This window comes from Bradyrhizobium sp. CSA207 (assembly GCF_029051685.1).
Lineage (GTDB): Bacteria > Pseudomonadota > Alphaproteobacteria > Rhizobiales > Xanthobacteraceae > Bradyrhizobium.
Genome location: NZ_JAACFT010000022.1, coordinates 110,774 through 156,004 on the forward strand (window position 1 = coordinate 110,774; position 45,231 = coordinate 156,004).

General features: G+C 64.4%; 48 protein-coding genes (1 of these 48 running past the window's edge). 31 read left to right on the forward strand and 17 right to left on the reverse strand.

The genetic code is table 11. The features are described from left to right. Positions 1-44 carry the 3' end of a thiol-disulfide oxidoreductase DCC family protein gene (locus GWG65_RS24665; RefSeq protein ID WP_275198151.1) on the forward strand. It extends 364 nt beyond the left edge of the window, so the window shows 44 of its 408 coding nt (coding positions 365-408); the start codon falls outside the window, past its left edge; the stop codon is at positions 42-44. A 128-nt stretch (positions 45-172) separates the two neighbouring features. Here GWG65_RS24665 and GWG65_RS24670 read toward each other — a convergent pair whose 3' ends face one another. The 3 genes from GWG65_RS24670 to ftsY all read right to left on the reverse strand — a co-directional run bounded on the left by GWG65_RS24670 (position 173) and on the right by ftsY (position 3,165). Further along, entirely contained in the window at positions 173-1,420 is a 1,248-nt protein-coding gene (locus GWG65_RS24670) for an NAD(P)/FAD-dependent oxidoreductase (protein ID WP_275198152.1), read from the reverse strand. A gap of 74 nt (positions 1,421-1,494) precedes the next feature. Then, positions 1,495-2,097 carry a septation protein A gene (locus GWG65_RS24675; RefSeq protein ID WP_275198153.1) on the reverse strand — a complete coding sequence of 201 codons (603 nt, stop codon included), beginning with the start codon at positions 2,095-2,097 and terminating at the stop codon, positions 1,495-1,497. Between the two features lie 123 nt (positions 2,098-2,220). Then, positions 2,221-3,165, reverse strand: a complete 945-nt coding sequence (gene ftsY / locus GWG65_RS24680) for a signal recognition particle-docking protein FtsY (protein WP_275198154.1) — start codon at positions 3,163-3,165, stop codon at positions 2,221-2,223. A gap of 60 nt (positions 3,166-3,225) precedes the next feature. On the opposite strand from ftsY, the gene GWG65_RS24685 reads away from it, so the two are divergent. Both GWG65_RS24685 and GWG65_RS24690 read left to right on the forward strand, forming a co-directional pair. After that, the gene (locus GWG65_RS24685; RefSeq protein ID WP_275198199.1) at positions 3,226-3,927 is read left to right on the forward strand and encodes an RNA pseudouridine synthase; all 702 of its coding nucleotides are present in this window, start codon (positions 3,226-3,228) and stop codon (positions 3,925-3,927) included. Between the two features lie 104 nt (positions 3,928-4,031). Beyond that, positions 4,032-5,141 (forward strand): DUF2336 domain-containing protein, encoded by a 1,110-nt coding sequence (locus GWG65_RS24690; protein ID WP_275198155.1) that lies wholly within the window; start codon positions 4,032-4,034, stop codon positions 5,139-5,141. A gap of 193 nt (positions 5,142-5,334) precedes the next feature. Here GWG65_RS24690 and mtaB read toward each other — a convergent pair whose 3' ends face one another. Together mtaB and dapF are read right to left on the reverse strand one after the other, a co-directional pair. After that, the gene (gene mtaB, locus GWG65_RS24695) at positions 5,335-6,588 is read right to left on the reverse strand and encodes a tRNA (N(6)-L-threonylcarbamoyladenosine(37)-C(2))-methylthiotransferase MtaB (RefSeq protein ID WP_275198200.1); all 1,254 of its coding nucleotides are present in this window, start codon (positions 6,586-6,588) and stop codon (positions 5,335-5,337) included. Further along, the gene (dapF, locus tag GWG65_RS24700) at positions 6,588-7,463 is read right to left on the reverse strand and encodes a diaminopimelate epimerase (RefSeq protein WP_275198156.1); all 876 of its coding nucleotides are present in this window, start codon (positions 7,461-7,463) and stop codon (positions 6,588-6,590) included. Before dapF ends, mtaB begins: the two co-directional genes overlap by 1 nt. Positions 7,464-7,701: 238 nt before the next feature. Between dapF and GWG65_RS24705 the strand changes: the two genes are divergently transcribed. Next, positions 7,702-8,445: a GyrI-like domain-containing protein gene (locus GWG65_RS24705; RefSeq protein ID WP_275198157.1), complete on the forward strand. Its 744-nt coding sequence runs from the start codon at positions 7,702-7,704 to the stop codon at positions 8,443-8,445. 5 nt (positions 8,446-8,450) lie between these two features. Beyond that, on the forward strand, positions 8,451-9,155 hold the full coding sequence (locus tag GWG65_RS24710; protein WP_275198158.1) for an SIMPL domain-containing protein: 705 nt from the start codon (positions 8,451-8,453) through the stop codon (positions 9,153-9,155). A gap of 159 nt (positions 9,156-9,314) precedes the next feature. Here GWG65_RS24710 and GWG65_RS24715 read toward each other — a convergent pair whose 3' ends face one another. Then, positions 9,315-10,379: an MBL fold metallo-hydrolase gene (locus tag GWG65_RS24715; protein WP_275198159.1), complete on the reverse strand. Its 1,065-nt coding sequence runs from the start codon at positions 10,377-10,379 to the stop codon at positions 9,315-9,317. Between the two features lie 462 nt (positions 10,380-10,841). Between GWG65_RS24715 and ffh the strand changes: the two genes are divergently transcribed. From ffh to GWG65_RS24750, 7 genes are all read left to right on the forward strand, one after another. Further along, on the forward strand, positions 10,842-12,395 hold the full coding sequence (gene ffh, locus GWG65_RS24720) for a signal recognition particle protein (RefSeq protein ID WP_148743945.1): 1,554 nt from the start codon (positions 10,842-10,844) through the stop codon (positions 12,393-12,395). A 178-nt stretch (positions 12,396-12,573) separates the two neighbouring features. Next, entirely contained in the window at positions 12,574-12,906 is a 333-nt protein-coding gene (gene rpsP / locus GWG65_RS24725; protein WP_143842481.1) for a 30S ribosomal protein S16, read from the forward strand. Between the two features lie 9 nt (positions 12,907-12,915). Further along, positions 12,916-13,494, forward strand: a complete 579-nt coding sequence (gene rimM / locus GWG65_RS24730; RefSeq protein ID WP_275198160.1) for a ribosome maturation factor RimM — start codon at positions 12,916-12,918, stop codon at positions 13,492-13,494. A gap of 114 nt (positions 13,495-13,608) precedes the next feature. Beyond that, complete coding sequence (gene trmD, locus GWG65_RS24735) at positions 13,609-14,364, forward strand: tRNA (guanosine(37)-N1)-methyltransferase TrmD (protein WP_275198201.1); 756 nt, start codon at positions 13,609-13,611, stop codon at positions 14,362-14,364. Between the two features lie 108 nt (positions 14,365-14,472). Next, positions 14,473-14,856 carry a 50S ribosomal protein L19 gene (gene rplS, locus GWG65_RS24740; RefSeq protein WP_275198161.1) on the forward strand — a complete coding sequence of 128 codons (384 nt, stop codon included), beginning with the start codon at positions 14,473-14,475 and terminating at the stop codon, positions 14,854-14,856. Between the two features lie 487 nt (positions 14,857-15,343). Then, a complete protein-coding gene (gene leuC / locus GWG65_RS24745; protein WP_275198162.1) occupies positions 15,344-16,750 on the forward strand; it encodes a 3-isopropylmalate dehydratase large subunit in 1,407 nt (468 codons plus the stop codon). A gap of 94 nt (positions 16,751-16,844) precedes the next feature. Then, complete coding sequence (locus GWG65_RS24750) at positions 16,845-17,051, forward strand: hypothetical protein (RefSeq protein WP_275198163.1); 207 nt, start codon at positions 16,845-16,847, stop codon at positions 17,049-17,051. Between the two features lie 59 nt (positions 17,052-17,110). Here GWG65_RS24750 and GWG65_RS24755 read toward each other — a convergent pair whose 3' ends face one another. Both GWG65_RS24755 and GWG65_RS24760 read right to left on the reverse strand, forming a co-directional pair. Further along, on the reverse strand, positions 17,111-17,596 hold the full coding sequence (locus tag GWG65_RS24755) for a hypothetical protein (protein ID WP_275198164.1): 486 nt from the start codon (positions 17,594-17,596) through the stop codon (positions 17,111-17,113). Between the two features lie 186 nt (positions 17,597-17,782). Beyond that, complete coding sequence (locus GWG65_RS24760; protein WP_275198165.1) at positions 17,783-18,058, reverse strand: hypothetical protein; 276 nt, start codon at positions 18,056-18,058, stop codon at positions 17,783-17,785. A 160-nt stretch (positions 18,059-18,218) separates the two neighbouring features. Here GWG65_RS24760 and GWG65_RS24765 point away from each other — a divergent pair, with 160 nt between their 5' ends. From GWG65_RS24765 to GWG65_RS24780, 4 genes are all read left to right on the forward strand, one after another. After that, a complete protein-coding gene (locus tag GWG65_RS24765) occupies positions 18,219-18,617 on the forward strand; it encodes a metallopeptidase family protein (RefSeq protein ID WP_275198166.1) in 399 nt (132 codons plus the stop codon). A gap of 268 nt (positions 18,618-18,885) precedes the next feature. Continuing rightward, positions 18,886-19,491 carry a 3-isopropylmalate dehydratase small subunit gene (leuD, locus tag GWG65_RS24770; protein WP_275198167.1) on the forward strand — a complete coding sequence of 202 codons (606 nt, stop codon included), beginning with the start codon at positions 18,886-18,888 and terminating at the stop codon, positions 19,489-19,491. Positions 19,492-19,628: 137 nt separating this feature from the next. Continuing rightward, entirely contained in the window at positions 19,629-20,414 is a 786-nt protein-coding gene (locus tag GWG65_RS24775; RefSeq protein WP_275198168.1) for a hypothetical protein, read from the forward strand. 109 nt (positions 20,415-20,523) lie between these two features. Further along, on the forward strand, positions 20,524-20,943 hold the full coding sequence (locus GWG65_RS24780; protein ID WP_275198169.1) for a hypothetical protein: 420 nt from the start codon (positions 20,524-20,526) through the stop codon (positions 20,941-20,943). A 22-nt stretch (positions 20,944-20,965) separates the two neighbouring features. Here GWG65_RS24780 and GWG65_RS24785 read toward each other — a convergent pair whose 3' ends face one another. Further along, a complete protein-coding gene (locus GWG65_RS24785) occupies positions 20,966-21,631 on the reverse strand; it encodes an HAD hydrolase-like protein (protein ID WP_275198170.1) in 666 nt (221 codons plus the stop codon). Positions 21,632-21,633: 2 nt separating this feature from the next. Beyond that, on the reverse strand, positions 21,634-22,515 hold the full coding sequence (locus GWG65_RS24790) for a CoA ester lyase (RefSeq protein ID WP_275198171.1): 882 nt from the start codon (positions 22,513-22,515) through the stop codon (positions 21,634-21,636). A gap of 171 nt (positions 22,516-22,686) precedes the next feature. Between GWG65_RS24790 and GWG65_RS24795 the strand changes: the two genes are divergently transcribed. Next, the gene (locus tag GWG65_RS24795; RefSeq protein ID WP_275198172.1) at positions 22,687-23,331 is read left to right on the forward strand and encodes a carbonic anhydrase; all 645 of its coding nucleotides are present in this window, start codon (positions 22,687-22,689) and stop codon (positions 23,329-23,331) included. 157 nt (positions 23,332-23,488) lie between these two features. Here GWG65_RS24795 and GWG65_RS24800 read toward each other — a convergent pair whose 3' ends face one another. Further along, on the reverse strand, positions 23,489-24,523 hold the full coding sequence (locus GWG65_RS24800) for an aspartate-semialdehyde dehydrogenase (protein ID WP_275198173.1): 1,035 nt from the start codon (positions 24,521-24,523) through the stop codon (positions 23,489-23,491). Between the two features lie 116 nt (positions 24,524-24,639). Between GWG65_RS24800 and GWG65_RS24805 the strand changes: the two genes are divergently transcribed. Together GWG65_RS24805 and GWG65_RS24810 are read left to right on the forward strand one after the other, a co-directional pair. Next, positions 24,640-25,440, forward strand: a complete 801-nt coding sequence (locus tag GWG65_RS24805) for a hypothetical protein (protein WP_275198174.1) — start codon at positions 24,640-24,642, stop codon at positions 25,438-25,440. A 181-nt stretch (positions 25,441-25,621) separates the two neighbouring features. After that, entirely contained in the window at positions 25,622-26,017 is a 396-nt protein-coding gene (locus GWG65_RS24810) for a hypothetical protein (protein WP_275198175.1), read from the forward strand. 196 nt (positions 26,018-26,213) lie between these two features. Here the strand turns inward: GWG65_RS24810 and leuB are convergent, their stop codons facing one another. Continuing rightward, on the reverse strand, positions 26,214-27,326 hold the full coding sequence (leuB, locus tag GWG65_RS24815) for a 3-isopropylmalate dehydrogenase (protein WP_275198176.1): 1,113 nt from the start codon (positions 27,324-27,326) through the stop codon (positions 26,214-26,216). Positions 27,327-27,589: 263 nt separating this feature from the next. Here leuB and GWG65_RS24820 point away from each other — a divergent pair, with 263 nt between their 5' ends. After that, on the forward strand, positions 27,590-28,804 hold the full coding sequence (locus GWG65_RS24820; RefSeq protein ID WP_275198177.1) for a YbfB/YjiJ family MFS transporter: 1,215 nt from the start codon (positions 27,590-27,592) through the stop codon (positions 28,802-28,804). Between the two features lie 116 nt (positions 28,805-28,920). On the opposite strand, the gene GWG65_RS24825 is transcribed toward GWG65_RS24820, so the two are convergent. From GWG65_RS24825 to GWG65_RS24840, 4 genes are all read right to left on the reverse strand, one after another. Then, positions 28,921-29,703, reverse strand: coding sequence for a molybdopterin-binding protein (locus tag GWG65_RS24825; protein ID WP_275198178.1), 783 nt, complete (start codon positions 29,701-29,703; stop codon positions 28,921-28,923). Between the two features lie 17 nt (positions 29,704-29,720). After that, a complete protein-coding gene (locus GWG65_RS24830; RefSeq protein ID WP_275198179.1) occupies positions 29,721-30,350 on the reverse strand; it encodes a cytochrome b/b6 domain-containing protein in 630 nt (209 codons plus the stop codon). Between the two features lie 186 nt (positions 30,351-30,536). Next, positions 30,537-31,091 (reverse strand): fasciclin domain-containing protein, encoded by a 555-nt coding sequence (locus tag GWG65_RS24835; protein WP_275198180.1) that lies wholly within the window; start codon positions 31,089-31,091, stop codon positions 30,537-30,539. 307 nt (positions 31,092-31,398) lie between these two features. Then, positions 31,399-32,160 carry an SDR family NAD(P)-dependent oxidoreductase gene (locus tag GWG65_RS24840; RefSeq protein ID WP_275198181.1) on the reverse strand — a complete coding sequence of 254 codons (762 nt, stop codon included), beginning with the start codon at positions 32,158-32,160 and terminating at the stop codon, positions 31,399-31,401. Between the two features lie 87 nt (positions 32,161-32,247). Here GWG65_RS24840 and GWG65_RS24845 point away from each other — a divergent pair, with 87 nt between their 5' ends. Beyond that, positions 32,248-33,777, forward strand: coding sequence for a malonyl-CoA synthase (locus tag GWG65_RS24845; protein WP_275198182.1), 1,530 nt, complete (start codon positions 32,248-32,250; stop codon positions 33,775-33,777). A gap of 119 nt (positions 33,778-33,896) precedes the next feature. On the opposite strand, the gene GWG65_RS24850 is transcribed toward GWG65_RS24845, so the two are convergent. Then, positions 33,897-34,757, reverse strand: coding sequence for a sulfite exporter TauE/SafE family protein (locus GWG65_RS24850; RefSeq protein ID WP_275198183.1), 861 nt, complete (start codon positions 34,755-34,757; stop codon positions 33,897-33,899). A 475-nt stretch (positions 34,758-35,232) separates the two neighbouring features. Here GWG65_RS24850 and sdhC point away from each other — a divergent pair, with 475 nt between their 5' ends. From sdhC to GWG65_RS24900, 10 genes are all read left to right on the forward strand, one after another. Continuing rightward, a complete protein-coding gene (gene sdhC, locus GWG65_RS24855) occupies positions 35,233-35,631 on the forward strand; it encodes a succinate dehydrogenase, cytochrome b556 subunit (RefSeq protein ID WP_275198184.1) in 399 nt (132 codons plus the stop codon). Then, positions 35,628-36,044 carry a succinate dehydrogenase, hydrophobic membrane anchor protein gene (sdhD, locus tag GWG65_RS24860; RefSeq protein ID WP_275198185.1) on the forward strand — a complete coding sequence of 139 codons (417 nt, stop codon included), beginning with the start codon at positions 35,628-35,630 and terminating at the stop codon, positions 36,042-36,044. The genes sdhC and sdhD overlap by 4 nt, the downstream gene beginning before the upstream one ends. Before the next feature lie 2 nt (positions 36,045-36,046). Further along, complete coding sequence (gene sdhA / locus GWG65_RS24865) at positions 36,047-37,882, forward strand: succinate dehydrogenase flavoprotein subunit (protein ID WP_275198186.1); 1,836 nt, start codon at positions 36,047-36,049, stop codon at positions 37,880-37,882. A 42-nt stretch (positions 37,883-37,924) separates the two neighbouring features. Further along, positions 37,925-38,707: a succinate dehydrogenase iron-sulfur subunit gene (locus GWG65_RS24870; RefSeq protein WP_275198187.1), complete on the forward strand. Its 783-nt coding sequence runs from the start codon at positions 37,925-37,927 to the stop codon at positions 38,705-38,707. A 192-nt stretch (positions 38,708-38,899) separates the two neighbouring features. After that, positions 38,900-41,053, forward strand: coding sequence for a hybrid sensor histidine kinase/response regulator (locus GWG65_RS24875; protein ID WP_275198188.1), 2,154 nt, complete (start codon positions 38,900-38,902; stop codon positions 41,051-41,053). Between the two features lie 44 nt (positions 41,054-41,097). Beyond that, positions 41,098-43,056, forward strand: coding sequence for an ABC transporter ATP-binding protein/permease (locus GWG65_RS24880; protein ID WP_275198189.1), 1,959 nt, complete (start codon positions 41,098-41,100; stop codon positions 43,054-43,056). Between the two features lie 131 nt (positions 43,057-43,187). Continuing rightward, positions 43,188-44,045 carry an FkbM family methyltransferase gene (locus GWG65_RS24885; protein ID WP_275198190.1) on the forward strand — a complete coding sequence of 286 codons (858 nt, stop codon included), beginning with the start codon at positions 43,188-43,190 and terminating at the stop codon, positions 44,043-44,045. Positions 44,046-44,066: 21 nt separating this feature from the next. Next, the gene (locus GWG65_RS24890; protein WP_275198191.1) at positions 44,067-44,453 is read left to right on the forward strand and encodes a VOC family protein; all 387 of its coding nucleotides are present in this window, start codon (positions 44,067-44,069) and stop codon (positions 44,451-44,453) included. Between the two features lie 85 nt (positions 44,454-44,538). Continuing rightward, positions 44,539-44,799 carry a hypothetical protein gene (locus GWG65_RS24895; RefSeq protein ID WP_275198192.1) on the forward strand — a complete coding sequence of 87 codons (261 nt, stop codon included), beginning with the start codon at positions 44,539-44,541 and terminating at the stop codon, positions 44,797-44,799. A gap of 167 nt (positions 44,800-44,966) precedes the next feature. Then, positions 44,967-45,209, forward strand: coding sequence for a hypothetical protein (locus GWG65_RS24900; protein WP_275198193.1), 243 nt, complete (start codon positions 44,967-44,969; stop codon positions 45,207-45,209). Positions 45,210-45,231: the final 22 nt, after the last annotated feature.

The following is a 45,231-nucleotide window of genomic DNA, read 5'->3' on the forward strand; positions in this document are numbered from 1 at the left end:
GCTTCGTGCCTGATGCCGACTTGCGGGCGCGGGTGATCGAATGATTCGTCATTGCGAGCCAACGGGTCCGCGCAAAGCGCGGCCCGATGACAGGCTCCGCGAAGCAATTCAGGATCTTTCCGCGGTGACAGCCTGGATTGCTTCGCTGCGCCCGCAATGACGGAGTTTGCGGTTAAATCCTGCTCAGAGCCGCTAGCACTTCCTTCGCTGCCCGCTCGCCGCTGTCCCGCGCACCATGCGCCGTCGTGAAAAAATTCGGCGACGTCGCCTCTCCTGCGAAGAACAGTCGTTCATCGACCGGAGCTGCCAACGCTGCACGATCTCCCGCATGCCCCGGCAGTGCATGCGAATACGAGCCTCGGGCGAAAGGATCCTGCGCCCAGCGCGACTCGTACAGCGGCTTCAGCTTGCGCCTGATGTCGCTGCCGAGAAGATCTGCGATCTCGTCGATGCTTTGCGCGGCGATCGCGCCGTCGCCGGCGTCTTCCAGATCGCGAGCAAAGCTGCCGCCGAAAAAGCCTTCGATGCACGGCTGGCCGAACGGGCGGATGTGATAGGTGCCCATCGCGGTACGCATGGTGGCGCCGCGCAAATTGCCTTCCTTCGGAAAGGCGTCCGCATCGGCGAGCGCCAGCGTCACCTTGTCGTCGACGCCGAGCGGCAGGCCGCCCGCGGCATCGACCTTGGCGGGGAGTTGCGGCGAGAAGCGGATCGCTTCGTCGGCGATCAAATTGGTCGGCACGGTCACGATCACCTTGTCCGCAGCCAGCGTGCCCAGCGATGTCTCGAGGCGGATGCGCTTGCCGGCATGATCGATCAGCGTGACGTTGCAGCTCAGTGCCACCGGACAGTTTTCGCCATAGGCTGCGACCAGCGCGCCATAGCCGCGGCGGATGCGCCAGTTGAGGTTGCTGTCCTCATAGGCGTCCCAATCCAGCGTCGACATGTCCTTCAGTTCGCAGCCATTGATGTAGGTCGAGATCGCGTCGATCATGGGGTTCCAGCGATTGCCGGGCTCGAGGCTTTGGCTCGCGGGCGCGTCTTCGCCCTTTTGCGCAACCTCCCAAAGACGCTGATAGAACGCGTCCATCGCACCCATGAAATCGTCGCGGTCGCTTTGCGGAAATACATTTCCAAAGGCGCGTTCGCGCCAGGGCGGCAGGTCCGTGTTGACCTCGAAATCGAGCTCTCTGGCGATCGAGACGAAGGAGTTCTTGTCCGACGAATGCAGCCAGCCGCAACCGACGTCGAAGATCACCTCGGGTGAAGCCTGCACGGTCCAAGCCCGGCCGCCGATGCGATTGCGCGCTTCCAGCACGATCACCGAGAGGCCCGACCCGCGTAGCGCGTGCGCAGCGCCGAGGCCCGCAGCACCGGCGCCGATGATCGCGACGTCGACGGAAGAGGGAAGGGAGCTCATGGGCGGGCTCTAATATGTTCGCCGGAGCGGCAGAAGATACGGCGGGTGGCGGGACGCGGGGTCAGCTGTAGAGCCTACCCTTTCCTCACATCGCCCGCCTCGGCCTCGCTCGCCTCCAGCGACACCGGTGCGAGGTGGTAGCGCTTGGTCAGCGGCATCTGCGCGATGGCGAAGACCATCGTCAGCGGCGTCACGCCGAACACCTTGAAGTTTACCCAGAAGTCCGTGCTCTGGGTGCGCCAGACGATCTCGTTCAGCACTGCCATGCCCGCGAAGAACAGCGCCCATCGCAGGGTGAGGATGCGCCAGCCCTGGGGCGTCAGATTGAACATCTGGTCGAACATTACGGCGATGAAGGAGCGGCCGAACAGCAGCCCGCCGCCGAGGATCGCCGCAAACAGGGCGTAGATAATGGTCGGCTTGACCTTGATGAAGGTCTCGTCGTGAAGCACCAGGGTCAGCGTGCCGAACACCAGCACGATGACGCCGGTCACGATCGCCATGATCGGCACGTGGCGTGTCACCACATAGGAGGCGATCATCGCAGCGACGATCGCGACCATGAAGGCGCCGGTCGCGGCGAAAAGGTTGAACTTCGCATTCACGAAGAAGAAGACGAGTAGCGGACCGAGCTCGGTCGCAAGCTTGAACAGTGGATGTGGCTGGGTCTTGTCCATTCTCTTCCATCTCTTCATCCCATCCTTCGAGACGACCGCTTCGCGGTCTCCTCAGGATGAGGACCTCACATGTGGCACGGCCTCATCCTGAGGCGCGCCTGCGGCGCGTCTCGAAGGACGAGGCTATTCGATTCCGGCAATGGCGCGGGCGAAATCGCGCGCGGTGAACGGCGCGAGATCGTCGACGCCTTCGCCGACGCCGATGAAGTGCACCGGCAGTTTGAATTTTTCCGCGAGCGCCACCAGGATGCCGCCGCGCGCGGTGCCGTCGAGCTTCGTCATCACCAGGCCAGTGACGCCGGCGGTGCGATGGAAAGCCTCGACCTGCGACAGCGCGTTCTGTCCGACGGTGGCATCCAGCACCAGCAACACCGCATGCGGCGCCGCCGCGTCCACCTTCCGGATGACGCGCACGACCTTTTCGAGCTCGTTCATCAGCTCGGACTTGTTCTGCAGTCGCCCCGCGGTGTCGATCAAGAGCACATCGATGTTCTGCTCCTTTGCCGCCGTCAGCGCATTGAAGGCGAGGCTTGCCGAGTCCGAGCCCTGCGCCCCGGCGATGACCGGTGTCTTGGTGCGCTCGCCCCACACTTTGAGCTGCTCGATGGCGGCTGCACGAAACGTGTCGCCGGCAGCCAGCATCATTTTGCGGCCTTCGGCTGCGAATTTTGCCGAGAGCTTGCCGATGGTGGTGGTCTTGCCGGAGCCGTTGACGCCGACCACGAGGATGACGAAAGGCTTTTTCGCCGCATCGATCTCGAGCGGTTTTGCAACCGGCGACAATACCTTCTCGACCTCGGTCGCGACGACGTCCTTGACCTCGTCCGCCGAGATGGCCTTGTCATAGCGACCGGTGCCGACGGCGTCCGCGATCCGCACCGCGACCTCGGTGCCGAGGTCGGCGCGCAGCAGCACGTCCTCGATGTCGTCGAGCATGGCGCGGTCGAGCTTGCGCTTGGTGACGAGGTCGGCGACCGCGGTTCCGAGCGAGGACGACGTGCGCTTCAGCCCGTCGGACAGGCGGCGCCACCAGCTCAGCTTGGGGGTCTCGGAGGTGGTATCGTTCATGGTGGCGGTGTGTTAGCCGTTCCGGCCCGTAAACGAAAGTCTGAACGAAAGCCCTTGCAATTGCTCGATGTTCCCGAATTGACCGCCGATGAAATTCTGGCGCGCGTGCTCCACCGCGACGGGCTGATGCTCGTCATCGACAAACCGGCGGGCCTGCCGGTACATCGCGGTCCCAAGGGCGGGGCGAATCTGGAAGCATCCTTCGACGCCCTGCGTTTCGGCTTGCCGCGGCCGCCGGTGCTAGCCCACCGGCTGGACAAGGACACGTCCGGCTGCCTCGTACTCGGCCGCCATCGCAAGGCCACCGCCTCGCTCGGCCTGCTGTTCAAGCACGGCAAGGTCGGCAAAACCTACTGGACCCTGGTCGAGGGTGGTCCTGCCGAAGACGAAGGCACCATCGACATGCCGCTCGGCCGGCTCAATGCCGAGCGTGGCTGGTGGCAGAAGCCCGATCCGGAGGGGCAGAAGGCGGTCACCAATTGGAAAGTCATGGGCCGCGGGGCAGGCCTGACCTGGCTCGCCATGGAACCGGTCACGGGGCGGACCCATCAATTGCGGGTGCATTCGGCCGCAACTGGATGGCCGATCTTCGGCGATAACATTTACGGCAACGGCCCGCGCTTCGGCGAGCCGCGCCTGCATCTGCATTCCCGTGAGATCGTGGTGCCGATCTCGAGGAACAAGGAGCCGGTCCGGGTGGTGGCGCCGGCGCCCGCCCACATGCACGAGCGGCTCCGGGCCTGCGGCTGGAACGGGGAATAGCGCCGCACCGGCGCGTGGTTTACGAAACCTTCAGTGCTCGTCTCTAATGATAACGGTTGCTTAGAACAAGCTTCCGTCAATCCGCTCAGGACGAGCCGCGCGTCATGGCCAAGGCCGAGTTATCGATCATCGACGAGGTCGAATCCGCGATCAGGCTTGGCTCGCCGGAAAAGGGCCTCGAAACGGCCCGGCGCGTCACCGACCTGTTCCTGTCATCCGCCGGAAGCTTCGACGACGAGCAGATCCTGCTATTCGACGACGTGCTCGACCGCCTGATCGGCACCATCGAGCTGCGCGCGATCGCCGACATGGGCGCGCGCATTGCGCTGGCCGAAATCAGCGCGCAGCTCGCACCGATCGCCCAGGCGCCGCCATCCGTTATGCGCCGTCTCGCCAACAATGACGAGATCCGCATCGCCGGGCCTGTTCTTCAGGAATCCTCGCGCCTTGACGATAGCGAACTGGTGAAGATCGCAAGATCCAAGGGCGAGCCGCATCTGCTCGCGGTCGCCGGCCGCTGGTGGCTGAAGGAGATCGTCACCGACGCGCTGCTGGCGCGCCGCTATCCGAGCGTCAGCCGGCGGATTGCCGCCAATCCCGGCGCACGTGTTTCGGGAGCAGGATTTTCCGTCATCGTCGGACAGGCCGAGTCCGATCCGGAACTGGCCGTGAGCGTCGGCGTGCGCGTCGACCTGCCGTCGGAGCTGCGCCGCCAGCTGCTGCGCTCGGCCACGGATGCCGTTCGCACGCGGCTGCTGTCGCGCGCGCCGCCGCATCTGTTCGAGGAGATCCAAAGCGCCATCGCCGCCGTCACCGTCGGTGTCGAGCGCGAGATGTCCGGTGTCCGCGATTTCGAAGGCGCCAAGCGCGCCATCGCAAATCTCAAGGGTGCGGGCCAGCTCAGCGAAGCGACGCTGCTTGGCTTCGCCACGCAGCGGCGCTATGAAGAGACCGTCGCTGCCTTGGCCGCGCTGTCCGGATCGACCGTCGAGGTCGTTCGCCCGCTGATGCAGAGCCTGCGCGAGGACGGCCTGCTGGTGCCTTGCCGTGCGGCACTGCTCAGCTGGGAGACGACGACCGCCGTGCTCGAGAGCCGGTTCGCCACCGGAGCGATGAAGCCGGCCGACCTGGCCAAGGCCCAGGGCAATTTTGACCGCATGACGCCGGAGAACGCACGGCGCACGCTGAGATTCTGGCAGGTGCGGGCGTCTTAAAGTTGGCCGTTTGGTCGACGCCGCGTTCACATACTCAATGTCGTCCCGGCGAAGGCCGGGACCCATAACCCCAGGGAGAAGTTTGGCGAAGGCTGGTCGTTCGGGATTAGAACCGTCCGCGTTCGATAGACCTCGCGGTATGGGTCCCGGCCTTCGCCGGGACGACATTCAGGTAAGCACGGCGTCTCAGCAGCTACACCGTGAGCCGCACACCATCGCTGCCGCCGATCTTCAGCGACACGACACTCCCCACCTCTGCGCCCGCGATCGCGACCGGCAGATAATGCTCCGTCCGCCCCTGGCTCGCGCTCTCAATCAGCACATCGCGCGTCGCGCCGATTTCGGCTTGCAGCCTCTGCCGCAACGCCTCTTCGCCAGCCGCCCGCAGCCGCCTCGCGCGCTGCTTGATCTCGGGACCTGCGACCTGCGGCATGCGCGCGGCCGGCGTGCCGGGGCGCGGCGAATAGGGGAAGACGTGCAGGAAGGTGAGGCCGCATTCGTCGACGAGGTCGAGCGAGCGTGAAAACATCTCTTCCGTCTCGGTCGGAAATCCGGCGATGATGTCGGCGCCGAACGCGACGTCAGGGCGCAGACGGCGCACCTGGTCGCAGAACGCGATCGCATCGCTGCGCGAATGCCGCCGCTTCATGCGCTTCAGGATCATGTCGTCGCCGGATTGCAGCGACAGATGCAGATGCGGCATCAGCCGCGAATCGCCGGCGATGGCGTCGAGCAGATCGGCATCCGCCTCGATCGAATCGATCGAGGAAATGCGCAGGCGCTTCAATTCCGGCACATGCTGCAGGATCTGCTTGGTCAGCATACCGAGCCTGGGCGCGCCCGGCAGATCAGTGCCGTAGCTCGTGAGATCGACGCCGGTCAGCACGATCTCGGCATGGCCGCGCGCGGCAAGCGCCCGCACCTGATCGACCACGGCCCCCATCGGCACCGAGCGTGAATTGCCGCGGCCATAGGGGATGATGCAGAAGGTGCAGCGATGATCGCAGCCGTTCTGCACCTGTACGAACACGCGCGGCAGGCCGGCGGCAAAGCCGTCGATGAGATGCGGCGCCATCTGCTTCACGGCCATGATGTCGCTGACCGCGATCTTTTCGCCCGCGCCGATGTCGAATGCCTCGCGGGCCTCGCGCCAGGCCGACGCACGCATCTTGTCGTCGTTGCCGACGACGCGATCGACCTCGGCCATATCGGCGAACATGCCGCTCTGCGTCTGTGCGGCGCAGCCGGTGACGACAATGCGCGCACCGGGCCGCTCGCGCCTCAGCTTGCGGATCGATTGGCGCGCCTGCGCTACCGCTTCGTTGGTGACAGCGCAGCTGTTGATGACGATGGTATCGGACAGCCCCGCGCCCTCCGCCTCGCGGCGGATCACCTCGGCCTCGAACGCATTGAGACGGCAGCCGAAGGTGACGACTTCGACGCCCATCACGCGACCGGCGCGAACAGCGCCGGATCGAAGGCGCCCTCATATTCGAAGGTCGCCGTACCCGTCATCAGCACGTGGTCGTCGCGCTCGCGCCATTCGATGCCGAGCTTGCCGCCGGGCAGCGTGATCTCGACATTGCGTTCGGTGCGCTTCAGCCGCGCCGCGGCCACGGCGGTCGCGCAAGCCGCCGAGCCGCAGGCCTTGGTCAGGCCTGCACCGCGCTCCCAGGTGCGGATCGTGATGTGGTCGCGATCGACGATTTGCGCGAGCGTGATGTTGGCGCGCTCCGGGAAGATCGGGTGATTCTCCAGCAGCGGGCCGAAGCGCTCGAGGTCATAGGCATTGACGTCGTCGACCCAGAAGATCGCGTGCGGATTGCCCATGCTTAGCACTGAAGGCGAATGCAGGATCGGATTGTCGATCGGCCCGATCTGCAATTCGATATAGCGGGTATCGCGAAACTCTTCCGCCAGGGGAATGTCCTGCCAGCCGAACCTGGGCGCGCCCATGTCCACGGTGTAGAGATCAGGCGCCGGGCCCTGCCAGCAATTGAGCAACCCCGCCGGCGTCTCGAACGTTACCGTGCTCTGTCCGGTCTTCTCGAAGATGCGCCGCACCACGCAGCGCATGCCGTTGCCGCAGGCGCCGGCCTCCGAGCCGTCATTGTTGTAGATGCGGATGAAGGCTTCGGTGCCGTCGAGCCGCGGCTTCTGAAGCACCATGAGCTGGTCGTAAGCCACGCCGCCCTGAGCCGATGCGACGGCGCGCGCATCATCCGGCGTCACCGGCGTGGCGGAATCGCGCATGTCGACAACGACGATTTCGTTGCCGATGCCGTTCATCTTGGCAAATGCGTGGTTGGCCAGCGCGCTCATGAAAAGTCCTGAATTTCGCCCGCCTTATATGGCGATCCTGGGCGGCTTGGCCAGTGCTTTGCCGCGCCCGCCCATGACGCATCTGGCATGGGACGAATTCGGCGCTCGCGTGTTAGAACGGCGCGGTTCGCGCATGCCGGGACGCGCGGCCGGTTAAGGCCTTGATGAGTTAAGGTCTTGGTGAGTTAAGGCCTTGGTGGGTTAAGGCCTTGGTGCGTAAGGTTTTGGGGAGAATAGTATGAATCGCTTTTGCCGTCTCGCTTTGGCCGCGCTGATCCCGGCAGCAGCCATGTCGTTTGGTCCGTCCGCCACGTTGGCGCAGAGCCCGAGCCCGGCGCCGGCTGCTTCGGCCAGTCCCAGTTCCTCGCCGTCGGCATCGCCATCCCCGGCCGCGAGTGCCCCGGCGGCAAGCGCTTCGCCTGCGCCTGTGGCAACGCCGTCGCCTGCCGCCAGCGCCTCACCCTCGCCCAGCCCAGCCCCGCCGCCCGCTGCGGCCGCCACCCCGGCTCCGGTGCAGACGGCCGATCCCTTTGGCCAGGAGACCGTGCTCGAGCCGAAGAAGGTCGTGATGGTCAAGGGCACCGCCAATTGGGATTCCGCCTTCGACACGCTGATCGACGCTTTCAAGGCGCTGAATGCGCTCCTGGACAAGCAGGGCATCAAGCACGCCGGCAATTCGATGATCGTCTACACCTCGACGGACGATACCGGCTTCACCTTCCTCGCCGAAATTCCGGTCGAGCAGGATCCGAAAAACCTGCCCAAGGACATGAGCGTCGGCAAATCGCCGGAGGGCAAGGCGCTGAAATTCGTCCATCGCGGCTCCTACGACAACATGGACAACACCTATGAGGCGATCACCAATCACCTCGACGACAAGAAGCTCGAAGCCAAGGACACGTTCATCGAGGAGTATCTCACCGATCCCCTGAAGACGGCCGAGGACAAGCTCGTGATCAATGTCTTCGTACCGCTGAAGTGAGACCGATGCAGAAGCCCGTTGCCGTCGCCGCCGTTCTCGCCGCCACGCTTTTGGCATCGCCCGCGCTCGCCGACGATTTCCCGGCCGCCATCTCCGTGAGCGGCCAAGCCACGGTGTCCGCCGCGCCCGACCTCGCGCAGATCGACGCCGGTGTCGCCAATGACGCCAAGTCGGCGAAGGAAGCCTCCGACGCCAACAATGCGGCGATGGGCAAGGTGCTGCTGGCGCTGAAGGGCGCCGGGATCGCCGAAAAGGACTACCAGACCTCGCGCCTGTCGCTTCAGCCGCAATACGCGCCGAACCGCAGTGGCGGCGCCTCGCCGGTGGTCGGATTCCGCGCCAGCAATCGCGTCACCGTGAAAATTCGCGACGTGACCAAGGTGGCCGGTATCATCGATACGCTGGTCAGCGCCGGCGCCAACGATATCGGCAACATCTCCTTCGAGGTGACTCAGACCTCAAAGTTGCTCGATGAAGCCCGCGAGCAGGCAGTTGCCGATGCCCGCCGCAAGGCCGAGATCTACGCCAAGGCCACCGGTGTCACGCTCGGTGCACCGCTCAGCCTTTCCGAGGGCGGCGGACCGGTGCCGCTGTTCAAGGGGCGAATGGCCACCGCGCCGATGGCCGCACCGGCCGCGGTCGCGCCGGGCGAGGAGACGCTGTCGGTGACGGTGAATGTGAGCTGGGCGATCAAGCCTACAGAAAAGTGAGTCTCGTGTCCCGGACGCGCTGCAGCGTGAAACGCTGCTGCGCAGAGCCGGGACCCAGAAAGCCAAGGGCACGTGCTGCAGCATGGGCCCCGGCTCTGCAGCGCACCGTCGAAGAGACGCTGCGCCGCGTCCGGAGCACAGTTGTGTGCGTCGATGGGGCTAAATCTCCACCACCTGCCCCGGCTTCATCGCCACGAACCGCTCTTGCGGAATCTTCGCCGCATCGAGCGCTTCGACCAGCGCCTTGGCCGGCGCATCGATCGCTTCGTCCGTCAGCTGAAACGTCCCATGGTGATGCCCGAGCGCGGCCTGCGCGCCGCAATCGGCGAGCGCCTTCACCGCATCCTCCGGATTCATGTGCTGGTCGCGCATGAACCAGCGCGGCTCGTAGGCGCCGATGGGGAGGATCGCCAGGCGGAGCGGCCCATGCGCCTCGGCGACGCGGCGGAAATGCGTGCCCTCGCCATAGCCGGAATCGCAGACGACGTAGATTTTTCCGGCCGGCGTCTCCAGCACAAAACTCGCCCACAGCGCCCTGTTGCGATCGAACATGCCGCGCGCCGTCCAGTGCCGGGTCGGCACCAGTGTCACGGCAATACCGCCACCGAACTCGACGCGATCGTGCCAGTCGAACGCTTCCACCTTGATCGTGGGATCGGCACTGCGCATCGTGACGTCGTTGCCGAGCGGCGTGACCACGCGCGGCGCAAAATTCTTGGCGAGCCGCGACAGCGTCGCGACATCGAGATGATCATAGTGTCCGTGCGAGACCAGCACGACGTCGATCTTCGGCAATTTCTCGAATGCGATGCCGGGATCGTTGTGCCGCTTCGGTCCGGCGAAGCTGATGGGCGAAGCCCGCATCGACCAGACCGGATCGACCAGGATGTTGAGGCCGCCGGTCTGGATTAGCCAGCTTGCATGGCCGACGAAGGAGAGCCGTACCTTGTCACCGTCGACGGCGGCCGGCGGCGTGTCGGCATGGGGGCTCGGCGCCCACACAGGCCAGGTCGCGCGTTGCCGCCCGCGGCCGAATTGCCAGCGCAGGACCTCGCCAAGCGATCTTGGCGGCGCGCCGTCCGGATCAAAGAAGTGCAGGCCGTTAAAGTGGTCGGAGGCGGATCCGTCGTAGGTTTTCATGCGGGACATCCAGAGCCACGGAACACCGACCAGCGCGGCGCCGCCGGCAAGCAGTCCGAAGATGCGGCGGCGGGTGATCGGCACGGCTGGTCAAGGACGATACGCGAGGTAAGGCATCTCGCCTAATATGGGCGACCCCGTAGAGAATGGAACCCACGACCAAAAGAAGCACATTCTCAAAGCCTTGCCTTCCCAGAGGCGCCTCGGCACCCTAACTTTCCTTGACTTTTGGGCGCCAGCGGCGTTTAACCCGCCCACTTTCTCGGAAAGGCTTTCTTTTCGACCCGCCCACTGGCCCTCGAGGTCAGAGGCCAACGCCCGACAGCGCTATGCGCCCTCGGGCGTAAAGGTGTTTGGAAGATCGCTTCCTTGCAGCTTGCCAAGGAACGAGAGCGTGGTCATCCCCGCGAAAGCGGGGGATCCAGTATTCCAGAGGCGGCTCGGCTTGAACCGAGAAGCCGCGGCGTACTGGATGCCCCGGTCAAGCCGGGGCATGACAGTGGCGAATACGGCAAGCCTGCGCGAGCAGGACAAGGGACAACGGCATTGTTCGACAATCTGTCGGAACGGCTTGGCGGCATTCTCGATCGTCTGACGGGGCGCGGTGCGCTGACCGAAAAGGACGTCGATGCCGCGATGCGCGAGGTGCGCCGCGCGTTGCTGGAGGCCGACGTCGCGCTCGAGGTCGTGCGCAGCTTCACCGAGCGGGTCCGCGAGCAGGCGATCGGCGCCACCGTCGTCAAGTCGGTGACTCCAGGCCAGATGGTGGTCAAGATCGTCCATGACGAACTGATCAACACGCTCGGCGCCGAAAGCCAGACCATCGACGTGAATTCCGTGCCGCCGGTGCCGATCATGATGGTCGGCCTGCAAGGCTCGGGTAAAACCACCACCACCGCAAAGCTCGCCCGCCGCCTGGTCCAGCGCGACAAGCGCAAGGTGCTGATGGCTTCGCTCGATATCTACCGCCCGGCGGCGATGGAGCAGCTGGCCGTGCTCGGCCGCGATCTCGATATTCCGACCCTGCCGATCGTCGCCGGCCAGCAGCCGCCGCAGATCGCCAAGCGCGCGCTCGAGGCCGGCAAGCTTGGCGGCTACGACATCGTACTGCTCGACACCGCCGGCCGCACCACGCTCGACGAAGAGATGATGGCGGAAGCAGCAAGCATCAAGGCTGCCGCCAATCCGCATGAAGTGCTGCTGGTCGCGGACAGCCTCACCGGCCAGGACGCCGTCAACCTCGCCCGCGCCTTCGACGAGCGCGTCGGCCTCACCGGCATCGTGCTGACCCGCGTGGACGGCGATGGCCGCGGCGGCGCCGCGCTGTCGATGCGCGCCGTCACCGGCAAGCCGATCAAGCTGATCGGCACCGGCGAAAAGACCGACGCGCTGGAGGATTTCCATCCCGACCGTATTGCGGGGCGCATCCTCGGCATGGGCGACGTGGTGTCGCTGGTCGAGCGTGCCGCCGCCAACATCGACGCCGAAAAGGCCGCGCGCACCGCCGAGCGGATGCGCAAGGGCCAGTTCGACCTCAACGACATGCGCGAGCAGCTGTTGCAGATGGCCAATATGGGCGGCATCAGCGGTTTGATGGGCATGATGCCCGGCATCGCCAAGATGAAGAATCAGATCGCGGCGGCCGGCATTGACGACAAGATTTTGAAGCGCCAGGTCGCCGTGATCGATTCCATGACGCGCGACGAGCGGCGTCATCCCGATTTGCTCAAGGCCAGCCGCAAGAAGCGCATCGCCGCCGGAAGCGGCCAGAGCGTCGAGCAGGTCAACAAGCTGCTCAAGATGCACCGGAACATGGCCGACGTGATGAAGGCCATGGGCTCGGGCAAGCGCGGCCCGCTCGCCGGCATCGCGCAAGCCATGGGCTTTGGCGGCGGCATGAAGCCGCCTTCGCCGGAAGAGATGAAGGCGTTGCAGGAAAAGATGCAGAGCGGCGGCGGCCAAGGCTTGCCCAGCCTGCCGAAGGATCTGCCGCCGGGTCTGCGCCAGGGTCTTCCGAATGTGCCGGGGCTCACGGGCCTCAGCAACAAGCCGACCCTGCCCGGGCTCGGCGGCTTCCCCGGACTGGGGAAGAAGAAGTGAGGGCACTCTCGCCTCGTCATTCCGGGGCGCGTCTCTTGGCGCGAGCTATGATGCGCAATTGCGCATCTGAGAATCCATTTCCTCCGCGGTATGCGGCGCGATGGATTCCGGCCTCGCGCTTCGCGCGCCCCGGAATGACGAGCTAACTTTTCAATTAACCGACACTCAGGAGACCAACATGTCAGTCGTAATTCGCCTCGCGCGCGCGGGCACCAAGAAGCGTCCCGTCTATCACGTCGTCGTCGCCGACTCGCGCTTCCCGCGCGATGGCCGCTTCATCGAGCGTCTCGGCTATTTCAATCCGCTGCTGCCGAAGGACAACGAGACCCGGCTGAAGCTCGACATGGACAAGGTGAAGGCCTGGCTCGCCAAGGGCGCGCAGCCCTCGGACCGCGTGTCGCGCTTCCTCGATGCTGCCGGCGTCAAGAAGCGCGAAGCGCGCAGCAACCCGGAGAAGGCCGTGCCGCGCAAGGAGCGCAAGGCGCAGGCCGAAGCCGCTGCGAAGGGCTAAGGCCAGCCCATGTCGGCGCTGATCTGCGTCGCGCGGATCGGCGCCGCGCATGGTGTGCGCGGCGCCGTCAAATTGTGGACCTTCACCGAAGATCCTTTGGCCGTGCGGCGCTATGGGCCGCTTCTGTCCAAGGACGGCAAGCGCCAGTTCGAGGTAGCAACGGCGCGTGAGGCCAAGGATCACCTGGTCGCGACGTTCAAGGGCGTCGCGACCCGCGATGAGGCCGAACGCCTCAACGGCATCGAGCTCTATGTCGCGCGCGAAAAGCTGCCGGCGACCGATGAGGACGAATATTACCACGCCGACCTGATCGGACTCGCCGCCGTCACCACGGCCGGCGAACCGCTCGGTCGCGTGCTCGCTATCCATAATTTCGGTGCCGGCGACATCATCGAGATCGCGCCGTCAAAGGGCGCGACGATGCTGCTGCCGTTCACCAACGCGGTGGTGCCGGAGGTCGATATTGCCGGTGGACGCGTCGTGATCGAGCTGCCTCAGGAGGTCGAGGGCGGGGATCAGGACGAAGATCCCTCCTCGAGTCGTCCCGGCCTAGTGCGCAATTTGCGCACGGGGGGTCGGGACCCATAACCACAGCTCGTGGTTTTGGGTAAGCTGTTCGCTCCAGCCGTCGCAAAATGGGCTGCGGTGGTTATGGGGTCCCGGATCGCGCTTCGCTTGTCCGGGACGACGAGAATGAAAGCTATGACCAACCCCTCACCCTGGCGCGCGACGGTACTGACGTTGTTTCCGGAGATGTTTCCGGGACCGCTCGGCGTGAGCCTCGCCGGCCGGGCGCTGGCGTCCGGGCTTTGGGAGCTGGAGGCGCGGGACATCCGGGCCTCTGCCACCGATCGCCACCGCAGCGTCGATGATACCCCTGCCGGCGGCGGTCCGGGCATGGTGTTGCGGGCGGATATTCTGGCCGCCGCAATCGATGCCGCCGAGATCGGCCAGGATCTGTCAAAACGGCGCCCCCGCCTGCTCATGAGCCCGCGCGGTCGGCCATTGACCCAGGCCCGCGTCGTGGAGCTCGCCCAGGGCCTCGGCCCCCTGATCGTCTGCGGGCGGTTCGAGGGGGTGGACCAGCGGGTGATCGACGGCCGCGGCCTGGAGGAGGTCTCGATCGGCGACTACGTGCTGTCCGGGGGCGAGATCGCGGCCATGGCGCTGATTGACGCCTGCGTCCGGCTGTTGCCGGGGGTCATGGGCAAGGAGGCCTCGGGAACCGAGGAAAGCTTCTCCGACGGCCTCCTCGAATACCCTCAATATACCCGGCCGCAGCTGTTCGAGGGGGTTCCGATCCCCCAAACCCTCACTTCGGGCGACCATGCCAAGGTCGCGGCCTGGCGGCGGGCGGAATCCGAGGCTCTGACGGCGGCTCGGCGGCCGGATTTGCGGACAAAGGCCCCGAATCAAACCTCCGGCCAAAAAACGCCAAAAAGCACGACAGACGGGTGACAAACGCTCCAGCTTGCCTTATAGCAGCGGCCAAATCCGCAATGGCTGGATAGACGAATTTTGCGCAGCCCCCGTTTCCAAGGCTGGGCGCGCGGATGGAGATTACCCATGAACCTGATCAAGCAGCTCGAACAAGAGCAATTCGACAAGCTTTCCGCCGGCAAGGACATTCCGGAATTCGGCCCCGGCGATACCCTGATCGTCAACGTGAAGGTCGTCGAAGGCGACCGCACTCGCGTGCAAGCCTATGAAGGCGTCTGCATCGGCCGTTCCGGCGGTGGCCTCAACGAGAGCTTCACCGTCCGCAAGATTTCATACGGCGAGGGCGTCGAGCGCGTGTTCCCGGTGATGTCGCCGATGATCGACTCGATCAAGGTGGTGCGCCGCGGCAAGGTTCGTCGCGCCAAGCTCTATTACCTCCGCAATCTCCGCGGCAAGTCGGCCCGTATCGTCGAGAAGAAGCAGGACCGTCCCGCCGCCGTCAACGAGTAGTCTCGAAGGCAGGCAAGTTTTCGAAAAGCGCGGGGCCTGGCCCCGCGCTTTTTTGTTGCGTCAGGCGTGCGCGGACGCACGGGTCGATCCTCATCCTGAGGAGCGCGGAACGCGCGTCTCGAAGGATGAAGGCCCGGTCCGTGGCCTCGCCCTTCGAGACGCGCGCCAGCATCGCGCTCCTCTCAGGGTGAGGGGTATACGGTGTGCGCGCGGCACGTCGGCGAGGCGCGCGGATGGAAAGCCCTCGCGATTCCGGATCGGCCTGCTATATATTCTTGGAATGTTTCCAGATCTGACCAGCTTCGCATCCATCACGCGAATCGTCATCGACGATCGCTCGCGGCTGCCTGGCCGGTTCTTCGGACGCTTCGCGACCTCGGCAACGTCAGAGCTTAGTCCCGCAGCTTAAACGCTGCGCTGAAGACGACTTCGTTGCCCCGCGCCTGATCGCGCATATCCGCTACACAACATTCCGGAGCTGACGCTCATGTCCAAGCCGACCACATTGTACGACAAGATCTGGAACGACCATCTGGTGCACGAAGCCGCTGACGGCACCTGCCTGCTCTATATCGACCGCCATCTGGTGCATGAGGTGACCTCGCCGCAGGCGTTCGAAGGCCTGCGCGCCACGGGGCGCAAGGTCCACGCGCCGGAGAAGACGCTCGCCGTCGTCGATCACAACGTGCCGACCACCGACCGCACCAAGCCGAACCCCGACCCTGAAAGCATCGAGCAGATCAAGGCGCTGGCCGACAACGCCAAGGAATTCGGCATCGAATATTACAACGAGTTCGACAAGCGTCAGGGCATCGTCCACGTCATCGGCCCCGAGCAGGGTTTTACGCTGCCCGGCACCACCATCGTCTGCGGTGACAGCCATACCTCGACGCATGGCGCGTTCGGCGCGCTGGCGCACGGCATCGGCACATCGGAAGTCGAGCACGTGCTGGCGACGCAGACGCTGATCCAGAAGAAGGCCAAGAACATGCGCGTCACCGTCGACGGCAAATTGCCGGACGGCGTGACGGGCAAGGATATCATCCTCGCCATCATCGGCGAGATCGGAACCGCGGGCGGCACCGGCTACGTGCTGGAATACGCCGGCGACGCGATCCGCGCGCTGTCGGTGGAAGGCCGCATGACGGTGTGCAACATGTCGATCGAGGGCGGCGCGCGCGCCGGCCTGGTTGCGCCGGACCAGAAGGCCTACGACTTCCTGCGCGATCGTCCCAAGGCACCGAAGGGCGCGGCCTGGGATGCGGCGATGCGCTATTGGGAAGGCTTGCGTTCAGACGATGGCGCGCATTTCGACCACGAGCTGCGGCTGGATGCGGCAAAGCTGCCGCCGATCGTGACCTGGGGCACCAGCCCTGAGGACGTGATCTCGGTGACCGGCATCGTGCCCGATCCAGACCAGATCGCGGACGAGGCCAAGCGTCTGTCGAAGCACCGCGCGCTGAAATATATGGGCCTGACCGCGGGCACGAAGATCACCGACATCAAGCTCGACCGCATCTTCATCGGCTCTTGCACCAATGGCCGCATCGAGGATCTGCGCGCCGCCGCGAAGATCGCGGAAGGCAAGCAGGTCTCGGCAAACGTCAACGCCATGGTCGTGCCGGGCTCCGGCATCGTGAAGGAGCAGGCCGAAGCTGAAGGTCTGGACAAGATCTTCATCAAGGCCGGCTTCGAATGGCGCGAGCCGGGCTGCTCGATGTGCCTCGCCATGAACCCGGACAAGCTGAAGCCGGAAGAGCGCTGCGCTTCGACCTCGAATCGTAACTTCGAGGGACGCCAGGGCTTCAAGGGCCGCACCCATCTGGTGTCGCCGGCGATGGCGGCAGCGGCCGCGATTGCGGGCCACTTCGTCGATGTGCGGGAGTGGCGGTAAGCTGCTCGCTGCAATTTGAGCTAAAGCGGCAAACATCCGTTAATCGGCATTGCCGACACTGCGTCCTCGCGACGGATACGCGAGGACGCCCGCCATGGCCAACAAGCCTGAATATGTCGATCTGATCGGCGAAGCGACCCGCCAGCACCGGCGTCGGTCTGCGCCGCTGCGTGCCGTCACCAGGCCCGAGGTCGAGGAGACCTCACGGCTCAGCCGCTGGCCGCCGGCAATGTTCAAGCAGTGGAAGCTCGAGACCCTGACGCGGTGGAAGCCAACGTCGTGGAAGAAGGATCGGCTCTGAACCACGCGATAAACAAAGGGCGCCTCAGGCGCCCTTTTCATTTCAATCGCTTGGCTGCTTTACCAATATCGGTACGGATGGTGCCAGCGATGCCAGCGGCAGATGCGGCGCGGGCCGTAATAGGTCCAGACGATCCGGCAGCGGCGCGGATGGCTGTAATAGGGATAGTAGCCGCCGTAATAGTAGCGCCGATGGAAGTGGCGATAGCCGTAATGGGGGCGATAGACTCCGTAGCGATGATAGCCGCCATAGCGGTGAAATCCGCCGTAGCGATAGCCACCGCCGTGAAAGACCGGCGCGGCGCGGAAGCCGCCGCCGTGAAAGCCGCCGCCATGGAAGCCTCCACCGTGTCCGCCACCGCCGCCATGGCGAACCGGCGTGATCATGTCGTCGGCGACAGCCTTTGCCGCCGGCAACGCCGTCGGATTGATTGGGGTCATCGCTTCAGCGCGCTGCGCAGTCCCGGCCGACAGCATCAGCGTGGCAGTGGCCGCAAGAGCGAGCAAGCGCATCGGGCTTGTCCCGAGACCGAAGATGCTCAGCATGGACTCCTCCCTGAATCTGGACAGCGGGAGTTGCGACGCTCGTTCGCGGCGCGGACCATCCTTCTCGCTCCCGAGATCAAACTAAGGGCAACGACGTGAATGCCCTATGAATGAAGGAAAATGAAGGACGTTCCGCGCACCGCGCTGCGGCCAGCGCAAGATGGGTCGCGCATTAAAAAAGTGGTGTCAGCCCCGGCGCCAGTAGCAGCTCATATGCGGCACGATCACGGTGCCGCTGGGCCGGAATTCCTGAACGTAGGTCGCATTGCATTCGCGGACCGCGTCGGGGCCCGGGTTATAGCGCGGATAGACGCCGTCCGGGCTGTAATAGGGCGTGACGCGCAGCCGGGCCGGCGGCCGCTTGCGCGGCGGCGGGGCGTCAGGCAAGGCCTGGGCCAATCGGACTTCGGGGCCGGCCGTCTGAGCCTCGGCACTGCCGCAAAATTGCGAAAACAACCCCATGCAAAGTAGAACCAGTACCGCTGTTCCCGCCCGCATCGCACCACCCACCTGAAACGTCCCCATCAAGGCGCCGTACGCTCCCCGTTTTGGCGGCGCCCGTCAACCTTGCCGCGCTTATAAAGCCGGATGCATCGCCGGGAAACCCGCGCTAAGAGAGGGCATGTGGACGGAATTGAAGGCGCCCTCGCTGGCCGAAATGGAAGCGATGGCACATGACGTGTTCGAGCGCCTGCCAGCGGAGTTTCGTGGCCTCTGCGAGGGCGTGATCATCCGCGTCGACGACTTCCCGACCGAGGAGGTGCTCGACGAGATGGAATGCGAGAGTGAGTTCGACCTGCTCGGCCTGTTCCAGGGCGTCGGCCTGCCGCACCAGAGTCTTGGCGACGTGGCACGGCTGCCCAACATGGTCTGGCTCTACCGGCGGCCGATCCTGGACTATTGGGCCGAGCATGAGGAAAGCCTCGGCCACATCGTCCGCCACGTCCTGATCCACGAGATCGGCCACCATTTCGGGCTGTCGGACGACGATATGGCGGCAATCGAGGCTCGAGCAGACTAACAGTGAGTCTGGTTCACCTCTCCCCAGCGGGGAGAGGTCGATTTGCGCCAGCAAATCGGGTGAGGGGGCGCTGCCCCAACGCAAGACCGTAAACCCTCACCCGCCGCTACGCGTCGACCTCTCCCAAGGAAGAGGTGAATTCCCGATGTCGCGCCAGTACGGCCTCAGATCCGGCAAGCAGATGAGATCTGCCGAATTCGGCCTAGGATTTCCGCCCCGATCGCGATACATAGCCAGTTCCCCAGAACCACCCCCGGGAAGCGCAACCATGGACAAGTTCACCACGCTGGAAGGCGTCGCGGCGCCGCTGAAGATCATCAACGTCGACACCGACATGATCATTCCGAAGCAGTACCTCAAGACCATCAAGCGCACCGGCCTTGGCAAGGGGCTCTTCTCCGAGCAGCGCTACAAGGACGACGGCAGCGAGAACCCGGATTTCGTGCTGAACCAGCCGGCCTATCGCAATGCGAAGGTGCTGGTCGCCGGGGACAATTTCGGCTGCGGCTCGAGCCGCGAGCACGCGCCGTGGGCGCTGCTCGATTTCGGCATCCGCTGCGTGATCTCGACCTCGTTCGGCGACATCTTCTACAACAACTGCTTCAAGAACGGCATTCTGCCGATCCGCGTTGCCCAAGAAGACCTCGACAAGCTGTTTGACGACGCCGAGCGCGGCGCCAATGCGACGCTGACGATCGACCTGCCGAACCAGGAGATCCGCGGCCCCGATGGCGGCACGGTCAAGTTCGAGATCGATCCGTTCCGCAAGCACTGTCTGATGAACGGTCTCGACGACATCGGGCTGACGATGGAGAAGAAGGCCTCGATCGACACCTACGAGGAGAAGCTCAAGCGCGAACGCGCCTGGGCCTGATCGCAAGTCTCGTTTGGAGCCCCGGTGCCACGCGCGCCGGGGCTTTTTCTTTGCCCTCATTATCCCTTGGTGTTTGAGCATGATCTTTTCGGAAAACCGCTGCACACTTTTCCGGATCATGCTCTAAGCTTGCGCGCATGCTGCCCGACATCGTCACCTTCTGGCATGGTCCGATGGACGCCCTGCGCCAGACCTGTCTGCGCTCGCAGTTGGCTGCCGGCCACAAGGTCACGGTCTACAGCTTCGATAGCATTCCGGGCCTGCCCGCCGGCGTCGGCAATGCGGATGCCGAAGCGATCCTGCCGCATGCCTTCTCGGAACGGTTGCGGCCACCGCAGCCGGACGGAAGCTGGCGCGACTGGACCGCGCTTCAGTTCAGCGACTTCTTCCGCATGAAGCTGATGGCGAAGGGCCTTGGTCTCTGGCTCGATGCCGATGTGCTGTTGCTCAAGCCCGCGATGATCGATCCGGCAAAACCTTACTTCGCTTGGGAGCGGCCGCGCCAGCTCGGCAACTCCGTGATCTATCTGCCGCCCGAGCACGGCATCGTTGCCGCCTTCGAGGAGTTGATGGAGCAGGAGGAGCTGATGCCGAACTGGCTGTCGCTGCGCCATCGCCTCACCTTTGCGATCCGGCGCCTGCGCGGCGGCTCCAACCGTCTCGCGGATATTCGCGTTGCGATCTTCGGGCCCGCGGCACTCACCGCCCTCGCCCGCCGTACCGGCGAATTGCAGAACGCTCTGCCGAAGCAGTCGTTCTACGCCGTGCATGCCGAGCCGAAGCTTTTCTTCGAGCCATCGAGCTATCTCGGTCTCCTCACCAATCCCGACATCATCGGCCTTCACATCTCGCCCAAAGGCCGCGGCGGCCAGCCACCGATCCCGGGCAGCCTGTATGCGTGGGCTGCAGAAAAATTCGCGTAGCCCTCTTACGCTGTCCCGGACACGAGAGCGGCATTTGATCCAGCGCAACGTGCATATGCACCATTGTGCTCTATTCGGCTGCAACTGGACGAGCCCAATGGAGCCTCGCATGAGCACCGCGAACAGACCCTATCCCGTGGTTCAGGACCTCATCGAATCCTTCGCCAGCTGGCTGAAACATCGCCGCGAACTGAATGAGATGCGGCAACTCGACCGCGCCGATTTCGACCGGATCGCGAGTGATCTCAGGATTGCGCCGGACGATCTCGAAGAACTGGTCCGTCACGGCCGCCATGCCGCTGACGAGCTGCCGAAGATGCTGGAGCAGCTCGGCATCAGTGCGGAAGGACTAGGCCGCGCGCAGCCGCTGCTGCTGCGCGACATGGAGAGGGTCTGCGCACTGTGCAGACACAAGGCTCAATGCGATCGTGATCTCGTCAGCGGTTCCGCCGCGGAAAATTATCACGGCTATTGCGCCAATGCCTCGACCCTGGAGTCGCTCGATCGCGCCGATCTCGCGCCACGCTGACGCGGTGCGGCTCGAAACGGGGCTAGCTGCTTAACATCGATAAAACCACGCGCGCGAGATCCGCGGGCCGTTCCACCAATTGGTCTGCGCCCGCCGATTCGAGCTCGTCCCGGCTGCCATATCCCCACAGCGCGCCAAGGCCGCGCATGCCGACCGCGTGAGCTCCGGCGATGTCGTGCCGGCGATCTCCGACCATCACGCTGTGTGAAGCAGGGATATCCTGTTCAGACAGGATGTGAGCGAACAACTCGGGTTTATGATCCAGCTTGCCGCCTGGCACCGAGCCGTGAATGCCGTCGAAGTGCGCCGCCAGATTCAGGTTCTCGAGGATTCGCCGCGCAAAGACTTCGCGCTTCGATGTGGCCAGATAGACTCGCAGTCCGGCGCGCCGCATCTCCTCGATCGCCACGCTGATTCCGGGATAGAGCTCGCTTCCTAGCAGACCGCTCTCGCCGTAATGCTGGCGATAAGCCGTCACGGCTTCATCGAGCCGGTCGTCTCCGTATACCCCGAGCAAAGCCCGCAACATGTCTTCGAGCGGTGGCCCGATAAAGCGCTTGATGTCGAGTGCTTCGCCGGGGTCATGCCCGAGCGCATGCAGTGCGACCGAGCAGCTTGCGGCAATGCCCGGCTGCGAATCAACCAGCGTTCCGTCGAGATCCAGCAGCACGGAGCGCGACGGAGGCACCTCTAGCCCTTGCTCATCGCGGCGATCGCGTCCGCGATCTCGATCGTGCGCCGCGCCATGTCGGCGTGCAGCCGCTCGACCATCGCGCCGTCGAGGCGGATCGCGCCGCGCGAGACGTTCTCGGGCAGTTCGAATGCCGCGATGATTTTTCGGGCGCGCGCGACCTCCTCCTCCGGCGGCGTGAAGATCGCGTTGCAGGCCTCGATCTGTGACGGATGGATCAGCGTCTTGCCGTCGAAGCCGAGATCGCGGCCCTGCGCGCATTCGGTGGCGAAGCCGTCGGAGTTGTTGATGTCGCTGTAGGGCCCGTCGAGGATCTCGAGGCGATGGGCGCGCGTCGCCAGGATGCAGTGCGTGATCATCGGGATCATCGCCGTGCGGCCCGGCAGCATCCTGATCCGCGTCTCCCGCGAGATGTCGTTCGGCCCGAACACGAAACCGGACAGGCGCGTCTTCGGATCGCGCGAGGCGGCGGACAGTTCCTCGGCATGCAACACGGCGCGCGCGGTCTCGATCATAGCCCAGACCTTCACGGTCGGCGCAGCGCCAAGCTCGGCGAGCTGGCGGCCGATCGTGTCGAGGTCCTCGACGCTGGAGACTTTTGGAACCAGGATGCCGTCCGGCGAGGCCTTTGCGGCCATCGCAACGTCATCGGCCCACCAGGGCGAATCCAGGCCGTTGGTCCGGATCAAAATCTCGCGCTTGCCGAACCCCTTGGCGGCGATGGCGGCGGCGATGCCGTCGCGCGCCGCGGCCTTGGCGTCGGGAGCAACGGAATCCTCCAGATCCAGGATCAGGCCGTCGGCCGCCAGGTTGCGCGCCTTTTCCAGCGCACGGGGGTTGGAGCCGGGCATGAACAGATGGCTGCGGCGCGGGCGGGTCATGCAAGCGTTCCTTCCGGTTTCCTCGGGCGAATTCTAGTGCATGATCCCGAAAAGTGTGCGGCGGTTTTCCGAAAAGATCATGCTCAAGCAAAATAAGCCAAAGCCGATAGCATCGGGCCTGCCCATTCGAAAGGCTTGTTCGCCTTTGCGGTATATGATTAGGCATAGGCCATGACCGCATTCCCTCAGCGCTTGCTGGAAGGCTACAAGGCCTTCGCCACCCAGCGGCTGCCGACCGAGCAGACCCGCTACCGCGACCTGTCGGTGAAGGGGCAATCGCCGGAAGTGATGGTGATCGGCTGCTGCGACTCGCGCGTCTCGCCCGAGGTGATCTTCGACGTCGGCCCGGGCGAGCTCTTCGTCGTCCGCAACATCGCTAATCTGGTGCCGGTGTATCAGCCCGACGGCAACGCACACGGCGTCTCGGCGGCGCTGGAATACGCGGTCAAGGTGCTGCGCACAAAGCACATCGTGGTGCTCGGGCATGCGCAATGCGGCGGCATCCGCGCCTTCGTCGACAAGATCGAGCCGCTCACCCCCGGCGATTTCATCGGCAAATGGATGCAGATGTTCATCAAGCCGGGTGAGGTGGTGGAGCAGCGCGAACACGAGACCATGGCGCAGTTCGTCGAGCGCATCGAGAAAGCCGCGGTGTTCCGCAGCCTGGAAAACCTGATGACCTTCCCGTTCGTGCGCAAGGCGGTCGACGCCGGCCAGATGCAGCTCCACGGCGCCTATTTCGGCGTCGCCGAGGGATCCCTGTTTGTGCTGGATCAGGTTGCGAAGGAATTCAAAAGCGTGCGCGACGTGGCGTGAGCGAGCCCGTAGGGTGGGTTAGCCTTGCGGCTGCGCGAAGCGAAGTCCGCTGGCGTAACCCACCGCTTCTGTATCCGCGGAAGCAAAAGAGGTGGGTTACGCCGAGCAGATGCGCTTCGCGCATCGGCAGGGCTAACCCACCCTACTGCAGTTCGGCTTACGCCGCCTTTTTCTTCGCGCTGATCAGCTTGCGGTTGATCAGCACTTCCGCGATCTGGATCGCGTTCAGCGCGGCGCCCTTGCGTAGGTTGTCGGACACGCACCACAGCACGAGACCGTTTTCGACCGTGGCATCTTCGCGGATCCGGCTGATATAGGTCGCGTCCTCGCCGGCCGCTTCATACGGCGTGGCGTAGCCGCCGGGCTCCTGCTTGTCGATGACGAGGCAGCCGGGCGCCTTGCGCAGGATGTCGCGGGCCTCGTCGGCGGTGATCGGATTCTCGAACTCGATGTTGACGGCCTCGGAGTGGCCGACGAACACCGGCACGCGCACGCAGGTGGCGGAGAGCTTGATCTTGGGATCAAGAATCTTCTTGGTCTCCATCATCATCTTCCACTCTTCCTTGGTATAGCCGTCCTCCATGAAGACGTCGATGTGGGGGATGACGTTGAAGGCGATGCGCGTGGGGAACTTCTTACTGATCAGCTCCTGGTTGGTGTAGACGGCCTTGGTCTGCGAGAACAGTTCGTCCATCGCATCCTTGCCGGCGCCCGACACCGATTGATAGGTCGAGACCACGACGCGCTTGATGGTGGCCTTGTCGTGCAGCGGCTTGAGCGCGACCACGAGCTGCGCGGTCGAGCAGTTCGGGTTGGCGATGATGTTCTTTTTGCCAAAGTCCTTGGCGGCGTCGGCGTTCACTTCCGGCACGATCAGCGGAACGTCCGGGTCCATGCGCCAGGCCGAGGAATTGTCGATCACGACCGTGCCGGCGGCGCCGATCTTCGGCGACCATTCCTTCGACACCGAGCCGCCCGCTGACATCAGGCAGATATCGACGTCGGAGAAGTCGTAATGCTCGAGCGCTTTGACCTTCAGGGTGCGGTCGCCATAGGAGACCTCGACGCCGACGCTGCGGCGTGAGGCCAATGCCACGACCTCGTCCGCGGGAAATTTGCGCTCATCGAGGATGTTGAGCATTTCCCGCCCGACATTGCCGGTCGCGCCGACGACTGCGACTTTGTAACCCATCGTTCACTCTCCGACGAAAAAGCCCTTTCCTGAAGCTGACGCTTCAACAGGAAGAGCAGCGCTTCTATGCGAGAACCAGCCTCAAGACAACGTTAGACCATGCCTGAAGGCAGTGGATGCAGTCGCCTGAGGCCAGCACGGCCGCAACTCCCACCCAGATCCATCTGGCGCTCGCCAACTTCGCCGACGAGATCGTCGGCACGCTGGCGCACCTGTTCGCCTATGTGGGGGTCCTGGTGCTGTTTGCCATCCTTGGGCTTGCGGCGCTCGGCCAGTTGCCGAACCTGCACGACGACGAGCTGGCACTGAAACCGGGCTGGAGCGTCGCCGACAGCTCGCATCCGGCGTTCGCGATGAACCGGCTCGATCCATCAGACAAAACAATATCTTACACCGTCTTCAGGCATCCAGAGGGTGGCCGCCGGGACGTACTGCGCTGGACCGGTGAAGGGGATCGGCCGCTCGCCGAACTCGAAATCTACCGGCCGGGCGGCGAATTCGACCTGGCGCGTCCGGCCGCCGCCGATCTGGCCATGCAGATGGGCCTTTTCCAGATAGGCCTTGGCGAGGCGCCGCTCGAGCAAGCCGGACTGATCGATACGAAATTTGGACCAGTTGCGCTGCTCCGTCCCAGCGTCGCGGCAAAGGGGACGCAGACTTGCCTGGGCTACCTCCAGCGCAACGAGGACCCGGCGCTCCAGATCTCCGGCTTTTCCTGCCAGGGCGAGACCGAGCCCGCCCGGCGTGCGGCGATCGCCTGCACGCTGAACCGGCTGACGCTGTTGACCTCGGGCAACGAGCCGAAGCTGGCGGAATTGTTCGCCCATGCCGAGCTCAAGCGCAGGGGGTGTGACCCCGCAGCTTCGTCGGACTGGCTGCTGGGCGCTGCGAACGCGCAATTGCGTGGGGCGCTCTGACCGGCATCAAGCCGAAATGACCACCCAAGTGAAGCGCTCAAGTGGCTGGTTTTCATGCAACTTTTGCCTGGGCGCACGATTATTCCGGGCTGGTGTGACCCAATAGACCTAGTTGCAGCCGCCCCGGCCGGGCTAGTATGGGGCGAAATCGATTGGCGGCTTGCCGCCTGAAGGGGACGTGATGAGCTCGAAATTCTCTGCCGCGAACAAATTGGCGATCTGGCTTGCGGCGGGCGCCGTCATTGCCATGTCCTCTGCCATGGGTTTCGCGACGCCGGCCTCGGCCGACACCAAGATCAAGCGCTATGACGATCGCGGCCGACCCTATTACGGACCGGGCGGCCCCAACGCGGTCTATCAGCAGGGACGCACCCGTCTGTATGTGAGCAAGCGCTCCTGGCTCGACGGCGGCACCGAGGTCAATCCGGGCGACCGCAAGTTCACCGACTATGCCTTCCCGCCGGCCGTGGGCTATCCGTCCTTCGCGCGCGAGAACCTCAACCGCCCGATCGACCGCCAGCCGCTCTCGCCGCCCGCCGATGTCGGCGGCTATCCGCAGACTTTCCCGCTGTACTGAAGCGGACACGACTGACCGAATCGAAAATGGCCGGGCTTGCGCCCGGCTATTTTTTTGAAGGGACTGTAGGGTGGGTTAGCTGTGCGGCCGCGCGAAGCGCAGTGCCGCTCAGCGTAACCCACCATGGTCCATCGTCGCGGAAACGAAAGAGGTGGGTTACGCTGCGCTAACCCACCCTACAGTCGCTGTGCAAGCCTTACGCGTGCAGCTTCTGCAATTCCTTCAGAATCGCTTCGCCCATCTGCGTGGTCGAGGCGGCGGTCGTGCCTTCCGACTTGATGTCGGCGGTGCGCAGGCCGCTGGCGAGTACTGCTGCAATCGCGGCGTCCAGCTTGTCGGCGAGCGCGCCCATGTCGAAGGAATAGCGCAGCGCCATGCCGAACGACGAGATCATAGCGATCGGGTTGGCGAGGCCCTGGCCTGCGATGTCAGGCGCCGAACCGTGCACGGGCTCGTACAGCGCCTTGCGCTTCTTGCTCTTGACGTCGACCTCGCCGAGCGAGGCCGAGGGCAGCATGCCGAGCGAGCCAGTCAGCATCGCAGCGATGTCGGACAGCATGTCGCCGAACAGATTGTCGGTGACGATGACGTCGAACTGCTTCGGCCACTTCACCAGCATCATGCCGCCGGAATCGGCGAGCTGGTGCTCGAGCGTGACGTCGGAATATTCGCGCTTGTGGACCTGCGTCACGACCTCGTTCCAGAGCACGCCCGACTTCATGACGTTGCGCTTCTCCATCGACGTCACTTTGTTGCGGCGCTTTTTGGCGAGGTCGAAGGCGACGCGGGCGATGCGCTCGATTTCATAGGTGTCGTAGACCTGGGTATCGATAGCGCGCTTCTGGCCGTTGCCGAGATCGGTGATGGTCTTGGGCTCACCGAAATAGACGCCGCCGGTAAGCTCGCGCACGATCATGATGTCGAGGCCCTCGACCGCCTCGCGCTTCAGGCTGGAGGCATCCGCGAGCGCCGGATAGCACACGGCGGGACGCAAATTTGCGAACAGGCGGAGATCCTTGCGCAGCCGCAACAGGCCGGCTTCGGGGCGCACCTCATAGGGCACGGCATCCCATTTCGGGCCGCCGACCGCGCCGAAAATGATTGCGTCGGCGTCCTTGGCCTTGACCATGTCCCCCTCGGAGATCGACACCTTGTGCGCGTCATAGGCGGAACCGCCGACCAGTCCAGTGTCGGTCTCGAACTTGGCAATGCCTGATACACTGAGCCAGTCGATCAGCCGCTTCACCTCGCCCATCACCTCGGGGCCGATACCGTCGCCGGGGAGCAGCAGCAGTTTGTGGGTCGCCATGGTCGTTCTACCTCCGCGTTGCGTCATGGCCGGGCATAGCCGTCCAAGGGACGGCGTCACTTCGTTCGCCTATGCCCGGCCATCCACGTCCTTGTTGCGGTGCGAAGAACGTGGATGCCCGGCACAAGGCCGGGCATGACGGCGTCTCATGAATTTCGGCCGGAGTGCTAGAGCGGTGTTGCGCGCTTGGCAAGACACCATTGCCGCTTCGCCGCTGTGCAAAGCGGGCAGGGCCTGCCACAATCCTCTTGCCGGAGTACTCCTTGCACGCCCAAGACTACCTTGCTCAAGACCGCCCGCCACCCGACGCGCATTCCGCGCGGCTGATCCTGATCTTGTCGCTGGCTGCGACGGTCGGGCTCGGCATCGGCCGTTTCGCCTATGCGCTGGTGCTGCCGGACATGCGGGATGACCTTGGCTGGTCCTACTCGGCGGCCGGTTTCATGAACACCATCAACGCGGTCGGCTACCTCGCGGGCGCGCTGATGGCGTCGCGGCTGATCCGGCTGGTGGGTTGGTCGGCCGCGATCCGCGGCGGAACCGTGGCCTGCGTCGCCGCGCTCGCGCTCTGCGCGCTCACCGGGAATTTTTTCGCGCTCAGCCTGGCGCGGCTGGTGCTGGGCGTCGGCGCTGCGGCCGGCTTTGTCGCCGGTGGCGCGCTGGCCGCGATGGTGGCGCAGTCGCGCCCCGAGCGCGCCAATTTCCTGCTCAGCCTGTTCTATGCCGGGCCCGGCATCGGCATTCTCGCCTCGGGGTTGATCGCGCCATATACGCTTGCGCATTTCGGGCCGGGCTCGTGGTGGATCGTGTGGTGGGCCATGGCCCTGCTTTCGGCGGCGATGACGATCCCGCTGTTTCTGGTCCGCATCGAGAGCAAGGCGCGCTTCACCGAGGCGGGTCACGCCTCGTTCGAAATCCTGCCCGTGCTGATCTATCTCGCCGCCTACTTCCTGTTCGGCGCCGGCTACATCGCCTACATGACCTTCATGATCGCCTATGTGCGCGACGGCGGCGGCGGTGCCGCGGCGCAGGCCGCGTTCTGGAGCCTGATCGGCATGAGTGCTTTCGTGACGCCCTGGGTCTGGCGCCGCGTGCTCGCGCTCGACCGCGGCGGACTTGCGACCGCCATCATCCTCGGCACCAACGCGCTCGGCGCGTCGCTTCCCATCCTCGGACATTCGACGGCGTGGCTGGCGATCTCGGCGGTCGTGTTCGGCGTCGCCTTCTTCGCCGTGGTCGGCTCGACCACCGCTTTCGTGCGCTTCAACTATCCGCACGAGGTATGGCCAAGCGCGATCGCGACGATGACGATCTCGTTCGGCATCGGCCAGACGCTCGGACCGATCGTGGTCGGTGCCATCACGGATGCGCTGGGGAGCTTGAGTTATGCGCTGAATGTATCCGCGGCGCTGCTGGCGCTCGGCGCGATCGCCGCGTTGTGCCAGCGGAAGGTGCCGCCGAAGGGCTCGATGCCGTAGGGTGGGTTAGCGTCAGCGTAACCCACCACTTCTGTCACCGCGGAAGCTAAAGAGGTGGGTTACGCTGAGCGGACTGCACTTCGCGCATCCGCTATGCTAACCCACCCTACAGACCTTCAGCTCCCGCTGAACGAATTATACCCCTGGTCTTCCCAATAGCCGCCCTTGTAGTCGTTGGTGACTTCCATCGACACCACGTATTTCGGATTCTTGAACCCGAGCTTGGTCGGCACGCGGATCTTCATGGGGAAGCCGTAGGCGCGCGGCAGGATGTCGCCCGCGTATTTGAACGTCATCTGCGTCTGCGGATGCAGCGCGCTGCGCATGTCCAGCGGCGAGTTGTAGCCGTCCTTATCGGCGCACTGGAACCAGACATATTTCGCGCGCGTGTCGGCGCCAATCAGCTTGAGGAAGTCGCGGAGCGGCGTGCCGGTCCAGCTTCCGATCGCGCTCCAGCCCTCGACGCAGATGTGCCGGGTGATCTGCGTGACCTGCGGCAATTGATAGAGCTCATCGAGCGTCCACGATTTCTTGTTGTCGACGAGGCCGCGCACCTCGAGCTTCCAGTCCGCAGCCGAGACCTCGGGCGCGTCGTCGAGATCGTAATAGGCGTTGAAGGGAAATGGCTTTGTGATCGCGCTCTCCGGGAAGGTCGGCGCCAGCGCGTCCGGATTGAAGATGAACGCCTGCACGGCGTCGTTGAACTTCGAGACCGACTTCAGCATCTCCTCCGCCGAGGAGGAGTCGATCACGTCGCAGCCGGTGAGCAGCGTCAGCGCGCCGAGGCTGGCACCGCCCGTGATGAAACGGCGGCGGGCAAGATCCGGCATCGCCTTGATGGAGTCCTTGATCAGCAGCCGTCTGTCGACGCCGGGGATCAGGAATGAACGCTTGGCCATGATGTCTTCCTCCCTTCTCAGCGGCCGATGATCATCGCGCGCAGGCTTTTCGGCACCAGCAGCGCGAGCGCGACGTGGACGACGAGGAAGGCGCAGATCGCGGCCATGCAGAAGAAATGGACGTAGCGCGCGGTCGGATAGTCGCCGAACAGCATCACCAGATAATAGAGCTGTACCGGTTTCCACATCGCCAGGCCCGACAGCACGATCAGCACCCCGACCACGATGATGCCGGCATAGAGCGTTCGCTGCACGTAGTTGTAGACAGTGAGGTCGTCATGGCCGAGCTTGAAGGTCAGCGCCGCCCTGACGTCGTGGATCACGCCCGACGGCGTGATCGGCAGCAGTTTTTTCCGGAAGCGGCCGGTGGCCAGGCCGGTGACGAGATAGGCGAGGCCGTTGATCATCAGCAGCCACATCGCGGCAAAGTGCCAGAGCAGGCCGCCGCCGAGCCAGCCGCCGAGCGTGTAGTCGCGCGGGAAGCTGAAGCCGAACAGCGGCGAGGCATTGTAGATCTGCCAGCCCGACAGGATCATCAGGATCATGGCCAGCGCGTTGATCCAGTGCGTGACCCGAACCCAGGCCGGCTGGATCACTTTGGCCGGGGTGGCCCTGACCTGCTCGTCGGTGACTGTGAGACTCGCCATGGTGGTTCCGTCCTGAACGTCGTTTGACAGCAATTATACGCCGGTGTTTCGGCTTTCGTTACGCCCTGTCCGGCTTCGAATCGATGCCGGCGGGCAATCGTAGTCACAAAAAAGCGAGCCGGGTGCCCCCCCGGCTCGCGGTTTCATCGCATCCTGCCCCAGGGGGTGGAACAGGACTGCGCGGTGTTACGAGGCCGGCATCAACACGGTGTCGACCACATGGATGACGCCGTTCGACTGGTTGACGTTGCTGATCGTCACCATCGAGGTGCCGCCCTTGGCGTCGACGATCCAGACCTTGCCGTCCATCTTCTTGACCGTCAGTTCCTCACCCTCGGCGGTCTTCAGCTTCTTGCCTTCGGTGAGGTCGGAGGCCTCGAGCTTGCCGGGCACGACATGGTAGGTCAGGATCTTGGTCAGCGTCGCCTTGTTCTCCGGCTTGACCAGGGTGTCGACGGTGCCGGCCGGCAGCTTGCCGAAGGCGGCGTTGGTCGGCGCGAACACCGTGAACGGGCCCTTGCCCTCCAGCGTCGGCACGAGGCCGGCCGCCTTCACCGCCGCCACCAGCGTGGTGTGATCCTTCGAGTTGACGGCGTTCTGGACGATGTTCTTCGAGGGGAACATCGCGGCGCCGCCGACCATGACGGTCTTTTCCTCGGCGCGAACGGGCGCGACGACGGTCGCGGTGATAGCCAGCGCGCTGAAGGCTGCAGCAGTGAGATAGGTAATGCGCTTCGACATGGAGAGTCTCCCGATTGGATTGTGACCGGCGATTGCCGGCGTTCGAGTTGGGGCAACAACGGCATCTGCGACGCTTGAGGTGAGGCGGCAGCGCCGTCGTTGGACCGAACTACGGGAGGGTTCGCGAAGTGGTTTCGGACAAAACTTCTTTGTGATGCGTGAAACTTTGCGGGGGTGTGTTCGTGTGGTGGCTCCGCCGTCATTGCGAGGAGCACTTGCGACGAAGCAATCCAGACTGCCTCCGCCGACACATTTCTGGATTGCTTCGCTGCGCTCGCAATGACGAACTCGTGGCTCTGACCGCGGTTCAATCCCTGCTCAACGGCGTTTGAATGAATCCGCGATTGTGCGTCGGGCTGATCAGCAGTTCGTTGATGCAGACGCGCGGGGGCATCGATGCGATGAAGGCGATGGTGCGGCCGAGGTCTTCGGATTGCAGCATCCTGGACTGCTCCTCCTCGCTCGGCACCACCGGGCGGAGCTTGAGGATTGGTGTCGCCACCTCGCCCGGCATCAGGCAGCAGGCGCGCAAGCCGTTGACGCATTCGTCCATGTTGAAGGAATGGGTCAGCGCCAGCACTGCGTGTTTGGTCGTGGTGTAGGCCGGGCCCGGCATTTTCGAGACGTGGCGGCCGGCCCAGGACGAGACGTTGATGATCGCGCCATCCTGCTGCTTGCGCATCGTCGGCAGCACCGCGCGCATGCAGTAGAGCACGCCGTTGAGATTGACCTGGACCAGTCTGTCCCAGTCCTCCAGTTCCATGTCCTTCCAGCTCCGCTTCGGGACATTGATGCCGGCGTTGTTGACCAGGAGATCGATCTGGCCGTGCCTGGCGACGATCTGATCGGCGGTGTACTGGGCCTCGGCGGCAACGGACACGTCCAGTGCCATGGCCTCGGCCGCGCCGCCGTCGTTGATGATCTTGGCGACCACGCTATCCAGGGCATCCTTGCGCCGGCCCGACACCACCACCGTCCAGCCGTCGGCAGCGAGCGCTTCGGCGCCGGCTTCCCCGATCCCGCTGCCGCCGCCCGTGACCCAGGCCACGCGTTTCCCGTTTTTGGTCATGCAAACTGTCTCCGTTGCTTCATTGGGGCGGTTTTTGCTAATCCAGCCCTCGATTTTGACCGAACCTTGCGGTCGAGGAAATCTTGCATGAACCAAGCTGCCAACGCCAACCTGTTTTCCCGCCTGTTCGACGGCCTGGACGATCCTGCGCGGCTCGCGATTGAGACGCATGACGGTGCCCGCATCAGCTATGGCGATTTGATCGCGCGCGCTGGGCAAATGGCGAACGTGCTGGTCGCGCGCGGCGTGAATCCCGGCGACCGCGTCGCTGTGCAGGTGGAGAAATCCGTCGCGAATATCGTGCTGTACCTGGCGACCGTGCGCGCCGGCGCGGTCTATTTGCCGCTCAATACCGCCTATACGCTGAACGAGCTCGACTACTTCATCGGCGATGCCGAGCCGTCGCTGGTGGTCTGCGATCCCTCCAAGGCGGAAGGGCTTGCCCCGATCGCCGCCAAGGTGAAGGCAAAAGTCGAGACGCTCGGGCCGGATGGCAACGGCTCGCTCACCGAGGCCGCCGACAGAGCCAGCAGTGAATTCATCACCGTGCCGCGCGCCGGCGACGATCTTGCCGCGATCCTCTACACCTCAGGCACCACCGGCCGCTCGAAGGGCGCGATGCTCACCCACGACAATCTCGCGTCGAACTCGCTTTCGCTGGTCGGCTACTGGCGCTTCACCGACAAGGACGTGCTGATCCACGCGCTACCGATCTACCATACCCACGGCCTGTTCGTGGCGACCAACGTCACGCTGTTTGCCCGCGCCGCGATGATCTTCCTGCCGAAGCTCGATCCGGATCTGATCATCAAGCTGATGGCGCGCGCCACGGTGCTGATGGGCGTGCCGACCTTCTACACGCGCCTGCTGCAAAACGCCGCGCTGTCGCGCGAGACCACCAAGCACATGCGGCTGTTCATCTCGGGCTCGGCGCCGCTGCTGGCCGAGACCCATCGCGAATGGTCGGCGCGCACCGGACATGCCGTGCTCGAGCGCTACGGCATGACCGAGACCAACATGAACACGTCGAACCCCTATGACGGCGAGCGCGTGCCCGGTGCCGTCGGCTTCCCGCTGCCCGGCGTCACCGTGCGCGTCACCGACCCCGAGACGGGCAAGGAGCTGCCGCGCGACGAGATCGGCATGATCGAGGTGAAGGGCCCCAACGTGTTCAAGGGCTACTGGCGCATGCCGGAAAAGACCAAGGCCGAATTTCGTGATGACGGCTTCTTCATCACCGGCGATCTCGGCAAGATCGACGCCAAGGGATACGTCCACATTTTGGGACGAGGCAAGGATCTCGTGATCTCCGGCGGCTTCAACGTCTACCCGAAGGAAATCGAGAGCGAGATCGATGCGATGCCGGGCGTGATCGAGTCCGCCGTGATCGGCGTGCCGCATGCCGATTTCGGCGAGGGCGTCACGGCGGTGCTGGTCTGCAACAAGGGCGCGGAAGTCAGCGAAGCCTCGGTGCTGAAGGCGCTCGACGGCCGGCTGGCCAAATTCAAGATGCCCAAGCGCGTCTTCGTGGTCGACGAGCTGCCGCGCAACACCATGGGCAAGGTGCAGAAGAACGTGCTGCGGGATACGTACAAGGATATTTACGCGAAGAAGTAGGGCGCGCCGCTCTCTCGCCTCGTCATTGCGAGGAGCCCTTGTGACGAAGCAATCCAGACTGCCGCAGCGGAGAGATTCTGGATTGCTTCGCTGCGCTCGCAATGACGGAATATGGGGCGTTATTGCCCGCCCACCAAGCTCAGCACAAACCGACTGCCCACGACGAAGAGGTAACACCCGAACGCCGCCTCCAGCGTCCGCTTCGACATTGCGTGCGCGGCCCGGACGCCCAGCGGCGCGGTGACGAGGCTCATCGGCATCACCAGCGCGGCGCCGATCAGCGAGACGTAGCCGAGCGCGAACGGGACCTGCAGGGCTACAACGCTCGGATAGCTCGCCGCCGCAGGCCAGCCGGCATAGATGTAGCCGAGCGCGCCGGGAATCGAGATCAGCACCGCGAGTGCGGATGAGGTCGCCACCGCCTGATGGATCGGCCGGCTGTAGAACGTCATCAGCAGATTCGAGAACAGCCCGCCGCCGATGCCCATCAGCGTTGACAAAATGCCCACGCAGAAGCCGTAGACGCGCATCAAGGGACCCTTCGGCAAGTCATCTCCAAGCTTCCAGCTCTCGCGCGCAAAGATCAGCCGCACCGCGGCCGACCATGCGACGCAGACGAAGACGATCTTGAACAGCCGCTCCGGCGCGTAGCGCGCGACCACGCTGCCGGCGATGACGCCGATCACGATCGGCAGCCACCAGACGCGAAGGATCGCCATGTCGACAGCGCCACGCTTGTAGTGCGCCTGGAACGAACGGATCGAGGTCGGGATGATCACCGCGAGCGAGGTGCCGACGCACAGCGGCATGCGCACCTCCAGCGGCACGCCGGCGATGCGGAAGCATTCGTAGAACACCGGCACGAGGATGGCGCCGCCGCCGATGCCGAACACGCCGGCCAAAAATCCGGAGAGCGCGCCGACCGCGATCAGCAGCAGCGTGAGCTCCACGACTTCCTGAATATCAAGCCCTGCGATCACCCCTGACCTGCCCCGGCGACTGGCCGCAACTTCTCCGATACTTGGCTCGTAGAGAGCTGTAGGCGATCCGATTTCCGTGGTCGACAGCCGTGCCTTCCGGCTGGGGTGGAATGCAGGGTGCGCATATCCGGGGCCGGCCACAAAATAGGGGGCAATGCCGGCGGGGAGATGAGCCTAACCCATGCTCTGAGCAGTTTGGACGGCACGGTCTATTTAGAGGCGTTCCAATAGGGATTTCAATGCGCACCGCCAATACCGAACAAGTAATGAATTTTCGTTCTCTCTTTTCCGGTCGATCTCAGGCTGGTATACCAAGCCCCTGATTGGTCCTGTTCGATCAACGCCATAGCGCTGAACCCTCGTTCGATCTATGGCGATTTGGTGATTGCGCAGGCGAAATCGACTCCGTAAATAGAGCCAACCTCTCGCGATCCCCACGCGCCCCATGTTGGGCCGCAATAAAGCATCAAAGCCCATGTCCGCACGGATCGAACGACCGCTTTCTCCTCACATGCAAGTCTACCGCTGGACGCTGACGATGGCTCTTTCCATCGTCCATCGCGCCACCGGTATTGCCCTTTATGTCGGAACCCTGCTGCTGGCCTGGTGGCTGATCGCGGCGGCCTCCGGCCCCACTGCCTATGGTCATGTCCAGGCCTTCACCGGCAGCATTATCGGCCGGCTGATCGTGTTCGGCTACACCTGGGCGCTGATGCACCATATGCTGAGCGGCATCCGCCATTTCGTGTGGGACCTTGGCTACGGCTTCAAGGCCAATGAGCGCGAGGCCCTGACCTGGGGCGCGCTGATCGGCGGCATCGGGCTCACGGTCCTGATCTGGATCATTGCCTACGCAATCGGAGGCGGACGATGAGCTTCAGCGAATCCCACGGCTCTCCGAAGCCACCCTCGATGCGAACCCCGCTCGGTCGCGTCCGCAATCTCGGCGCCGCGCATTCCGGCACCGGTGATTTCTGGCGCCAGCGCATCACGGCCGTCGCCATGACGCTCCTGATGATCCCGGTGCTGGTGATCATCATGATGCTGCTCGGCCGCAACCAGGCCGGCGCCGCGCAGATCCTCGGCTCGCTGCCGATCGCCGTGATACTGCTGCTCTTCATCGTCGCCAGCGCCTGGCACATGAAGATCGGCATGCAGGTCGTGATCGAGGACTACATCCATAACGAGAAGCTGAAGCTCGTGTCGATCATGCTCAACAACTTCTTCTCGATTGCGGTAGCGCTCGCCTCGACCTACGCGATCCTGAAACTTTCGTCCGGAGTGTAACCATGGCCGCCACAACGAATGGCAAGGGCGACGGCGCACCCGCCACCAACGGTAAAGCCTATCCGATCGAAGACCACACCTATGACGTCGTCGTGGTCGGCGCCGGCGGCGCGGGTCTGCGCGCAGTGGTCGGCTGCAGCGAGGCGGGCCTGCGCACCGCCTGCATCACCAAGGTGTTTCCGACCCGCTCGCACACGGTGGCTGCGCAAGGCGGCATCTCCGCCGCGCTCGGCAACATGCACAAGGATGACTGGCGCTGGCATATGTACGACACCGTGAAGGGGTCGGACTGGCTGGGTGACCAGGACGCCATCGAATACATGGTGCGCAACGCGCCCGAGGCGGTCTACGAGCTCGAGCATTGGGGCGTGCCGTTCTCGCGGACCGAGGACGGCAAGATCTACCAGCGTCCGTTCGGCGGCATGACCCTGGACTACGGCAAGGGCCAGGCGCAGCGTACCTGCGCCGCCGCCGACCGCACCGGCCATGCCATGCTGCACACGATGTACGGCCAGTCGCTGCGGCACGCGGCCGAGTTCTTCATCGAGTTCTTCGCCATCGACCTGATCATGGACGACCAGGGCGCCTGCCGCGGCGTGATCGCGCTCAAGCTCGACGACGGCACGCTGCACCGCTTCCGCGCCCAGACCACGATTTTGGCGACCGGCGGCTACGGCCGCGCCTATGCCTCCTGCACCTCGGCGCACACCTGCACCGGCGACGGCGGCGGCATGGTGCTGCGCGCCGGCCTGCCGCTCCAGGACATGGAGTTCGTGCAGTTTCACCCGACCGGCATTTACGGCGCGGGCTGCCTGGTCACCGAAGGTGCGCGCGGCGAGGGCGGCTATCTCGTCAACTCCGAAGGCGAGCGCTTCATGGAGCGCTACGCGCCGTCGGCCAAGGACCTTGCCTCGCGCGACGTGGTTTCGCGCTCGATGACCATCGAAATCCGCGAAGGCCGCGGCGTCGGCAAGAAGAAGGACCACATCTTCCTGCATCTCGATCATCTCGATCCGAAGGTGCTGGCGGAGCGGCTGCCGGGCATCTCCGAATCTGCAAAAATTTTCGCCAATGTCGACGTGACGCGCGAGCCGATCCCGATCGTGCCGACCGTGCACTACAACATGGGCGGCATCCCCACGAACTATCATGGCGAGGTGCTGACCAAGAAGGACGGCGACGACAATGCGGTGGTCCCCGGCCTGATGGCGCTGGGCGAAGCGGCCTGCGTCTCCGTGCACGGCGCCAACCGCCTCGGCTCCAACTCGCTGATCGACCTCGTGGTGTTCGGTCGTGCGGCTGCGCTGCGCTGCGCCGAGAAGCTCACAGCCAACGCCGAGCAGCCGGAGCTGCCGGCGAACTCGGCCGAACTCGCGCTCGGCCGCCTCGACCATTACCGCAACGCCTCCGGCGGCACGCCGACCGCAAAGCTGCGCGAGGGCATGCAGCACGTGATGCAGACCAACTGCGCGGTGTTCCGCACCGGCGAAATCCTGAGCGAAGGCCAGAACCTGATCCAGAAGGTCCATAGCGGCATCAGCGACATCGCCGTCTCGGACCGCTCGCTGGTGTGGAATTCGGACCTCGTCGAGACGCTGGAGTTCGACAATCTGATCTCGCAGGCGGTGGTGACGATGAACTCGGCGGCCAACCGCACCGAGAGCCGCGGCGCCCATGCGCGCGAGGATTTTTCCGAACGCGACGACAAGAACTGGATGAAGCACACGTTGGCCTGGCTGGATGATTCCGGCAAGGTCAAGATCGAGTACCGCCCCGTTCACGACTACACCATGACCAACGACGTGCAGTACATCCCGCCCAAAGCTCGCGTTTACTAAACGGCGCGCGTGTATTGATCGAACAGCGAAGGCCTTATCGAAATGGTTGAATTCGCACTTCCGAAGAACTCCAAGATCACCGGCGGCAAGATCTGGCCGAAGCCCGCGGGCGCGGCAGAGGTGCGCGAATTCCGCGTCTATCGCTGGAATCCGGACGACGGCAAGAATCCGAGCGTCGACACCTATTACGTCGACACCAATGACTGCGGTCCGATGGTGCTGGACGGCCTGATCTGGATCAAGAACAACATCGATCCGTCGCTGACCTTCCGTCGCTCCTGCCGCGAAGGCGTCTGCGGTTCCTGCGCGATGAACATCGACGGCCAGAACACGCTGGCCTGCACTCGCTCGATGCACGACGTCAAGGACGGGGCGGTGAAGATCAATCCGCTGCCGCACCAGCCGGTCGTGAAGGATCTCGTGCCCGACCTCACCAATTTCTATGCGCAATACGCCTCGATCGAGCCGTGGCTGAAGACGACCTCGCCGACGCCGCAGAAGGAATGGCGCCAGAGCCATGAGGACCGCGAAAAGCTCGACGGCCTCTACGAGTGCATCCTTTGCGCCTGCTGCTCGACCTCGTGCCCGAGCTATTGGTGGAACAGCGAGCGTTACCTCGGCCCGGCCGCACTGCTCCAGGCCAACCGCTGGGTCTCCGATTCGCGCGACGAGGCGACCGGCGAGCGGCTCGACAATCTCGAGGATCCGTTCCGGCTCTATCGCTGCCACACCATCATGAACTGCGCAAAGGCCTGCCCGAAGGGCCTCAACCCGGCCGAAGCGATCGCCGAGCTGAAGCTCAAGATGGTCGAGCGGCAGATCTAGACCTGGTTCATGCTCCGATCCCCGGCCGGGACGGCCGGGCCCTTCTACGACCGGCGCCAGTTTGAGTAGAATTTTCCGTGGCCCCCGTGGCGGGCGCAAAAATCAGATACTGCAACTACAGGTTATTCGCATAAGCGGCTTCCTTCCCGGCGGGAAATTCAGTTAAGCTCAGGTCCAGGGACCGGAGCGACCGTGCAGGGCGCACAACGCAATTCGCTGAGGCTTTTACAGTGGATGATGGCGGCATCCCTGGCGCTGCCGATTGCGCTGTTCGCGATCGCCTCCACGATCTCCTACACATCGACCAAAGACGTCGCCGACCGGGAGATCGAGCGGTCGCTTGATGTCGCGCACGAGCATGCACTCAAGGTGTTCGAGACCATCGACCGCAGCCTCGCCGAACTCAACGAGGTCGTGCGCGGCCTTCCCGACGAAATCATCCGCTCGCGCGAACCGGCGCTGCACCGTCGCCTGAAACGGCTGACCGATTCGCTGCCGCAGCTCAAATCGGCCTGGATTTTCGACGCGGGCGGAAAGTCGCTGGTCAACAGCCTCGTCTCGCCGCCGCCCGAGCTGAGCTTTGCGGACCGAGATTACTTCTACGCTCATATCGACCAGAACATCGGCACATTCATCGGCGCCTCGCTGACACCCCGCCCGCCCTATCAGGGCGCGCGGTTCTTCGGCATGAGCCGCCGCCGCGATTCCGACGATGGCAGCTTCATCGGCGTGATCCAGGCCTCCGTCCTGCCCGAATATTTCGAGAGCTTCTACGCCAGGATCGGCTCCGCTCCCGGCAGCTTCTTCGCGATGGGACGCGCCGACGGCGAAGTGCTGGCGCATTTCCCGCGGCTCGACGGCAACCTCCGGCTCGATCCCGGCGGACCGGTCGGCCGCAACATCGCAGCCAATCCCGAGCATGGCCTCATCACCGTCGCTTGGCCGTCGGACGGGATCGAGCGGCGCATCGGCTACCGGCGCATCGCTGAATATCCAATCTATGTCAGTGCCGGGCTCGAGACCTCGGCAATCCGCGCACGCTGGTTCGTCACCATGGGCCAGCATCTGGTGTTCGGCGTACCCGCGACCGCGCTGCTGTTTCTGCTGCTCGCCTTGGCGTTCCGGCGCACCCAGCATCTCCAGGCCGAAGCCGCACGGCGGCGGGAGGCCGAGGAGGCGCTCAAGCACAGCCAGCGCCTCGAGGCGCTCGGACAGCTCACCGGCGGCGTCGCGCACGACTTCAACAACCTTCTGACCGTGATTCGCGCCTCCGTCGACCTCTTGAACCGGCCGCAGCTGAGCGAGGAGCGGCGGCAGCGCTACATCACCGCGATCGCGGATGCGGTCGCCCGTGCCGCCAAGCTGACTTCGCAGCTCCTTGCCTTTGCACGGCGCCAGACCCTGAAGCCGGAGCCGTTCGACGTCGGCGAACGGTTGCAATCGCTGCACGACATGCTTGCGACGCTGCTCGGACCGGCGATCGAGATCGTCATGCGGCTGCCGGCGGAGCCCTGCCTCGTCAATGCCGATGCCAGCCAGTTCGAGACGGCGCTGATCAACATGGCGACCAATGCGCGCGATGCCATGCAGGGCAAGGGCAGGATCACCTTCACGGTGCATGCGGCGACGGCCGTTCCGGACACGCTGGCGCAGCTCACCGGCAGTCAGAACTTGAGCAAGCTTGGTTTCGTCAGCGTCGCCGTCAGCGATACCGGCGTCGGCATTCCCGCAAGCCGGATCGGGCGCGTCTTCGAGCCATTCTTCACCACAAAGCAGGTCGGCCACGGCACCGGTCTCGGCCTGTCGCAGGTGTTCGGCTTTGCTCGGCAATCCGGCGGCGAGGTGACGGTAGAGAGCGAGGTCGGGCAGGGCAGCACCTTCTCGCTTTATCTGCCGCGCGCTGCGCCGGACCTGCTGCCGCAGCGGTTGGCGCCGCATACGGCGCCGGCGGTCGCGGGCAGCGGCATGTCGGTCCTGGTGGTCGAGGATAATATCGAGCTCGCCAATTTCGCCGCCGATGGTCTCACCGAGCTCGGCTACAGCGTCACGCTGGTCGACAACGCCACCGATGCGCTCGCGGAGCTGGTCGTGGACGCCGACCGTTTCGATGTCGTGTTCTCGGACGTCGTGATGCCGGGAATGACCGGCCTCGATCTCGCGCGGGCGATCCGCGATCGCGGCGTCGGCGTTCCGATGGTGCTGACCACGGGCTACAGCGAGGCGCTGTCCGAGAACGGCAGCCTCGGCTTCGATGTCGTGCAAAAGCCCTACGCGATCGACGAGCTATCGCGCGTGCTCCATCGGGCTGCGCGGCTGCGGCGGGTGCGAGACGGCGCAGCCGAATAGCGGAACTCGCGGGAACCGTTTGATTTCTTTTGCGTTATCCGGCCATGCAAAGGCCGGCCGGGAAGCGCGAACAGGGCGAGCAGCCGCCGACAGTCGAAATCGTCGGCGAGATCGGCGATGAGGAGGCTCCGCCGCCGCCCGAACTGATCGAGCCTGATCCCGAACTCTCGCCCGAGGAGGCCGAGCAGGCGCGCAAGGATTATCTGCTGACGCGCTTCTGGATCAGCGCCCGCGGCTTCTGGGGCCGCAACGGTGATCGCTTGGCCTGGCCGCTCTCGATCGGCCTCGGCGTGCTGATCGTCCTGACCGTCGGCTTTCAATACGGCATCAATGTCTGGAATCGCGCGATCTTCGACGCCATTGAGAAGCGCGACGCAGCAACAGTCTTCCATCTCACCGCGGTATTCTTTCCGCTCGCGATCGGCAGCATCGTGCTCGGCGTGGCGCAGGTGTTCGTGCGTATGTTCATCCAGCGGCGCTGGCGGGCCTGGCTCACAGCGAGCGTGCTGACGCGCTGGCTCAACAACGGCCGCTACTACCAGCTCAATCTCGTCGACGGCGATCACAAGAATCCGGAATACCGGATCGCCGAGGATTTGCGCGTCGCGACCGACTCGCCGGTCGATTTTCTCGCCGGCGTGACCTCGGCGCTGTTGTCGGCCGCGACCTTCATCGTCGTGCTGTGGACCATCGGCGGCGCCCTCACGGTCAGGCTTGCGGGATCGTCGGTCGCTATTCCCGGCTTCCTCGTGATCGCCGCGATCCTCTACGCGGCGATCGCATCCAGCTCGATCGTGGTGATCGGCCGGCGTTTCGTGCAGGTCTCCGAGGACAAGAACCAGGCCGAGGCCGATTTCCGCTACACGCTGACCCGCGTGCGCGAGAACGGCGAGAGCATCGCGCTGCTCGGCGGCGAGGAGGAGGAGCGCGACGGCATCGACCGCAATTTTACCAGCGTGCTGCGGCAATGGGCGCGACTCGCCGGCCAGCACATGCGCACCACGCTGGTGTCGCAGGGATCGAGCCTTGTTGCTCCCGTGGTCCCTCTCCTGCTCTGCGCGCCAAAATTCCTCGACGGCAGCATGACGCTCGGACAGGTGATGCAGGCGGCCTCCGCCTTCACCATCGTGCAGAGCGCGTTCGGCTGGCTGGTCGACAACTATCCGCGGCTCGCCGACTGGAACGCCTGCGCGCGCCGCATCGCCTCGCTGATGATGTCGCTCGACGGCCTCGAGCGCGCCGAGCAGGGTGACGGCCTCGGCCGCATCCAGCGCGGCGAGACCAGCAATGACGCGATGCTGGAGCTGAAGGACCTTTCCGTCACACTCGACGACGGTACCGCCGTGGTCGCTGAGACCGAGGTAGTGATCGAGCCCGGCGAGCGCCTTCTGGTCGCCGGCGAATCCGGCACCGGCAAGAGCACGCTGGTTCGCGCCATCGCCGGTCTCTGGCCATGGGGCGGCGGCAGCGTCAATTTCCATCCCGACCGGCGGCTGTTCATGCTGCCGCAGCGGCCTTACGTGCCTTCCGGGTCGTTGCGCCGCGCCGTCGCCTATCCCGGCGCCGAGGATGACTGGACCGTCGCGGAGATCGGCGAGGCCCTGCACAAGGTCGGTCTCGATCATCTCAAGGAAAAGATCGAGGAGGACGGTCCGTGGGACCAGACGCTGTCCGGCGGCGAGAAGCAGCGCCTCGCCTTCGCGCGGCTGCTGCTGCACAGCCCCGACATCGTCGTGCTCGACGAGGCGACCTCGGCACTCGACGAGAACAGCCAGGACAAGATGATGAAGATGGTCACCGACGAACTGCCGAAGGCGACCATCGTCAGCGTTGCACACCGCGCCGAGCTGGAGGCCTTCCACAGCCGCAAGATCGTGCTGGAGCGCCGCAAGGGCGGCGCCAGGCTCGTCAGCGACATCGATCTGATCCCGCGCAAGGGCAGGCGCAAGCTGCTCGGCCGCCTCCTGCGCACGCGCAGGCCGGCGGTTAAGAAGGCAGCCTGATGTCGTAGCCCGGATGGAGCATAAGCGTAATCCGGGGTTCATTCGCGTGTGGAGCGATCCCGGATTTCGCTTACGCTCCATCCGGGCTACATTCTTTAGACGCAGCGTTGGAGTCCTCACCAAAACCGGCTATGCATGCGCCGCTTGCAACGAGGACTTTTGGCTTGACGCCCGACACCAAACCTTCGCCCGCGCCGTTCGGCGCGTTTGCGCCCAACGCGGCGCAGGCCGCGATTATCGGCCTCGCAAAGCAGTCGGGGCTGAAGCGCGGTGCGTTTCGTCCATGGCTATCGCGTCTGGTCAACTTGATGCGCGGCGGTCCGCTCGACGTGCAGTATCAGGGCGCCTCGTTCCGCTTCTATCATCAGGGCAGCGCGACCGAGCGCGGCGCGCTGTTCAATCCCGACTACAATCTCGACGAGCTCGATTTCTTGCGCCAGCATACGCCGGCAGGCGGCGTGTTCATCGACGTCGGCGCCAATGTCGGCACCTTTGCCCTGGTGATGGCCGGCCATGTTGGGCCCGCAGGCAAGGTGGTCGCGATCGAGCCGCATCCGACGACGTTCGGACGTCTCTGCTTCAACCATGCCGCATCGCGAACCCCGCAGGTTCGCCTGGTGCAGGCAGCAGCCGGCGATGCCGACGGCGAGCTGATGATCGAAACCGGCGGCGGCAATCTCGGCGCCACTCACGTCGTGACCGGCGCAGCGAGCGCTGGCGCCATCAAGGTCCCGTCGTTGCGCCTGATGCGCATTCTCGACGAAGCCGGCGTTTCGCAAGTCGATACGCTCAAGATTGACGTCGAAGGTTTTGAAGACCGGGTGCTGATCGGCTTCTTCCGCGGTGCGCCACCCTCAATGTGGCCTCGTGCGGTCGTGATCGAACATCTGTCACAAAACGAATGGCGCGAGGATTGTATCGCTGACATGGTCGCGCGCGGTTTTGCGATCACGCGCAAGACGCGGAGCAATACGTTCCTCTCGCGCTGATTGCGAACGATGGAGGTTGTGATGATCGATCACATGGGCTTCCCGGTCTCCGACTACGAGCGCGCCAAAGCGTTCTACACGAAGGCGCTGGCGCCGCTCGGCTACAGCCTGATCATGGAGGTGACGCAGGAGCAGACCGGCCACGATCCGGCCGCGGGCTTTGGCGCCGACGGCAAGCCGGATTTCTGGATCGGCGGCGAAGGCGGGCTGAGCAAGCCGGTGCATGTCGCGATCCTGGCGAAGGACCGCGCCACGGTCGAGGCGTTCTACAAGGCGGCAATGGCGGCCGGCGGACGTGACAACGGCGCACCTGGCATTCGCGCGCATTACCACCCGCACTATTACGGCGCCTTCGTGCTCGATCCCGACGGCCATAACATTGAGGCGGTTTGCCACGCGCCCGAATAGGATGGTTTTACGAAACGAGGAGGCGTGGAACATTTGCCCGGCATCATCGTTATCATTCTTCGCATAACTGACCTCGATGATGCCGATGCCGATCGAACCGCCCGAGATTCCACCGGCCACACCGGGGACCCCCACCGAACCGCCACCGGGAATTCCGCCCGGCAATCCGCAGCCCGACATTGTGCCGCCGCTGCGTGAGCCCGGGGAGCCTGCACGTCCGGACGAATTGCCCGGCCGCGTGCCTGAGGAGATTCCGCCGCGCGGACCGAACGGACCGCACACACCAAACCCTGCAACCGATGCGGATTCATCCGCAGCTCACTTCCAAGGCGACCGACAGATGTGAGGCGATTGCAACCTGCGTCTGAATGCGCAATGAACATTGATGTCGTGTCGTGATTTGCGTGCAGAAATAAATCGGGCCGTGTCTTCTTCACCCGCCACAATCCGGCCTAACGCGTATCCGTTCATCACCAGACCTTGTCAAAGAACCTTCCGGGGAAGTTCACCATCATGACCAACCTTCGTTTCGTGCTGCTTGCCACGACGGCTCTCACCGCGATGCAATTCGCAGGCTCCGCATCGCATGCGCAAGGCGCGCCGCCGCTCGTGGTCGCGCAGGCCCAGCCGCAAGAGACGGGCCCTGACGGAAAACCGAAGCAGCCTCCGAAGGAAGCGCCTAAGGGACCGCCAGCGGCTGCACCGCCTGCGGCGCCCGCACGCCCGGCCACACCTCTGGCTCTTATACACATCTGACGCTGCCGACGATCTTACGCGT

Bases quoted from the DNA above. Each gene is read 5' to 3' on its own strand.
- GWG65_RS24705 (WP_275198157.1), top strand. From the start codon at position 7,702: ATGAATCGCTTTTGCCGTCTCGCTTTGGCCGCGCTGATCCCGGCAGCA.
- GWG65_RS24765 (WP_275198166.1), top strand. From the start codon at position 18,219: ATGTGGACGGAATTGAAGGCGCCCTCGCTGGCCGAAATGGAAGCGATG.
- GWG65_RS24895 (WP_275198192.1), top strand. From the start codon at position 44,539: ATGCCGATCGAACCGCCCGAGATTCCACCGGCCACACCGGGGACCCCC.
- GWG65_RS24885 (WP_275198190.1), top strand. From the start codon at position 43,188: ATGCATGCGCCGCTTGCAACGAGGACTTTTGGCTTGACGCCCGACACC.
- GWG65_RS24690 (WP_275198155.1), top strand. From the start codon at position 4,032: ATGGCCAAGGCCGAGTTATCGATCATCGACGAGGTCGAATCCGCGATC.
- GWG65_RS24880 (WP_275198189.1), top strand. From the start codon at position 41,098: ATGCAAAGGCCGGCCGGGAAGCGCGAACAGGGCGAGCAGCCGCCGACA.
- mtaB (WP_275198200.1), bottom strand. From the start codon at position 6,588: ATGGGCGTCGAAGTCGTCACCTTCGGCTGCCGTCTCAATGCGTTCGAG.
- trmD (WP_275198201.1), top strand. From the start codon at position 13,609: ATGACCAACCCCTCACCCTGGCGCGCGACGGTACTGACGTTGTTTCCG.
- rpsP (WP_143842481.1), top strand. From the start codon at position 12,574: ATGTCAGTCGTAATTCGCCTCGCGCGCGCGGGCACCAAGAAGCGTCCC.
- GWG65_RS24870 (WP_275198187.1), top strand. From the start codon at position 37,925: ATGGTTGAATTCGCACTTCCGAAGAACTCCAAGATCACCGGCGGCAAG.
- GWG65_RS24780 (WP_275198169.1), top strand. From the start codon at position 20,524: ATGAGCACCGCGAACAGACCCTATCCCGTGGTTCAGGACCTCATCGAA.
- GWG65_RS24830 (WP_275198179.1), bottom strand. From the start codon at position 30,350: ATGGCGAGTCTCACAGTCACCGACGAGCAGGTCAGGGCCACCCCGGCC.
- GWG65_RS24805 (WP_275198174.1), top strand. From the start codon at position 24,640: ATGCAGTCGCCTGAGGCCAGCACGGCCGCAACTCCCACCCAGATCCAT.
- GWG65_RS24750 (WP_275198163.1), top strand. From the start codon at position 16,845: ATGGCCAACAAGCCTGAATATGTCGATCTGATCGGCGAAGCGACCCGC.
- sdhD (WP_275198185.1), top strand. From the start codon at position 35,628: ATGAGCTTCAGCGAATCCCACGGCTCTCCGAAGCCACCCTCGATGCGA.
- GWG65_RS24845 (WP_275198182.1), top strand. From the start codon at position 32,248: ATGAACCAAGCTGCCAACGCCAACCTGTTTTCCCGCCTGTTCGACGGC.
- GWG65_RS24710 (WP_275198158.1), top strand. From the start codon at position 8,451: ATGCAGAAGCCCGTTGCCGTCGCCGCCGTTCTCGCCGCCACGCTTTTG.
- rimM (WP_275198160.1), top strand. From the start codon at position 12,916: ATGTCGGCGCTGATCTGCGTCGCGCGGATCGGCGCCGCGCATGGTGTG.
- leuD (WP_275198167.1), top strand. From the start codon at position 18,886: ATGGACAAGTTCACCACGCTGGAAGGCGTCGCGGCGCCGCTGAAGATC.
- leuC (WP_275198162.1), top strand. From the start codon at position 15,344: ATGTCCAAGCCGACCACATTGTACGACAAGATCTGGAACGACCATCTG.
- GWG65_RS24890 (WP_275198191.1), top strand. From the start codon at position 44,067: ATGATCGATCACATGGGCTTCCCGGTCTCCGACTACGAGCGCGCCAAA.
- rplS (WP_275198161.1), top strand. From the start codon at position 14,473: ATGAACCTGATCAAGCAGCTCGAACAAGAGCAATTCGACAAGCTTTCC.
- GWG65_RS24790 (WP_275198171.1), bottom strand. From the start codon at position 22,515: ATGACCCGCCCGCGCCGCAGCCATCTGTTCATGCCCGGCTCCAACCCC.
- GWG65_RS24900 (WP_275198193.1), top strand. From the start codon at position 44,967: ATGACCAACCTTCGTTTCGTGCTGCTTGCCACGACGGCTCTCACCGCG.
- sdhA (WP_275198186.1), top strand. From the start codon at position 36,047: ATGGCCGCCACAACGAATGGCAAGGGCGACGGCGCACCCGCCACCAAC.
- GWG65_RS24775 (WP_275198168.1), top strand. From the start codon at position 19,629: ATGCTGCCCGACATCGTCACCTTCTGGCATGGTCCGATGGACGCCCTG.
- dapF (WP_275198156.1), bottom strand. From the start codon at position 7,463: ATGAGCGCGCTGGCCAACCACGCATTTGCCAAGATGAACGGCATCGGC.
- GWG65_RS24760 (WP_275198165.1), bottom strand. From the start codon at position 18,058: ATGGGGTTGTTTTCGCAATTTTGCGGCAGTGCCGAGGCTCAGACGGCC.
- GWG65_RS24675 (WP_275198153.1), bottom strand. From the start codon at position 2,097: ATGGACAAGACCCAGCCACATCCACTGTTCAAGCTTGCGACCGAGCTC.
- sdhC (WP_275198184.1), top strand. From the start codon at position 35,233: ATGTCCGCACGGATCGAACGACCGCTTTCTCCTCACATGCAAGTCTAC.
- GWG65_RS24840 (WP_275198181.1), bottom strand. From the start codon at position 32,160: ATGACCAAAAACGGGAAACGCGTGGCCTGGGTCACGGGCGGCGGCAGC.
- GWG65_RS24800 (WP_275198173.1), bottom strand. From the start codon at position 24,523: ATGGGTTACAAAGTCGCAGTCGTCGGCGCGACCGGCAATGTCGGGCGG.
- ftsY (WP_275198154.1), bottom strand. From the start codon at position 3,165: ATGAACGATACCACCTCCGAGACCCCCAAGCTGAGCTGGTGGCGCCGC.
- GWG65_RS24755 (WP_275198164.1), bottom strand. From the start codon at position 17,596: ATGCTGAGCATCTTCGGTCTCGGGACAAGCCCGATGCGCTTGCTCGCT.
- GWG65_RS24795 (WP_275198172.1), top strand. From the start codon at position 22,687: ATGACCGCATTCCCTCAGCGCTTGCTGGAAGGCTACAAGGCCTTCGCC.
- leuB (WP_275198176.1), bottom strand. From the start codon at position 27,326: ATGGCGACCCACAAACTGCTGCTGCTCCCCGGCGACGGTATCGGCCCC.
- GWG65_RS24825 (WP_275198178.1), bottom strand. From the start codon at position 29,703: ATGGCCAAGCGTTCATTCCTGATCCCCGGCGTCGACAGACGGCTGCTG.
- GWG65_RS24810 (WP_275198175.1), top strand. From the start codon at position 25,622: ATGAGCTCGAAATTCTCTGCCGCGAACAAATTGGCGATCTGGCTTGCG.
- GWG65_RS24670 (WP_275198152.1), bottom strand. From the start codon at position 1,420: ATGAGCTCCCTTCCCTCTTCCGTCGACGTCGCGATCATCGGCGCCGGT.
- GWG65_RS24835 (WP_275198180.1), bottom strand. From the start codon at position 31,091: ATGTCGAAGCGCATTACCTATCTCACTGCTGCAGCCTTCAGCGCGCTG.